This window comes from Methylocaldum sp. RMAD-M, assembly GCF_017832375.1.
Lineage (GTDB): Bacteria > Pseudomonadota > Gammaproteobacteria > Methylococcales > Methylococcaceae > Methylocaldum.
In genome coordinates this window covers 1-57,671 of sequence record NZ_JAFIBZ010000029.1, presented here as the reverse complement: position 1 = coordinate 57,671, position 57,671 = coordinate 1, and the positions used below count along the sequence as shown (strand labels likewise).

45 protein-coding genes, 1 tRNA gene and 2 riboswitches (1 of these 48 running past the window's edge) are annotated in these 57,671 nt (G+C 56.6%); of the genes, 36 read left to right on the top strand and 10 right to left on the bottom strand.

Translation table 11 applies throughout. The annotated features are described in order from the left end of the window. The 19 genes from JOD69_RS20355 to JOD69_RS20270 all read left to right on the top strand — a co-directional run. On the top strand, positions 1-27 hold the 3' end of the coding sequence (locus JOD69_RS20355) for an FAD:protein FMN transferase (RefSeq protein WP_240502613.1). Its footprint begins 921 nt before the window's first position; the window shows 27 of its 948 coding nt (coding positions 922-948); the start codon falls outside the window, past its left edge; the stop codon is at positions 25-27. Between the two features lie 635 nt (positions 28-662). Then, positions 663-1,523 (top strand): VPLPA-CTERM sorting domain-containing protein, encoded by an 861-nt coding sequence (locus tag JOD69_RS20350; protein ID WP_143735246.1) that lies wholly within the window; start codon positions 663-665, stop codon positions 1,521-1,523. Further along, on the top strand, positions 1,520-1,648 hold the full coding sequence (locus tag JOD69_RS25150; RefSeq protein WP_276205413.1) for a hypothetical protein: 129 nt from the start codon (positions 1,520-1,522) through the stop codon (positions 1,646-1,648). Before JOD69_RS20350 ends, JOD69_RS25150 begins: the two co-directional genes overlap by 4 nt. A gap of 421 nt (positions 1,649-2,069) precedes the next feature. Beyond that, positions 2,070-2,155, top strand: a riboswitch (cyclic di-GMP riboswitch). Positions 2,156-2,267: 112 nt separating this feature from the next. Then, entirely contained in the window at positions 2,268-3,176 is a 909-nt protein-coding gene (locus tag JOD69_RS20345; protein ID WP_077731881.1) for a VPLPA-CTERM sorting domain-containing protein, read from the top strand. 286 nt (positions 3,177-3,462) lie between these two features. Beyond that, positions 3,463-3,551: riboswitch (cyclic di-GMP riboswitch) on the top strand. A gap of 114 nt (positions 3,552-3,665) precedes the next feature. After that, positions 3,666-4,562, top strand: coding sequence for a hypothetical protein (locus JOD69_RS20340; protein ID WP_077731880.1), 897 nt, complete (start codon positions 3,666-3,668; stop codon positions 4,560-4,562). A gap of 363 nt (positions 4,563-4,925) precedes the next feature. Further along, positions 4,926-7,085 carry a hypothetical protein gene (locus tag JOD69_RS20335; protein WP_210024185.1) on the top strand — a complete coding sequence of 720 codons (2,160 nt, stop codon included), beginning with the start codon at positions 4,926-4,928 and terminating at the stop codon, positions 7,083-7,085. Positions 7,086-8,081: 996 nt separating this feature from the next. Continuing rightward, on the top strand, positions 8,082-9,170 hold the full coding sequence (gmd, locus tag JOD69_RS20330; RefSeq protein ID WP_077731879.1) for a GDP-mannose 4,6-dehydratase: 1,089 nt from the start codon (positions 8,082-8,084) through the stop codon (positions 9,168-9,170). Further along, positions 9,163-10,104 (top strand): GDP-L-fucose synthase, encoded by a 942-nt coding sequence (locus JOD69_RS20325; RefSeq protein ID WP_077731878.1) that lies wholly within the window; start codon positions 9,163-9,165, stop codon positions 10,102-10,104. The genes gmd and JOD69_RS20325 overlap by 8 nt, the downstream gene beginning before the upstream one ends. A gap of 484 nt (positions 10,105-10,588) precedes the next feature. After that, the gene (locus tag JOD69_RS20320; protein ID WP_210024184.1) at positions 10,589-11,461 is read left to right on the top strand and encodes an FkbM family methyltransferase; all 873 of its coding nucleotides are present in this window, start codon (positions 10,589-10,591) and stop codon (positions 11,459-11,461) included. 162 nt (positions 11,462-11,623) lie between these two features. Next, positions 11,624-13,504, top strand: coding sequence for a hypothetical protein (locus JOD69_RS20315; RefSeq protein WP_156881274.1), 1,881 nt, complete (start codon positions 11,624-11,626; stop codon positions 13,502-13,504). 13 nt (positions 13,505-13,517) lie between these two features. Beyond that, the gene (locus JOD69_RS20310; RefSeq protein WP_086133785.1) at positions 13,518-14,840 is read left to right on the top strand and encodes an oligosaccharide flippase family protein; all 1,323 of its coding nucleotides are present in this window, start codon (positions 13,518-13,520) and stop codon (positions 14,838-14,840) included. Between the two features lie 300 nt (positions 14,841-15,140). Continuing rightward, positions 15,141-16,298 (top strand): glycosyltransferase, encoded by a 1,158-nt coding sequence (locus tag JOD69_RS20305; RefSeq protein WP_086133786.1) that lies wholly within the window; start codon positions 15,141-15,143, stop codon positions 16,296-16,298. Beyond that, entirely contained in the window at positions 16,295-17,791 is a 1,497-nt protein-coding gene (locus JOD69_RS20300) for a hypothetical protein (protein ID WP_086133787.1), read from the top strand. The genes JOD69_RS20305 and JOD69_RS20300 overlap by 4 nt, the downstream gene beginning before the upstream one ends. Then, the gene (locus JOD69_RS20295; RefSeq protein WP_086133788.1) at positions 17,788-18,930 is read left to right on the top strand and encodes a glycosyltransferase; all 1,143 of its coding nucleotides are present in this window, start codon (positions 17,788-17,790) and stop codon (positions 18,928-18,930) included. Before JOD69_RS20300 ends, JOD69_RS20295 begins: the two co-directional genes overlap by 4 nt. 310 nt (positions 18,931-19,240) lie before the next feature. Then, on the top strand, positions 19,241-19,570 hold the full coding sequence (locus JOD69_RS24895; protein WP_240506877.1) for a putative colanic acid biosynthesis acetyltransferase: 330 nt from the start codon (positions 19,241-19,243) through the stop codon (positions 19,568-19,570). Positions 19,571-19,726: 156 nt separating this feature from the next. Further along, entirely contained in the window at positions 19,727-20,995 is a 1,269-nt protein-coding gene (locus JOD69_RS20285) for a glycosyltransferase family 4 protein (protein WP_077731868.1), read from the top strand. A gap of 114 nt (positions 20,996-21,109) precedes the next feature. Further along, a complete protein-coding gene (locus tag JOD69_RS25145) occupies positions 21,110-21,664 on the top strand; it encodes a YdcF family protein (RefSeq protein WP_168175487.1) in 555 nt (184 codons plus the stop codon). A 517-nt stretch (positions 21,665-22,181) separates the two neighbouring features. Further along, positions 22,182-23,762 carry a VPLPA-CTERM-specific exosortase XrtD gene (gene xrtD, locus JOD69_RS20275; RefSeq protein ID WP_086133789.1) on the top strand — a complete coding sequence of 527 codons (1,581 nt, stop codon included), beginning with the start codon at positions 22,182-22,184 and terminating at the stop codon, positions 23,760-23,762. Between the two features lie 203 nt (positions 23,763-23,965). Then, positions 23,966-25,588 (top strand): MraY family glycosyltransferase, encoded by a 1,623-nt coding sequence (locus tag JOD69_RS20270; RefSeq protein WP_086133790.1) that lies wholly within the window; start codon positions 23,966-23,968, stop codon positions 25,586-25,588. A gap of 338 nt (positions 25,589-25,926) precedes the next feature. Here the strand turns inward: JOD69_RS20270 and JOD69_RS20265 are convergent, their stop codons facing one another. Together JOD69_RS20265 and JOD69_RS20260 are read right to left on the bottom strand one after the other, a co-directional pair. Further along, a complete protein-coding gene (locus JOD69_RS20265; protein ID WP_077731864.1) occupies positions 25,927-27,315 on the bottom strand; it encodes a class II fumarate hydratase in 1,389 nt (462 codons plus the stop codon). A gap of 63 nt (positions 27,316-27,378) precedes the next feature. Further along, the gene (locus JOD69_RS20260) at positions 27,379-27,630 is read right to left on the bottom strand and encodes a glutaredoxin family protein (protein ID WP_077731863.1); all 252 of its coding nucleotides are present in this window, start codon (positions 27,628-27,630) and stop codon (positions 27,379-27,381) included. 848 nt (positions 27,631-28,478) lie between these two features. Between JOD69_RS20260 and JOD69_RS20255 the strand changes: the two genes are divergently transcribed. Then, positions 28,479-31,520, top strand: coding sequence for an AAA family ATPase (locus tag JOD69_RS20255; RefSeq protein WP_210024183.1), 3,042 nt, complete (start codon positions 28,479-28,481; stop codon positions 31,518-31,520). 7 nt (positions 31,521-31,527) lie between these two features. Here JOD69_RS20255 and JOD69_RS20250 read toward each other — a convergent pair whose 3' ends face one another. Then, positions 31,528-33,351: a TonB-dependent receptor gene (locus JOD69_RS20250; RefSeq protein WP_168183777.1), complete on the bottom strand. Its 1,824-nt coding sequence runs from the start codon at positions 33,349-33,351 to the stop codon at positions 31,528-31,530. A gap of 113 nt (positions 33,352-33,464) precedes the next feature. Further along, positions 33,465-37,166, bottom strand: coding sequence for a methionine synthase (metH, locus tag JOD69_RS20245; RefSeq protein ID WP_086133793.1), 3,702 nt, complete (start codon positions 37,164-37,166; stop codon positions 33,465-33,467). 249 nt (positions 37,167-37,415) lie between these two features. Between metH and JOD69_RS20240 the strand changes: the two genes are divergently transcribed. The 6 genes from JOD69_RS20240 (at position 37,416) to JOD69_RS20215 (ending at position 43,127) form a co-directional block, all read left to right on the top strand. Next, positions 37,416-37,811, top strand: a complete 396-nt coding sequence (locus JOD69_RS20240) for a hypothetical protein (protein WP_077731893.1) — start codon at positions 37,416-37,418, stop codon at positions 37,809-37,811. A 16-nt stretch (positions 37,812-37,827) separates the two neighbouring features. Next, positions 37,828-38,256, top strand: coding sequence for a hypothetical protein (locus JOD69_RS20235; RefSeq protein ID WP_077731858.1), 429 nt, complete (start codon positions 37,828-37,830; stop codon positions 38,254-38,256). Positions 38,257-38,335: 79 nt separating this feature from the next. Further along, positions 38,336-38,512, top strand: a complete 177-nt coding sequence (locus JOD69_RS20230; RefSeq protein WP_240502611.1) for a DUF2970 domain-containing protein — start codon at positions 38,336-38,338, stop codon at positions 38,510-38,512. A gap of 222 nt (positions 38,513-38,734) precedes the next feature. Then, complete coding sequence (locus JOD69_RS20225; protein ID WP_210024182.1) at positions 38,735-40,249, top strand: FAD-dependent oxidoreductase; 1,515 nt, start codon at positions 38,735-38,737, stop codon at positions 40,247-40,249. Positions 40,250-40,603: 354 nt separating this feature from the next. Continuing rightward, a complete protein-coding gene (locus JOD69_RS20220) occupies positions 40,604-42,259 on the top strand; it encodes a peroxidase family protein (RefSeq protein WP_077731855.1) in 1,656 nt (551 codons plus the stop codon). 415 nt (positions 42,260-42,674) lie between these two features. Further along, on the top strand, positions 42,675-43,127 hold the full coding sequence (locus JOD69_RS20215) for a YaiI/YqxD family protein (RefSeq protein ID WP_077731854.1): 453 nt from the start codon (positions 42,675-42,677) through the stop codon (positions 43,125-43,127). Between the two features lie 51 nt (positions 43,128-43,178). Here the strand turns inward: JOD69_RS20215 and JOD69_RS24885 are convergent, their stop codons facing one another. Together JOD69_RS24885 and JOD69_RS20210 are read right to left on the bottom strand one after the other, a co-directional pair. After that, positions 43,179-43,628, bottom strand: coding sequence for a hypothetical protein (locus tag JOD69_RS24885; RefSeq protein ID WP_245245705.1), 450 nt, complete (start codon positions 43,626-43,628; stop codon positions 43,179-43,181). After that, positions 43,556-44,839, bottom strand: coding sequence for a hypothetical protein (locus JOD69_RS20210; protein ID WP_245245704.1), 1,284 nt, complete (start codon positions 44,837-44,839; stop codon positions 43,556-43,558). Before JOD69_RS20210 ends, JOD69_RS24885 begins: the two co-directional genes overlap by 73 nt. A gap of 233 nt (positions 44,840-45,072) precedes the next feature. Here JOD69_RS20210 and JOD69_RS20205 point away from each other — a divergent pair, with 233 nt between their 5' ends. Beyond that, positions 45,073-45,915 (top strand): methyltransferase, encoded by an 843-nt coding sequence (locus JOD69_RS20205; protein ID WP_240506879.1) that lies wholly within the window; start codon positions 45,073-45,075, stop codon positions 45,913-45,915. A gap of 32 nt (positions 45,916-45,947) precedes the next feature. Here the strand turns inward: JOD69_RS20205 and JOD69_RS20200 are convergent, their stop codons facing one another. The 3 genes from JOD69_RS20200 to JOD69_RS20190 all read right to left on the bottom strand — a co-directional run bounded on the left by JOD69_RS20200 (position 45,948) and on the right by JOD69_RS20190 (position 47,729). After that, positions 45,948-46,112, bottom strand: a complete 165-nt coding sequence (locus JOD69_RS20200; RefSeq protein WP_166642439.1) for a hypothetical protein — start codon at positions 46,110-46,112, stop codon at positions 45,948-45,950. A gap of 212 nt (positions 46,113-46,324) precedes the next feature. After that, the gene (locus JOD69_RS20195; RefSeq protein ID WP_086133796.1) at positions 46,325-47,056 is read right to left on the bottom strand and encodes an SDR family NAD(P)-dependent oxidoreductase; all 732 of its coding nucleotides are present in this window, start codon (positions 47,054-47,056) and stop codon (positions 46,325-46,327) included. Between the two features lie 22 nt (positions 47,057-47,078). Then, complete coding sequence (locus tag JOD69_RS20190; RefSeq protein WP_210024181.1) at positions 47,079-47,729, bottom strand: DUF938 domain-containing protein; 651 nt, start codon at positions 47,727-47,729, stop codon at positions 47,079-47,081. Positions 47,730-47,981: 252 nt separating this feature from the next. On the opposite strand from JOD69_RS20190, the gene JOD69_RS20185 reads away from it, so the two are divergent. The 8 genes from JOD69_RS20185 (at position 47,982) to JOD69_RS20150 (ending at position 55,940) form a co-directional block, all read left to right on the top strand. Continuing rightward, on the top strand, positions 47,982-49,574 hold the full coding sequence (locus JOD69_RS20185) for a sigma 54-interacting transcriptional regulator (protein WP_210024180.1): 1,593 nt from the start codon (positions 47,982-47,984) through the stop codon (positions 49,572-49,574). A gap of 66 nt (positions 49,575-49,640) precedes the next feature. Then, positions 49,641-50,249 (top strand): DUF1326 domain-containing protein, encoded by a 609-nt coding sequence (locus JOD69_RS20180; RefSeq protein WP_086133797.1) that lies wholly within the window; start codon positions 49,641-49,643, stop codon positions 50,247-50,249. Between the two features lie 3 nt (positions 50,250-50,252). Then, a complete protein-coding gene (locus JOD69_RS20175; protein ID WP_086133798.1) occupies positions 50,253-51,026 on the top strand; it encodes a DUF2182 domain-containing protein in 774 nt (257 codons plus the stop codon). A gap of 528 nt (positions 51,027-51,554) precedes the next feature. Then, entirely contained in the window at positions 51,555-51,758 is a 204-nt protein-coding gene (gene cydP / locus JOD69_RS20170) for a cytochrome oxidase putative small subunit CydP (protein ID WP_077731847.1), read from the top strand. Next, complete coding sequence (locus JOD69_RS20165) at positions 51,755-53,326, top strand: cytochrome ubiquinol oxidase subunit I (protein WP_156881288.1); 1,572 nt, start codon at positions 51,755-51,757, stop codon at positions 53,324-53,326. Before cydP ends, JOD69_RS20165 begins: the two co-directional genes overlap by 4 nt. Before the next feature lie 16 nt (positions 53,327-53,342). Further along, positions 53,343-54,479, top strand: a complete 1,137-nt coding sequence (gene cydB, locus JOD69_RS20160; protein WP_077731846.1) for a cytochrome d ubiquinol oxidase subunit II — start codon at positions 53,343-53,345, stop codon at positions 54,477-54,479. Between the two features lie 9 nt (positions 54,480-54,488). Beyond that, the gene (gene cydX / locus JOD69_RS20155) at positions 54,489-54,620 is read left to right on the top strand and encodes a cytochrome bd-I oxidase subunit CydX (RefSeq protein ID WP_077731845.1); all 132 of its coding nucleotides are present in this window, start codon (positions 54,489-54,491) and stop codon (positions 54,618-54,620) included. A 45-nt stretch (positions 54,621-54,665) separates the two neighbouring features. After that, positions 54,666-55,940, top strand: a complete 1,275-nt coding sequence (locus JOD69_RS20150; RefSeq protein ID WP_077731844.1) for an FAD-dependent oxidoreductase — start codon at positions 54,666-54,668, stop codon at positions 55,938-55,940. 368 nt (positions 55,941-56,308) lie between these two features. On the opposite strand, the gene JOD69_RS20145 is transcribed toward JOD69_RS20150, so the two are convergent. Beyond that, on the bottom strand, positions 56,309-57,061 hold the full coding sequence (locus tag JOD69_RS20145) for a hypothetical protein (protein ID WP_077731843.1): 753 nt from the start codon (positions 57,059-57,061) through the stop codon (positions 56,309-56,311). A 364-nt stretch (positions 57,062-57,425) separates the two neighbouring features. Here JOD69_RS20145 and JOD69_RS20140 point away from each other — a divergent pair. After that, positions 57,426-57,501 (top strand) — tRNA-Lys (locus tag JOD69_RS20140). Positions 57,502-57,671: the final 170 nt, after the last annotated feature.

The window sequence follows — 57,671 nt, the reverse complement described above, 5'->3', positions numbered from 1 at the left end:
TCCAAATCGCGTTCAATCCGGAATTGATTTTCGTAGGGTGGGTGAGGCCGCAAGGCCGTAACCCACCGAGCGGCCTCGGACCTGTCCTGAGCCAAGTCGAAGGGTCGGTGGGTTACGCTGAGCCGAGGGGCTATCCCACCATCGATGGGTTTCGCTTCGCTCTACCCATCCTACGATGAATGTTCATTCGCATGCCGAATGGAATTATTCGTGGGTCGGCAATCCTTTGCCGACTTCGCTTGGCTGTCAACCCGTTACGTCGGGAAAGGATTCCCGACGTAACGAGGCCGCATCATTGCAATCGGCTCCCCCCTCGCCCGACTTCCTCCTCATGCGCGATATGCCGCTGAATGCTGGGGCATATACCTCATTTCCCGGATTCCGGCCTATTTGTAAAGCCTTGGAAGCACCGTAGTGCCTCGATTTGGACACTGGCACGACACTTGTTAAGTATCGGTTGCGCTTAGCTTGCACTTCTTACTCCATTCGGCATGCGAATGAACGTTGCGTAGGGTAGGTTACGGCCACCCTTCGAAAATCAATTCCGGATTGGAAGGGATTTGGAATTACACCGTTTTGCGGCGCGAACGGCTGAAGCGAAGGGGTATGAGCAATGCGGGTTAACGGCGTGGTATCTCAACTTCCAACTTGCAGGGATTCATATGAAACAAACCAGATTGGCCAGGGCGATCGCAATGGCGGTTGCCGGCTCGGCCCTTTCTTTAGGGGTTGTTGCCGAGGCATCGGCACACACGATGTACAACACCTACAACGCCGGAACGCCCGCTACCGATGGGGGAACCGACGGCTGGGTCTATGGCGGTATAAACAATCCGACCTATCCGACGGTATCGCCGGGTTGGGTCGGAACCGCTAGCCCGACGACGCTGCCGTTCGGTTACACCGGTTCTTCGGCGTTGAACTGGGCGGCCGAACTCCATAACGCGGGTGATTCGCTGGAAATTTCCAGGGCAGATGCGCAAGCGAGATATGGCGTTGCAGCGGATATCGATACAGCTAGAGGCGCCTGGCTCGACGCGGGAGCAACCCCTCAGGGCTGGTCGCACACCACCGATATCGGGTTGTTGATGTCGCACAGCGATGCTTATGTCACGCTGAATCTCTCCGCCGTCAATTCGGAAATTGCCAACTTCGGGATTACGGTATTTACCGGTATGGACACCGGTACCGGCTATGAGAACCATCAGGCATGGAATAGCCCGATTCAAGGCTTAGATTTCACCGCGAGCGATCCGTTCGGCACCACCGGCGTAACTTATTTGACCCACGATTCAACCGTCGACGGGGTCAACGGTCTGACCTTCCTGGCGGAGGCCGGTCAGATTTATTCCATTTATCTGGGCGGTAGCGGCGGAGCCAATTGGAATCAAAACAAGGATCTTTACGTCTTGAACATCACGTCTTCTCCGGTTCCGATACCGGCCGCCATTTGGCTGTTCGGCAGTGCTTTGGCCGGGATGGGATTCGTCGGGCGGCACAGACACAAGGCCGTCGCCGCATGATGCGGGACAAGGCGGTCGAGCTTGCCTTCGAGGCTGGGCGCACCATGTGGCATGCGCCGGTGTCGGCGATATCCGGCCGTTTCATCGCCTCGGCCTCAGCCGATCGCCGCTTTGAAACGGTGTAGTGAAAGAGCTGGCTGACTGACCCTCCGGATGATTTGGGTCGCCACATGCTGGAATACCCGTAATAAAAATGCGGGATATCCAGCAGCTTCCGTCGTTTCCGTCATGGAAATAGCGTTATAGAGCGTTTTCCATCCCGGTGTACGGATTCGTTCCAGGAGGGAAGAACGTAGGTCGGCAATCCCTTGCCGACAAAGCCCTTCGCCGAGCCGATACGTCGGCAAGGGATTGCCGACCTACATATCCGAATCCCTTACACCGATTCGGAAAATGCTATATCAACGGTTTACCTCAGGCGCGCTTATTGCTCTTGGGGTATCGGCCGGTTCGACCGAATTCCGGTTCGAACGCGCTTTGTGCTACGGAAAACCCGAAAACCATTGCCGGGGAAGGGGAGCGTAGACCGTAGCAGGGCGGAGTCCCTTTTGCACCTGCCACTCCCGCCGCGAGGCGGGTTCGGAAAGCCACGGGTCTTGTGAGTTTGATCCCAAGACGGCCGGGCCGCCTCCCTCGGTGATGGGGAGATCGGAGCGCCTTCCGCTTTTGACGGGAGCGCTGCGGACATCGCTGCCTATGTGAAAACAAAGACCAACTCCATAGAACAGCACGAGGTAATTTCCTATGTCCAACAACAAAAACAAACTGACCAAAGCGGTGGCCATGGCCCTCGCCGGTACCGTCTTGTCCGTAGGCGCCGTTTCCGGCGCCCAGGCGCATACGATGTACAACACCTTCACCACCACTGAGCTGTCCGCCACCGACGGCTGGAACTATGGGGGTATAGGCAATCCGACCTATCCGACGGTATCGCCGGGTTGGGTCGGAACCGCCAGTGCCACCACGCTGCCTTTCGGCTATGCCGGTACGTCTCATCTGAACTGGGCGGCCGAGCTTCACTCGGCGGGCAACACGCTCGAAATCTCGAAAGCAGATGCAGTAACGCGTTACGGCTTCGCCGCGGAAATCGATACCGGCGCCGGGGCCTGGCAGGACGCAGGCGTCAATGGCAGCGGAGTTCCGACAGCCAACGGGCCGACCGGCTGGAGACATCAGACCGATATTGGCTTGATCAAGGCCGAAGAAACTATGTGGGTAACACTGAATCCCGTGGTGGTTACGGGAACCGGCTACGACATTCAGAACTTTGGCATCACCGTCTTCACCGGCATGGACTCCGGTACTGGCAGTTACTCTCATCACGGCTCCTGGAACTGCCCCGGATGCACACCCGCGAAACCTTACGAAGCCGATAACCCGTTCGGCACCGTAGGACTGAGCTACTTGACTCACGATGGCACCGTCGACGGTGTAGACGGTTTGACCTTTCTGGCCCTGGCCGGTCAGGTTTATTCCATCTACCTGGGCGGCGCCGGCGTGGGGAACTGGAGTCAGAACATCGCGGAGTACAGCTTGAATATCAGCACCGCACCGGTTCCGGTCCCCGCGGCGGTTTGGCTGTTCGGCAGCGCCCTCGCGAGTTTGGTCACGCTGGGACAGCGCCGCAAGAACGTCATGGCCGTTCCCGCCTGAAACAAGACCTCGACGTATGTACACGCCTTCCTTTCCGCGCTCTAAGCGGGGAACTTTTGTGTGGAATCACCCATGAGACTGCGTGATTTGCCACGTCGGTGGCGTTTGCATGCGATTTATCTGTTTGATTAGCAATGATTATTTAGTGGCATATTTATTGTTTCAGCAAAGGCCGGGTCCGCCGCTTAGGGGGCTCATAAAAAGACGCGATACACACGGATTCGCAAGGAATCGGCTGGCAGGGATCGCCCGAGGGATCTTTGTCGGGATGGACCGCCGTTAGGTCTGTCCGAATCGCCACACCCGCCGCGAGGCGGGGCCGGAAAGCTTCGGGTCTCGATGCTATGGAGTATTCGAGACGGCCGAGCCGCCTCCTAGTGTGATGGGGAGGACCGCGGCGCAGCTCCATTGGGTACGGTGAAGCGCCGCGGACATCACTGTTAACGAGCTTTTGGACGACCACTAACAGTGACGAGGACGAATCATAGTATGAAAACCACGGCAACAATACTGGCCCTCGCGGGAATGCTCGGGGGAACATTGGTCGCTGCGCCCGAGGCTCACGCGCACGCCACGTTCAACATCGCCGGTTACGGCGACGGCACCGGCGGCAGCATCAACGGCGCCGACGGAATGCCGGGCACCGACGCGAGCGGCGTTTGGACCAACGGCGGTGTCGGCTATACCGGGAGTTTGCCCGTCATGTGGTATGCGGGCATGCACAGCGCGGCGGCGGCCGGCCGCACCATCGAGACCGGCACGCCCACATCCACCAACGGCAGCAGCCTGCAGCGGCAGATTGCCAACTATAACAACAATAACGATCCCGACCTTCCCACGGATCGAATGCTGCGGGTCGGCGGCCTTTCCTGGTCCGATCCCGACAACGGCGGACAGGGTTGGGGCCACGGAGCGGACTTCGGCCTGATCCATTGGTCCTGCGGCGGCAGCGCCCAGGGCTGCGTGGATGCCGGAATATCGCAATTCAAAATCACTCTGGCGGACGACCTTGCCGACGGCGGCGCCAACCTCAAACTCGGCTACGCGCTTTACGGCGGCTGGGATACCGGTGCCGGCGCTTCTAGGCACGATACCTTCTTTACCGATCCGACCCCGGTAAACAATCCGCTGGGCTCCGACGATCTCACCCTGCTCGGTTGGGGCGTGGCATCCTCGGTCGGCGAGACCTTGTCGCAGGTATTCGACCTCGACACCACTTATGGGGGCGAATACACGATCATCATAGGCGCCTTGGGCGGCGTAGCCGGCAATTATCAATTGACAGTCCAGCCGGTTCCGATTCCCGCTGCCGTATGGCTGTTCGGCAGTGCCTTGGTTGGCGTATTTACCATCGGCCGCCGGACTTCGAAACCGACTCCGGCATAACTTGGCAACCAGAGAGGCAAGAGTGCCCGGGTGGAACGATCTCCCGGGCTCATCCGATCGATCTGGCCATAGAGCATTGATATGTCCCGGCTCATCCGAACACGGCAGACGCGTGCTCAAAGCGATGCCGGAGGCCTTGGGGTTGATGACCGGTTTCGGCGGGTGCCGTAACCATTCGTTTAACAATAATTTCAACGTAGTGACAGGGTCGTCCAATGCGGGCGGTGTCCGACACCTCCTCGCGACCAAGGTTTCGCAACGGCCGAGCAAGGCTCAGCGGTTCGCGCGTTGGTCGTCCGTAGGAGTGGGATCGCCGTCTGTATAGCTACGTTCTTCCAATAAATCCGATCCTGGTACGAGTCCGTGAATAAAAATACGTTTCCACTTTTGGCGGCGCTGGCGCTCATGCTTGGGGGTACGGTCGCCTACCTGCTGCTTACCGATACCGAAGTTTCCAAGTCGGAGCTGGTCACAGGCCACGGCGATGTCGAAACCCTGAAGAACGCGTACAGCCGCTGGAAAACCGCTTATGAAGCTGACGGCGGCGATCGTTTTCTGACCATCCCGCTCGGTTATTCGAAAGCCTTATCCGGAGAATTCAGCCGGGCGCAGGGACGCATGCGGCTCGACCTGCTGGAGGGATGGGTGACGGTCGAAGTCAGCGGACTCGATGCGGGAGGCTACGAGGTTTGGCTGGTCGATAATAAAACCGGCTGGCACAAGGCGGGTGGACAGGAGAAGGCCAACGCCATGCAGAGGCTCGGCCGTCTCGAACCGAACAGTGAAGGGAAACGGATCTTGAAGACCCGTCTCGACGGCTTGGCCATGAGCGGATTCACTTTGGATCTGATTGCCGTTACCCGAGAGAAACGAAATCCCGAAGAGGGGGGCGTGCTGTTCGGTACTCCGGGTTTCATGCAGAGGCTTTATTACGGCGACAAGCCTTGGACCGTGACCCGTGTGGGTAGCTGGCCGAATCTTCCCCGACAGGATACCGGCTTCGCGGCGAAGCCGTTCGAATTCATGCTGCCCAAGCTCGCTCATGCAGATGCCAAAAAGCGGAACGATCTCGATGCGGTTCTCGGCGCGGAGATTGCCCGAGGGCGGGAGATTTTTCTGAATGAAACCTTCGGCGGCAACGGACGCACCTGCGCCACCTGCCATCGGCCGGACAACAATCACACCATCGACCCGAAATACATCGTCAAGCTTCCGAAGGACGATCCCCTGTTCGTGGCCGAATACGACCCTGCGCTCAAGGACTTGGAAAAGCCGCAATTGCTGCGTCAACTCGGCCTGGTCCTTGCCAATGTGGACGGCTTCGACCGGCCCGGCGTCATGCGCAGCGTGCCTCATACCTTGGCCCTGGCGGCGTCGATCGGCACGGAAACTCTGGCGGACGGCGGCGAGTTCGAGGAAGACGCGAAATTTGCCAACGCCATTGGCTGGTCGGGGGACGGCGCGCCGGGAGACGGCTCTCTGCGGCTGTTCGCGCAAGGCGCCATCACCCAGCATATGACCCGAACGCTCAATCGGGTTCCGGGTGTCGATTTTCGTCTGGCCACCGACGAGGAATTGGACGCCCTGGTCGCCTATATGCTGTCCCTGGGGCGCAGCGAGGACATCGTGCTGGCTGACCTGACGTTCACCTCTCCGTTGGTGGAGCGCGGCAAGCAGCTGTTCGACACCAAGGAAAATCCCGTCGACGGCAGCGGCAATCCGATCTTCGGTCAGACGGCCAATTGCAATGGCTGCCACCAAAATGCCGGTGCCAACAGTTCGACCACCAAGAAGAATCCGACGCGTGACAGCGGCGTGGAAAACATGCGGGATCAACCGGCGCACCTGGTCGATGCCAGCATTCCTTATGATGGGGGATTCGGCAAAGAGGAGCACCACGCAAGAATCGACTGCGGTCCCGACTACGACCAGCCCTGCTACGGAGACGGGCGGTTCAACACCCCGTCATTGGTCGAAGCTGCGGATACGGCGCCTTTCTTCCACAACAATAGCGTCAGCACGATCGAGGAAGCGGTGGCCTATTACAACACCGATGCGTTCAATAATTCGCCCGGCTCATTGACGTCGTCCGGCAAGAACCGGCACGTCAAGCTCGACTCGTCCCAGGTCGTCGCCGTCGCGATGTTCCTGCGAACCATCAACGCGCTCGAAAACATACGGAGTTCCAATCGGATGGATCTGCAAGCGCAGAGCCTGAGCGACCGGAGCGCGACAGACATCATCCGATTGGCGGCGGCCGACACGAAGGATGCCATCGAGGTTCTGACGGAGGGTACTTTGATCGTATATCCTGAGGCCCTGACGCATCTCCGTCAGGCGCTGAAGCTTGAGAGGAACGCCGCTTCCGGCCGCGCCAAGGGCCAACGCAATGAGCTGCTGGCTAGAGCCGTCCAGCTCAAGGAAAAAGCGCGCGACTCGATGGTAGCCGGACCGCAAGAAGCTTTTCCGGTTCCGGAGACGGATCGTGGTCCCTCCAGGGGGAAGGGGTCGAGAAAGAAGTAGACGAGAGGATGCCGAAGGACGATCCGTCGAGGTTGCCGGGCGACCGGGCTAACCCTGGGGACTCGTCCTTTCGGGCGTAGGTTGCTTATCCCTAAGTACATTCCGCAAATATTTGCGGAATCTCGACAGATTGGCTTGATTGGCGGGGTTGTCCTGCAGGTTGCCTATGCCGCAAGACTTCCCTGAATGTACTTAGAGCGTTTTCCATCCCGGTGTACGGATTCGTTCCAGGAGGGGAGAGCGTAGGTCGGCAATCCCTTCCCAATCGCAAACGGCATCTCTGGGAGCGCCAGAGCTGCCCTTCCGACAAAGCCCTTCGCCGAGCCGATACGTCGGCAAAGGATTGCCGACCTACAGGGTGCTACAGTCGTAGGTCGGTAACCCTTTGCCGGTGGGCTTTGTGTCGGAAATCGTCGCCTTGGTGTTCCCGGAGACGCCGTTTGCGATTGGGAGGGATTCCCGACCTACTCGCGAGTGCCCGTACAGTCGGTATGAAAATGCCCTAGGTAAATCCATAAGCCGATGAGCCAACGTATGCAGATCCTTTGCTTTCGAGTTATTCAGCCCCGAATCACGGGGACACGCTTCGCAGAACGAAGTTTCTCCCGAGCTATTTATCCGACGGGAGCTAAGACATGGTCAGGAAGTGCCGTATCTCGGACCCTAGGTTCCGGGAATAGGAATGTAACAAAAATGTTCGATTTGATGTGTTACAAGGCTGATCGCTTAGCAGAAGTTTTTATCGCGGACATTCAAGCGTCGAAGGAAAAGAACATTAATCGCAGAGTGGGTTAATGCCTCGCAGCCTAACCGACCTGACAAAAATCGAAACCGTATTGAAGGCCATTTGGAATAAGTGCCTATCCCAGTAGGCTCAAGTAACCCTTCGACAAGCCTGTCCTGAGCCCTTCGACTTAGCTCAGGACAGGCCCGTCGAAGGGCTCAGGGCGAACGGCCTGCTGGGATAGTCTCTAAGAACCTAAAGAAGAGTTCACAGTGAAAAAAGTAGCGCTGATCACCGGGACGACGGGGCAGGACGGGGCCTATCTGGCGGAATTTCTGCTGGAGAAAGGCTACGAGGTGCACGGGCTCAAACGCCGGGCGTCCCTCTTCAACACCGACCGGGTCGATCATTTGTACCAGGACCCGCACGTCGAGGACCGCCGTTTCATCCTCCACTACGGCGATCTGACCGATGCGACCAATCTGATCCGCGTCGTGCAACAGGTCCAGCCCGACGAGATCTATAACCTCGGCGCGCAAAGCCATGTTCAGGTATCGTTCGAAACTCCGGCCTACACCGCCGACACCGACGCTCTCGGATCGCTGAGGCTATTGGAGGCGATTCGCATTCTGGGGCTGGAGAAGAAGACGAGGTTCTACCAGGCTTCAACGTCCGAACTCTACGGCAAGGTTCAAGAGATCCCCCAGACCGAAACCACGCCGTTTTATCCGCGCTCGCCCTACGCCGTGGCCAAGCTCTACGCGTACTGGATCACGGTGAACTACCGCGAGGCGTATGGGCTTTACGCCTGCAACGGCATCCTCTTTAACCACGAGTCGCCGTTGCGGGGCGAAACCTTCGTCAGCCGCAAGATCACCCGTGGTCTGTGCCGGATCAAGCTGGGCCTCCAGGACTGCCTTTACCTCGGCAACCTGGATGCGAAGCGCGACTGGGGGCACGCCAGGGACTACGTCGAAATGCAATGGCTGATGCTGCAACAGGACGCGCCCGACGACTACGTCATCGCGACCGGCGTCCAGTACAGCGTGCGCGAGTTCGTGACCCTTGCCGCTGGGGAACTTGGGATCGAGCTCCACTGGGAAGGGACGGGCCTTGCCGAGCGGGGATACGATGCCGCTACCCGCCGATGCATCGTCGCGGTGGACCCCCGCTATTTCCGTCCGACCGAAGTCGACACCCTGCTGGGCGACCCTAGCAAGGCGCGGGCGAAGCTCGGCTGGGCCCCACGCATCAGTTTTCAGAGCCTGGTCAAGGAAATGGTCGAAGAGGATCTGAAAGCGGCGGAGCGCGACGCCCTGTGCCATCAAGCCGGCTACCGGGTGTTCGACTACCATGAATAAAGACGCCAAGATCTACATCGCCGGCCATCGCGGTCTGGTCGGCTCGGCCCTGGTCCGTAGTCTCGAACGGCAGGGATATACCCATATCCTGACGCGGACCCGAGAAGCGCTCGATCTCACCGATCATGCGGAGGTGAAGCGCTTTTTCGAAACGGAGCGGCCCGAAATCGTCCTCGATGCGGCCGCCAAAGTCGGCGGCATCCGGGCCAACGACACCTACCCGGCGGACTTTATCCGCGACAACCTGTTGATCCAAACCCATTTGATCGACTGCGCCTATCGGAGCGGTGCGAAAAAGTTCGTCTTTCTCGGCTCCTCCTGCATTTACCCCAAACACGCGCCGCAGCCTTTGAAGGAAGACTATCTGCTGACGGGTCCCTTGGAGCCGACCAACGAATGGTACGCGGTGGCCAAGATCGCCGGCATCAAGCTGTGCCAGGCGTACCGGCGCCAATACGGCTTCGACGCCATTGCCCTGATGCCGACCAATCTCTACGGACCGGGCGACAATTTCAGCCTGGAAAACTCGCATGTGTTGCCGGCCCTCATCCGCAAGTTCCACGACGCCAAGGCGGCGAGGGCGAAATCGGTGACCGTCTGGGGCACGGGCACGCCGCGGCGGGAATTCCTGCACGTGGATGACCTGGCCGATGCCGCGGTGTTTCTGATGGAGACTTACTCGGACGAAGCCATCATCAATATCGGTGTGGGCGAAGACCTCAGCATTCGCGAGTTGGCCGAGATGATCCGGAAAGTCGTAGGTTTCGAGGGCGACTTGGTGTTCGATCCGGAAAAACCGGACGGCACGCCGCGAAAGTTGCTGGACGTGTCGAGGCTCCACGCCCTCGGGTGGCGGGAGCGGATACCGTTGAGGCAAGGGATCGAAGAAACCTATCGCTGGTTCCTGGCTCACCAACACGAGTTGCGCTGGTAGGGATGTGGAAAGAGCTAGGGTGTTTTGACGGTAAATAACCTTTTGTTGGACGAGTTTCCCTAAAGCTGTAACAGCAGCCTGTTACGGTATCGAAACAATCCGGGGTTTTACTAAGAGCCTATCTCAGTAGGCCGTTCGCCCTGAGCCCCTCGACTCCGCTCAGGACAGGCCGGTCGAAGGGTTTTGGAGACCTACTGGGATAGGCTCTAAATAGAAAGAAAAGAAGGCCACATCCTCTGGGAGAGGGCAGGGGTTAGGGTAATCGAAGGAAGGCTTCTTTTCTTACAAACAGAACTTGTGAATCGATGCAAAATCCTGAAAAAGCGACAAGAACAAGAATTCTGGTATTGGTCACCGACGCATTCGGCGGTCATGGGGGGATCTCCCGATTCAATAAGGATTTTCTTGGCGCATTGTGCAGCCACCCAATTTACGTTGTGTCCTAAGGCAATCGGAACAGTGTTAGATGTCACTACTTAGCACATTGAGCTTTATTGTTAATCATCCACTTAACTCGGAACGGCGATTGGCGTCGATCAAGCGTTTCGTGACTTGGCAGATTGGCAGCCGACTTGTTCCGGGGGCGGTAGCCGTTCCTTTTGTTAACGAGACTCGTCTTTTAACTCGGCCGGGCATGACAGGGGCGACCGGTAATCTTTATTGCGGCTTGCATGAATTCGAAGACATGGCGTTTGTTCTCCATTTTCTTCGCGAGGAGGATTTATTCGTAGATGTGGGTGCGAATATTGGCAGTTACACCGTTCTCGCAGCCGGAGCAGTTGGGGCGAGGACAATTTCCATAGAGCCAATAGAGGCGACATTTTCTAGTTTGCTCGACAACGTCCGCATTAACGGCCTTGACGATCGAGTTCGAGCAATGAATCTCGGTGTCGGAGGTGAATCGGGAACACTACGATTTACACAAGCTTCGGACACCACGAACCACGTAGTGAGCTCAGCAGATTCTGAAGGGGATACGATTGACGTGAGAATCGAGTCGCTCGACAGCGTACTCGCGGGTGAATCGCCAAGGCTTATTAAGGTCGATGTTGAAGGATTCGAAACAGAGGTTATCGGAGGCGCAGAGCAGACTTTTTCCAACCCGGCACTGATCGCAGCGCTCATGGAGCTAAACGGCAGCGGCGATCGTTACGGATTTGACGAAGATAAGCTTCACCAGATGGTGTTGGAATATGGCTTCGAATCATATTCCTACGTTCCGCTTGAACGGCGTTTAGTTAGTTTAAACGGCAAGAAGAATTTATCCGGGAATACGCTGTATATCCGTGATGTTGGGACGGTAGCGAAACGCTTACGGGAAGCACCGAAGTACAGTGTATTGGAGACCAAGATCTAAGGAAGCTTGGGTTAGTGCATGCCTCGACTCAGTTGCGTATTTGTTTGCTAACAACCGAATTCTCTGAGGGAGTGTCTTGTTAATGAGCAACGTTAGGGTTTTTATCTTCCATCGTATCAACTTGACCGGTTTGTTTGGGTTTTCCGTTTGAAAGCAGGGAAAATGGCTTCAAAGTTACAGGTGCTGGTTTTACTTACGGTTGCCTTCGGAGGATATAGAGGAATATCCAGACTTAACGGGAATTTTCTCGTGGGCTTGGGCTCACACCGTAGCTTCAAAGCCATAAGTGGGTTTTCTCGACCCACGCGTGTCCCGGTCAGCAACGATTGGTCGGCCCAACTCGAATTTATCAATCAGCGGACAACCGACATGGCGATATACAGTACGGCTACGTTATCGGGAGTTGGTACTGACTGCCGTGCACTCCGTTATCGGTTCTGGCTTTGCGTGTTCACGCTGATTCTGCTGTCGGCGACTTCGAAATACGTGCTAGCCGGTATCGCTGAAACAGTGGCCGAAGAGATTCGTTATGAAGCCACTTTGCCAAATAACAGTCCGATTGGTCGGCCATTGCCGTTAGCGGCTAGTTGGAATACCGGTGTTAGGCCAAATGCCTTAGATCCCGACTATCAATTAGCCATGATCGAAAAGGGCCATTTTTTGCTGCCTTGGTTTCAGTTGGATATGCCTAAAGGGCGGAAGGATGTCAAAAATTCAAGCGTTTATTACCAAAATGCTTTGACACGCAGTGGCGAACTCGGCCTCCCTATATCTTTCATTAGTACCCAATGGGAGAGGCCGCTATCAGATGATGCGCATTATCTGACACTGCCACGAGCTTTGAATCCTAACGTGATAAAAGCGGATGGCTCCGTCGCGCCTATGGTGTCGCCCTTCGGGCCAGTTCAGCCTTGGACCGATGTTGGCTACCAATGGACTGCTGCCAGCGTAGTCAGACGACTGCAAAATTGGTATCCGAACCCTCCGCTCGTCGTCTTCGTGTCGAACAACGAACATCCCAAGCTGAAATGGCAAGATGCCGATTTGGACGTACGCTACCTCACATTTAACAACTCCAAAACCGACGAAGCCAAGCGGAAAAGCGCAGGGCAGGGTTGGATCGATCGTTACCGCGCTCTTCAGGCAGGCATGCGTAGTGGGTTGAGAAATAGCGCTTGGAAGCAGAACGCAATCTTTGTTGGTTATAACGCCTTTGGAGGACTTGCCTTTGGCCGTTGGGGGCGTTGGATCAACTATTCACTGGCGATCACTGAACGGATCGAGCCTTGGCCTCTCGCTTGGGATGGCGCATCGCCGTCTTTTTATGTTCATGATTGGGACAACTCTACTGATTTTACAGCTATGAGCCCCCTAATCGGCTCCATGAACTGGGTATTCATGTTGGAGGATGCCTATCGCCTGAACCCAAACTTCTGGCTCGAATTATCAGTTTGGGATGGGCATCGGCCAAGAAGTAAAACCAGCAAAAGAGCCTATTACGCCAGGCTTGGCCAATCATATAGCCCGGATCGCTATGCGGGCATGGTCAAGTTCGGCATGTGGTTACTCCGTCCCAGAGTTATTCGTGAATTTCGCTTTCCGGAGGAAACTCGGAATGCCATAAATCCTTATTTTACCGAATTGATCCGAGCTGTTGATAATATCCATCACGACCCGGTACTCAAAGAGTTTTGGAGAAATGGGATATTGCTTCCGAATAAGAAACGCAAACATCCTTATCAGGAGCACATACCAGCCGAGTATGCGATGAAGGATCGGTGGTTCCTGCTTGATACCGATTTGGATCCGAAAAGACCATGGAATTTGTCCACGGAAATCCCGGTATTTACCTTGGCTTTGGAAAAAGGCGTGGCGCCTGATCGGGAATGGTTGATCGTAATTCATTCTCCGCTAGGTGATAGGGCGGATGTTGAAGTGACGGTGCCGGGATATGGAGGGGTCCGTGTGAGTGCGGCACCAAAAGGTAGCTATTACCACCTATATGAGGTGGACGGGAAAATCGAAATAGTTGGTAGGTTGTAGTTGAATCGAACATATGGCTTCGACTGTCCTGAATACTAAGATGCGCCGAGGCCAACCATTAGGCCTTCGCCAGCGTGTGTTATCCGGTGCGTTATGGGTTACGATCGCAAACGTAGCTTATCGGGGTATGTTGATGTTGGCCATGATGATGGTGGCCAGGATTTTAGGCAAAGAGGAATATGGCCAGCTCGGGATAATCCAAAGCAGTATCACCATGTTCGAGGCGATCGCTGCATTAGGGATGGGAATTACTGCAACGAAACATATTGCTGAATATCGGAATAGCGATAAATACAAAGTTTCCAGAGTGATCACGCTGACCAGAGTGACGACTTTTGTCACCGGGGTGTTTTTCGGGGTTGTCATATACCTGATTGCCCCACAGATGTCTACCACTATGCTGGGTTCTGGCGAGTTGACCGAGTTCGTAAGAATCAGCGCACTGATACTATTCTTTAATGCTATATCCGGTGGACGGGTGGGTATTCTGGCGGGTTTTGAAGCCTATCGCGCAATGGCACTTATCAATAGCCTCACGGGAACCATGACCGTGTTGCTGGTAGCCGGAGGGGCTCGTTTTTACGGCGTCGACGGCGCCCTTTGGGGCCTTGTCGGGGTGTCGTCGATAAACGCACTCTTGAATCATATTCTTAGTATCAGAGTTATGCGCAAAGAGGGGATTCCTCGGGCACCAAAGCTGACCCGTAGCGAATGGTATTTGTTATGGCGTTTCAGTGTGCCGGCTATGATGGCGGGGATTTTATATGCCCCAGTTAACTGGATTGGCGGGGCCTATCTTGTGAGGACCGACGGATTCGGCGAAATGGGCTTATTTGCTGCTGCCAATCAGTGGTTTTCTGTTCTGCTATTTATTCCGGGAGTAATCACCAGCGTGTTCCTGCCAGTCTTCGCGGATCACGGGGGACGAGGCCGGGAACACAACTTGCGCGGGCTTCTAGGAAAAGCATTGAAAGCTACCGTATTGGTATCGTTACCCCTTGTCGCCGCTGTTGCACTTTCAAGCTCCTGGATCATGCGTCTTTATGGGGAAGGATACTTCGAAGCGGCCACACTGCTCGTAATGATTGCGCTGGCCGCATTTGTGGCATCGACTCAAAATATATTGGGCAATGCCTTGGCGACTATTAACCGGATGTGGATCCATTTTGCATCGAATATGGTTTGGGCAGTCGTGTACCTGATGACGGTCATTATCCTGGTAGAACTCGGCTACAAAGCGATGGGATTATGTTTGGCAATATTGCTTGCCTATTTCGTAAAACTGCTTTTCTCTGGTGTTATGGTTCGTATGTATATTTCGAACGGTACTCGTTAGATTGATATGACACGCCCTGAAACTGCCGCCCGATGGAAAATTGATTGGATTATCATCCAAGATGGAGTCTGGACTGGGGCAGAATCCGTTGTTATCGGCGGAGGCCGGATTGGTGAAAACAGTCTAATTGGGGCTGGTTCTGTGGTCGTAACCGATATTCCGGATCGAGTCATTGCGGTAGCAAACCCATGTAGCTCAATCAAACGGTGGGAGAGCACGTTGAATGTTATGGGCGCCAATCGGAAGCGTTTGCGTGCCCGTCGCGTCCCTATTTGAGCTTGAAACCATAAAAGTAAATTAATGCCGAATCGCAATATCGTTTTTTGGCAAAGAAACCCAAGCCCTCACCAGTCCGCTTACATACGGGCTATGGCCGAGCTTCCAGGTATCGTAAATGTGCAGGGGGTTTTTATAAAGGATCTTGACGTATGGCGCAGGGAAATGGGGTGGTCAAGGCCGGACTTCGGATCTGTTGATATCAGTGTTGCTCCTAACAATGAAGCGTTCGATGCCCTTTTGGAGGCAGGGGGGGCAGAATGTACTCACGTGGTGTCAGGGATTATTGCCGAGCCTAGGCTCAGGAGAGTCCTTTCACATGCTAGAAACAAACAGACGTTAATTGGATTGTTGTCGGAAGGACGCGATTGGCGAGGGTCTAAAGGACTATTGCGCAGCTTGCATAGTTTCGGATGTGAAAGACGTTACACCGACGATGTTGATTTCGTATTGGCTATTGGGCACCTGGCAAGTAAATGGTATAGGAATATTGGATTTTCACCAGATAAGATATTTGACTTCTGTTATGTCGTGGAAGAAAAGAATGACGACACTGTCGATATCGCTTGTAGTAACTCTGATGGAATTCTGAAGATTCTTTTTGTAGGGCAATTGATTTCGCGAAAACGCGTCACCGTTTTATTGGAGGCGTTGAGGAAACTCAAAGGCGCCCCCTGGAAACTTTCGATCATTGGAGATGGCGTTGAAAAGCCAGTGCTAGTTTCCTTGGCGAAAGAACTTGGCATTTCAGCGTCTGTTGAGTTTTTCGGTTTTCAAGATAATGCTTCCGTACGCAGAGCTATTTCAAATGCTGATCTTCTGGTATTGCCTAGCCACTGGGATGGTTGGGGTGCCGTCGTCAATGAAGCGCTGATGGCGGGAACGCGAGTTGTATGCAGCGACTTCTGCGGTGCGGCAGATCTGGTACGAGATACTCCTTACGGAGGCGTCTTCGCCTGTGATTCGGTTGACGGTTTGGCGCATCAATTGAGCGCTCAGATTGCACGGGGCACTGTTAGTGCCGAAGAACGAGGGGCAATTCGGCGATATAGCGAGACCATAACCGGACCGGTGGTTGCCCAGTATTTAAGGGAAATTATCGAGCACGTATCCGGTAAAAATCCAATCCGGCCTATTCCTCCTTGGAAGCGTCCATTGAAGGAAATGGAGACGCAGCCATGAATGCATTGGCGTTGCGACATCAGGCCAGGCTGGTATCGGTTAAACAGCTTTTTCTGATTGTGGGCATTCTGGGCTGCCTGACACTAGGCGACGGAGTGGTGGCGGGAGCCCATGTCATGCTCGGCTTGTGGTTGTTATTGGGCATCCCGCAAACGATACAGGCTTTATCTCTGGCTGTTGTCATTAAATATCTGAATCCGGTTTTGTACACATACCCCGAGGGAGTGGGAGTGATGGGGTGGGGTGTAATCGTGCTGGGAGGTATACGGTTGCTATTTGGCACGAGAATACGCAATGTAAAAATTATTCTGCCTTTGGTTGGCTTTTCACTTGTCGTCGCCGCGTTATTCGTGGTGCAGGACAACAAAGCTCCGGGTGTGTCGGTCATGAAATTGATCATGTTTACCTACGTGTCGTGTGCCATCGTTCTTGGCTGCGCATCGCTGAGCGAGGAGCAAGCGCGGGAATTGGGTACATGGTTCAATTCGCTGATCGCTGCCGTCGTGTTGTTGTCGCTGCCGGTGTTCGCATTTGCCGAGGTCGCTTATGCGAGAAACGGGCAGGGGTTCCAGGGAATATTGAACCATCCTCAAGCTTTCGGTCCTATCTTGGCGCCCGCAGCCAGTGCATTACTTGCCAGCATTTTTTTCGGCAAGCCGAAGAGCTTTCTACGTTTTCTTGCCATCGTTTTGGGACTGATAGCCTTGATAATCGTGTCACAGGCGAGGACTGCATTGGCTGCTGTGATGCTGAGCATGGCCGCCACGACGGCCGTGGTCTTTTTCAAGAAAAGGAAATTTATGCAGTTTCGCATGGGACGCTTCATCAAGATTTCTACGTTGGCACTTGTCGCGTTAATGCTGGCTGTGGCTTCTTCATCTGTCCTGCAAGAAAAGCTGATGGGTTATGTCTATAAGCGAGGTTCGACGAATATCGAATCGGCGCTTTCATCGCGCAGTGGCGGTATTGAGTCGCAATGGAACTACTTTCTGGAAAATCCTCTGACCGGGTGCGGCTTCGGCGTCTATCCATGGGGCCTAGGACGTCTGGGAGCGGTCGAGTTCATGGGATTGCCGATATCGGCTCCAGTGGAGAAGGGTTTCTTGCCGACCGCAATATTGGAGGAAACCGGGCTACTTGGGGGGATAAGCTTTCTCGGTGTGCTGATCTATCTGAGCCGGCGTGTGATTGCGCAGCGAAATACCCAGTGGATGGCCATGTTTTTTGCCTGCATTTTTGTGAACGTGGGGGAGATGGTTATTTTCTCGGTGGGGGGTGTCGGTTTGTTGTATTGGCTGATGATCGGCGTAGCGACACGTGTTCCGCCGGACCAGGGCACTGAAAATAGCGAGCCACAAAAAAATCGGAGTATCGCAATAAGGTCACACCTAAGAACCGATTCGGCAACGGCAATGGCTGGCTTTACTAGATCAGCTTCGAGCAAAGACTTGAGAAACGAGGTTCGAAGCCAAACGGGTGTCTCACTCTTATGAAGATAATTCAAGTTGTTTCGGGAATCGATAATCTGGCGGGGGGGCCTTCGTATACGGTGCCGAGGCTATGTGAGACCTTGGGAGAAAGGAATTGTCATGTAGAGCTTCACACGCTAGAACCGTTACCTAAGTCAGCCAGTAAAACCGGTTACGACATCCAGGCGTATCCAAAAACCGGGTTGCCGCTAATGAGTCGATTCGGCTTATCGCCTGCGATGATATCTGGGTTGACGGGTGCGGCAGGTTCGGCAGATATCATTCATAACCATGGCTTATGGCTTTTGCCGAATTTGTACGCTTACCAGGCAGCCTGCAATCAACGGGTCCGTTTTGTGGTTTCTCCCCGCGGGATGCTGTCGTCATGGGCGTTGGCGCACTCGAAATGGAAAAAGCGCTTGGTCTGGCACTGGAAGCAGAAACGTGCGCTGGAAGCGGCCGCATGTTTTCACGCCACTGCGGAAAGCGAACTGGAGGATATTCGCCGCTTGGGTTTTTCATCGCCGGTAGCGGTGATACCGAACGGCATGGACGTGCCCAGAGAGGAGCGGAAGTCTTTGCCAGGCTCGCGAAGGTTGTTGTTTCTCGCCCGAATCCACAAGATAAAAGGCGTCGACATCCTGCTGAAGGCCTGGGGTCGCCTGGAAGAGCGTCATTCGGACTGGGAATTGACCGTAGCCGGTCCTGACGACGGGGGCTATTTAGACGATATAAAACGGTTGGCAGCAGCCCTGCAGCTCAGGAAGGTGGATTTTACCGGTCCGGTGTATGGTGAGCATAAACGCAACTTGCTGCTTTCTTCGGACCTCTATGTGTTGCCGACGCACTCCGAAAATTTTGGAATGACCGTCGCCGAGGCATTGGCGCACGGCGTTCCCGCGGTAGTCACCAAGGGCGCGCCCTGGCGGGGACTTGAGGACCACCGGTGCGGTTGGTGGATTGAATTAAGCGAAGATTCCCTTACCGCCTGCCTTGATCAGGCAATGATGAAAGGAGATACGGAGCTGCGCGCCATGGGGGAACGCGGGAGAAACTGGATGCTGCGGCAATATTCCTGGTCGTCTGTTGCCGAGAAAATGGAGCACACCTATTCGTGGCTGCTCCACGGGGGGGAGCGCCCCGCGTGGATCAGTTGCACGTAAACCCGTGGTGTTCAAACTCAGTCAAGTTGAATCGTTTCCGTATTGGTATTCATTGCAACCCATCGCTTTTTCAGCGGCACCATTCATTATGTCGAGCTCTGTTACCTTTTCTCGCAGTTCTAGCCCCCACTCGCTGAAGAACCGGGCACTACGGGCGCTATGGGGTTGGGCATGGCTGCTGTTGTTCCGTCCAAGTCCCCGAACGTTCCACGCGTGGCGGCGGGCTTTATTGAGGCTATTCGGAGCTCGTATCGGCAAAGGGGTTTATGTGTATCCCTCCTCGAAAATTTGGGCGCCGTGGAACCTGGAGATGGAAGACCACAGCTGCTTGGGGGATCACGTGGATTGCTATTGCGTGGACAAGATTCACCTCGGCGCTCACGCCACGGTCAGCCAATACAGCTATTTGTGCAGTGCCAGCCACGATTACACGCGCGCCGACCTACCTCTGATAACAGCGCCCATATCGGTCGGGGCAGGGGCTTGGGTAACGGCGGACGCTTTCGTGGGACCGGGCGTCGTCATTGGCGAAGGCGCGATCGTCGGAGTCAGGTCTACGGTGTTGAAGGACGTTGAGCCGTGGACAGTGGTGGCGGGGACCCCGGCTCGGAAAATCAAAGATCGAGTGATGCAGGAATGACGTTTTACCCTCATTGGGCGATGACGTTTCGCCGCCGCAGGCGAATTTTGCGACGGCAATGCGCGCGAGCGGTTTTTCGTGTTCAACATCGAAGAACCGCATTGCCGAACATGGAGTGTCTTCACCTAATGGAAAACGTGTGATTAGGAATTCGGAATGGCTAACCATAAGATCATTTTCGTCAACCGGTACTTTTACCCGGACCATTCGGCGACCAGCCAAATGCTGAGCGATCTAGCGTTCGACCTGGCGTGCGAGGGTTATCCAGTGAACGTCGTCACCAGCCGCCAGCTTTACGACCGGCCTACTGCCGAACTGACCAAGGCGGAGGATATACGCGGCGTTCGCATCTTCCGGATTTGGACCACGCGGTTCGGTCGGGCCGGATTGCTCGGCCGGGCTTTGGATTATGCGAGTTTTTATCTGTCCGCATTTTTGGTGTTGTTGCGGTTGACGGCCAAGGGCGATGTGATTGTCGCCAAGACCGATCCGCCGCTGATATCGGTGATCTGTGGGCTGGTCGCGGTCCTTCGGGGCGCTGCTTTGGTGAACTGGATTCAGGATCTGTTCCCCGAGGTGGCGACGGAACTCGATATGAAAGCGATCGGTCCGGCCATGCCTTTGGCCCGGAGCCTACGGAACTGGTCTTTGCGTAGAGCGGCCTGCAACGTGGTATTGGGCGAGTTGATGGCGCAAAAGCTCTCGGAACAGAGGGTCGATGCGGAGAGTGTTCGGGTGATCCCGAATTGGGCGGACGGCGACCATATCAAGCCCTTGGCGCCGGAAGACAACGAATTGCGCCGGGAATGGGGTCTCGAAAACAAATTCGTCGTGGGTTATTCCGGGAATCTCGGGCGGGCTCACGAGTTCTTTACCATTCTTCGAGCGGCGGAGATCCTCCGGGACCGGGATGAGAGGATGATGTTCCTGTTTATCGGCAGCGGCGCGCAGCGTGTTGCGCTGGAGCAATGGATCGAAGCGCACGCCTTAACGAACGTGTTGTTTCGGCCGTACCAACCAAAAGAAAAGCTCGGACTCAGCTTGAGCGTTCCGGATGCGCATCTCGTTTGTCTCAAACCGGGTCTCGAAGGGTTGATCGTCCCCAGCAAGTTCTACGGTATCGCGGCGGCCGGTCGGCCGACGCTGTTCGTGGGCGACCCGGACGGCGAAATCCCGAGAGTCTTGAATGCGGTGAACTGCGGGTACGCCGTTTCCGCTGGAGATCCGGAAGGACTGGTTCGGTATATAGAGGCCTTGAAGTCCGATCCGGATGCTTGCCGGCAAATGGGGCTGAGAGCACGGACCGAGTTCGAGCGGCGATTCAGTCGTCCGCGGGCCGTCGCGGCCTGGAAGGACCTGCTGGATTCCTTCGGGTCGGAGAAAGCAGCCGAGAGCTCGGATTCGAGCTATTCAAGGACTTTCTAATTCTTTCGGGCGATGAATTTGAGGACGGGGCGGTATCTTGAGTCGGTGTCGGTTGTCACTCGTGTGTCGGCATCTTTCGTTGCGTGGCGTGTCGCATGGTGCGCAGTGATTTCGGTGTTTGCCATTGCATTGCTGCTTGGCAGCCGTGCGGGCGATTTTTTGGCTATCGAGTCCAATAATCCTCGGCAGGCCGACTTGGTCGTGATTCTGGGCGGCGGGTGGGAAACGCGAGTGGCGACGGGCGGATCTTTGATGCGCGACGGGTGGGCTGAGCATGTTCTTTTAACCGGAGTACAGAAAGCGCACGATCGGAATGGGGAACCGTCGAACGATCCGAGATATAGCTATCTCCGGTCGTTGGGAGTGTCGAGTGAAACAATTCTGCTGGACAGTTCCGCCAAAAGCACATGGGAAGAAGCGCACGTTATAAGGGATTTGGTTAAGAAAAACGGCTGGAGCAGCGTCCTTATCGTTTCCGACCCGCCACATTTCCGGCGGCTCGGATGGGTTTGCGAGCGGGTATTGGGTGTCTCGAATATCGATTATCGTTTGATCGCGAGCCGGCCGCGTTGGTGGAATCCAAGTCTGTGGTGGGAAAACAAAATCTCGGCTTCCTTTGTACTTAAAGAATTCATAAAGCTTTTTTATTACCGCGTTAAGTATGTTTGAGTTTAGATATCTTGGGTAATAGGAGGCTATTCCAGTTGACCCTAGAAACCCTTCGACTTTGCTCAGGACAGGCCCTTCGACTTTGCTCAGGGCGAACGGCCTATTGGACCAGTGCCGTTAAGGTAAGCTGCCATGCCACGTAGGGAAGGTCCCGCGACTAAAGCGATGTTTGCGCCTTGCGCTGGTTGTGCTGGTTCCCAAACTCCCGTTTGGGAACCCAGTTTGGGAAGCTCCCGCTTCTCGATTCGCGTGCGGTTTCTGGAAGCTAGAGCTTCTCGGGTAGGGCGCCCAAACGGGAGCTTGGGCGCCAGCGGAATGGGCTGTTTGCGATTGGAATGACGGGGTAGGACTTATTCCAAATTGCTTTCAGTCAGGAATTCATTTTGTAGGATGGGTTTCGCTTCGCTCTACCCATCCTACGATGAATGTTCGCTCGAATGCCGAATGGAGTTAAGCGGATGATATCGCCTTATTTGGGGCAGGCACTAAGAATAGAAATAGAGAAAGGCCGGACATAATGGTTGCAACAGATTCGAAAACTGAATTGTGGGATATCGGACTTAAGTTTTGGGGGTGGTTCAGCCTTTTGATAGGGATATCGGTATTTACATTTTTTGACGGCCTCAAATTCGTCTTCGGATATTGGACGACAAGCGAGGAATACAGCCACGGTCTTCTGATTCCGTTCATCACCGCTTTCCTGATCTGGCAGAAAAAAAACGAACTGGCCCGGTTGCCGTTCGAAGGCTCCTGGGCCGGTGTAGGTGTCGTCGGCTTGGGGTTGGGACTTTATTTTCTGGGCGAATTGGCGACGCTCTACATCATCGTCCAGTATGCCTTCCTGGTCGTCGCGTTCGGCCTGGTTCTCGCGGTGACCGGGTTCAAGATATTCAAGCAGATTTGGATACCGCTGTTCTTTTTGTTTTTTGCAATTCCTTTGCCCAATTTTCTTTATCAGGGCCTGTCGGGCAAGCTCCAGCTCCTTTCCTCGGCACTCGGCGTCTCTTTCATTCGGGCCTGCGATATCAGCGTTTATCTCGAAGGCAATGTCATCGACCTCGGCTCGTACAAGCTTCAGGTGGTGGAAGCCTGCAACGGGCTGCGTTATCTCTTTCCCCTGATGAGCCTCTCGTTCATGTGCGCCTATTTCTTCAAGGTGGCATTGTGGAAACGGGCCGTAATTTTTCTCTCCAGCATTCCGATCACGATTCTGATGAACAGCTTTCGCATCGGCATCATCGGGGTAATGGTCGAGTACTGGGGAAAATCGATGGCGGAAGGATTCCTGCACGATTTCGAGGGCTGGGCAATCTTCATGGCCTGCACCGGCCTACTGGTGGGGGAAATGTGGCTGCTGGCCAGGATCGGGCGGGAGCCGCGGCCGTTGCTGGAAGTGTTTGGTTTGGCGTTTCCGGAACCGTCGCCGAAGGATGCGTTGTTTCGGGAGCGCACCTTGCCGCGCCAATACTGGCCGGTGCTGGGGCTTTCGGTCGTGGCATTGGGGGGTGCTCAACTCCTGCAGCATCGGGAAGAATTCGTTCCTCCTCGTGCCGAGTTCGTCGATTTCCCCATGCAACTGGCCGATTGGACGGGGCGGCGCGAGACGATGGAGCAGCAATACATCGATGCGCTCAAATTCGATGACTACATTCTGGCTAACTATGTCCGCGACGGGGTCATGCCGGTCAATTTTTATTCCGCCTATTACGCCTCCCAGCGCAAGGGCGAGTCGATACATTCGCCCCGCTCCTGCATTCCGGGCGGCGGTTGGGAAATCAAATCGCTGGAGACCGTGAATGCCGATCTTCCCGGCGAGGAAGGCGATCCGCTTAGGATCAACCGCCTGGTCATTCAGAAAGGCGAGGATCGCCAGCTCGTTTACTACTGGTTTCAGCAGCGCGGGCGCAATCTGACCAACGAATATGCCGTGAAGTGGTATCTGTTCTGGGATGCGCTGACGCTTAATCGTACCGACGGCGCCCTAGTGCGGCTCACGACCTATCTTCCCCGCGGAGAGGAGCTCGCGACGGGCGAGGCGCGGCTCAACGAGTTCCTGCGTGTCTTGAAGCCGCAATTGAATCGTTATATCGCGGATTAGACGCATGCGCTTAATTTTGCCGAAGTTGTACGCCAAAGCCGTTAAGTCAAGCTGTCATACCGGCAGGGAGTGCCGGTATCCAGAGCACGGGGATGTGATCCAGGCTGATGCTATCCCTGGCTTCTGGGTTCCGGCATTCCCTGCCGGAACGACGGTATGGAGCTTAATTTAGCGGTATTGGCAGGTACGGATAAGGATTTTCTATGCAGCTTTTTGTGCTGTTCTTGACCACCCTGTTTCTAGCCATGGTGCTGGTGGCCGCACTGATCCGATTTTCTGCGCCGCTCGGCCTGGTGGATGTTCCCGATGCGCGGAAGGTCCATGTTTCGGCGATTCCACGGGTGGGCGGGATCGGCATGGTCATTGCGACCATCGTGGCGCTGCTCCTGGAGTTCGATCTCGATTCCGGATTCCGGATCTGCCTGCTCGGCGTCGGCATTCTAAGCGTGTTCGGCTTACTCGACGATCGCTACGACCTGAACTACAAGATCAAGTTTTTCGGTCAGTTCGTGGCGGTGCTGGTGGTGGTCGTTTTCGGCGACATCGTTATCCGCCGCTTGTGTTTTTGGGACTGCGGACCGCTGCCCGATGCCGTCGCTTACCCGCTGACGGTATTCTTTTTGCTCGGCGTGACGAATGCGATGAATCTGGCCGACGGTTTGGACGGACTGGCGGCGGGACTCAGCATTCTGAGTCTGGCTTGCATTGCGTTTCTAGCCGATTTGGCCGACGGCTATCAAACAATAGCGACTGCTGTTGCCATCCTGGGCGCCATCTTGGGATTTCTGCGCTACAACACCCACCCGGCCATCGTGTTCATGGGCGATACGGGCAGCCAGTTTCTGGGCTTCTCGGCGGGCGTTCTTGCCGTGTTGCTTACGCAAAAGGTCAATACGGCGCTGAGCGGTTCTTTGCCGCTGCTGATCTTGGGATTGCCGATCATCGACACTTTGCTGGTCATGGGGCATCGGATACTTCGCGGCGTGTCGCCGTTCAAGCCGGACCGGAACCATTTTCACCATAAGCTCCTGTCTCTGGGTTTCGACCATTATGAGGCAGTGCTGACGACGTACGTGGTCCAGGCGTCCTGCATTCTTCTCGCGTATTTTCTCCGTTACGAGTCCGACCTATTGGTTCTGGCGATCTATCTGGCCCTGTTCGCCGTGGTCGGAGCATTCTTCCCGCTCGCACAGGCGTTCCGTTGGCGCTTGCATGGAGTCGACCGTGGCCAGGCGTCGTTTCTCACCCGAAAATTGAATTTGATTCTGGAGAAAGCCTGGCTGGACAAAACGGCCTATCAGGCCGTCCGTCTCGCCGTGCCGTTGTTCCTGGTCGCAACCGCCGTCACAACGAAGGAGGAGGATCTGGACGAGATTGCGGTGTTTGCCGCGGGAATTCTGGTGACCTGGCTGGTTTGGGTAGGGGCTCGTCTTCCCGGTGCGGGCTTCATCGAGCGCGTGGCCGTTTACTCGAGCGTGATCCTGGTGGTTTATCTCGCCCAGACCGCCGGTTTCGAGTACTCGGAGGCGGAGCGCTGGTTCAATTACGCTATCGCCTTGCTGGCCGTCATCGTGGGCGTGGGCGTGCGGTTTTCGGGGCGCTACTTCACCCTGACGCCGTCGGACTTCCTGGTGATGTTCGTGCTGTTGGTCGCGGCGAACTTACCGGTTTTTAGTCAAGTCAACTACGCCAAGATCGCCGTCCAATCGGCGATCCTGCTGTACGGCGTCGAATACGTCCTGCGCCGCGGGAGCGGAACCGTCTGGGCGGTGCGGAGCGGTGGGATGCTGGCTCTGATCGCGCTGGCTCGCTGGATGGTTCTTTGAGCCGGGTTCTCCGTACACTCGAACGCGGCCCGAGATCAGCGGAGCGTTTCATCCCAAAAACGGGGGGGCGCCGTGGTAGGTGCGAATTTATTCGCACAGTCAACGGCTTATTCCGTTCGGCATTCGAATGGACATTCATCGTAGGATGGGTAGAGCGAAGCGAAACCCATCGATGGTGGGTTAGCGCAGCGTAACCCACCGATTCGCGGTCGCTCGGTGGGTTACGGCCTCGCGGCCTAACCCACCCTACAAAAAATTGATTCCTTGTCGGGAATGGATTCCCGACCTACGACCCGGCGGTTCGACGTAGGTCGGCAATCCCTTGCCGACGAATCCCTTCAGCCCTGAATGCCTCCTTCCGTCAGCTTCGCGGGATCCAGAAGCTCGGACAATTCCTCGCGCGGAATCCCGGTCATTTCGGCGGCCACGTCGATGATCGGCCGTTGCTGCTTGTAGGCCGCTTTGGCGATTTCCGCCGCTTTGAGATAGCCGATGACGGGATTCAGCGCGGTAACCAGAATGGGATTGAGTGCCAACGCTTTCTTTAAATTGTCTTCACGAACGACGAAATCGGCGATGGCCTTATCCGCCAATTGACGCGAGACGTTCGCCAGCAGGTCGATGCTTTGCAGCAGATTGTATGCGACGACCGGCAGCATGACGTTGAGCTGGAACGATCCGGACTGGCCGGCGACAGTAATCGTGGCATCGTTGCCGATGACTTGTGCGGCGACCATGCAAACAGCCTCCGGAATCACCGGATTGACTTTGCCCGGCATGATGGAACTGCCGGGCTGTAGCGCCGGCAGTTCGATTTCACCTAGACCCGCCAGGGGGCCGGAATTCATCCAGCGGAGATCATTGGCGATTTTCATGAGGCTGACCGCCACGGTCTTCAGTTGGCCCGACAATTCCACGGCCGCGTCCTGGCAACTCAGGCTTTCGAAAAACGAGGCATTGGGCGCGAACGGCAGGCCCGTGGCGTCGGAAAGCGCCTCCGCCATTTTCGCCGCGAACTCCGGATGGGCGTTGATGCCCGTACCTACGGCCGTGCCGCCCTGGGCGAGTTTGTAGATACGCGGTAATGAGGCGCGCAGACGCTCAACGCCGTTTTGGATTTGCAACGCCCAGCCGGAGAGTTCCTGGCTCAGGGTGACGGGCATGGCGTCCATGAGATGGGTGCGTCCGGTCTTGACCACGTGCTCGATCGATTGCGCCTTGTAGACGATCGTGGTCTGCAAATGCTCCAGTGCGGGGATGAGCTGTGCGTTGACGGCGAGCGCGGCGCTGACGTGGATCGCCGTCGGAATGACGTCATTGCTGCTTTGCCCCATGTTGACGTGGTCGTTGGCGCTCACGCTTTGTCCGCAGGCACGGGAGGCAAGCGTGGCGATGACTTCGTTGACGTTCATGTTGGTGCTGGTGCCGGAACCGGTTTGGAATACGTCGACCGGAAACTGGTTGCCGTAACGTCCGTCGATTATGTCCTGCGTTGCCCGCTCGATGGCCTCGGCAAAGCCGCAGTCCAAAACGCCCAAGTCTCTATTTACGCGGGCGGCGCACTGCTTGATCAAGGCTACGGCCGCGATAAAGGCCGGCGGCATCTTGAGTCCGCTGATCGGGAAATTTTCCACCGCGCGCTGAGTTTGGGCGGCATAAAGGGCATCGGCCGGCACCTGCAATTGGCCCATGCTGTCTTTTTCGATGCGGAAAGCGTTTTGGTTCATGACATTGAAAATCGGTTAAGTGTTAACGGATTAGTTAGGCCGCATGATGTTTGATAAGCCGGACTAGGACAGGCTATGGAGAAACTCGCCTAACCGTTCTTCGTCGAAGGGCCAGCCGAGTTCGGCACCCGATGCGGAATCGCGCACGACCGGAATCCGAACGCCATAGCGGTGTTCCAACTCGAGTTTCTCGGCGATATCTACTATCTCGACGGGAATCTCGGCGCCTTTCGCTTGAATCGCTTTAGACAGCAGAAATTCCGCGTCTTCGCACAAATGACAACCGTGTGTGCCGTAAAGTATTAGTCGAATCAATCTTGCTCGTCCTCGCTGGATACGACCGGAAGTTTGCGCATCGTCGTCCGGTTCCGGAGCGCGGCAATCTGGCCTCGGTGATAGGGGCAGTGACGGATGTCACGGGGACATCGCTCGCGAGCGGCTAAGCTTATCAGATTAGAGGGGAAACATGCCGAACGAAGATTGTTCGACCGCTCCACAAGTGGGGGGCCTTACGGATAGAGGTACTCAAGCAGCGGCGATGTCGTTTTTCTGGCGAGGACAAAAGAGAAAACGCCCGTTTCATGTCGCATCGGATAATGTCGGGCGTGGTTTCATCACGACGTCCGAAGTGTGGGCGTTTATGGCAGGTATTCGTCGACAGCGCGCCTGTCCCATCGTTTCCAGCTTGGAAACGATGCGGGGTAATCGATCCCGGTCGCCAAACGGTCGCCGGAACCGCTATGCTTAGCCCTCCGTTTAGCGAGCAGCGGGCGCGTGCCGCGTGCGTTGTTCGCACGGAAAATCGCCAGACGGTTGGGCATTCTCCGCGTTCTGAATTACCGAAATGACCGCCGGCCGAATCTGTTGATTGTTAACGAGGTAATTTGTCACAGACGGCGAAATGAATTTACTTGCAGACTGGCAATTCGCCCGGTTTGCCTTATCGAGGAAGCGCTCTGCGCGGCAAGCTCCATCGAAATCCTGAAGGGAGAGACGCTACGATGATAACGTCTTTGATCCGCACCACCCGGCGTGCGAATTTGCTGAGGGTTGGATTTTGATTTGTAAAGGTTCGAAAGTCGTCAGAAAACGGTCAGTTTTTGGTCAAATATGGTTTATTCCGCCAACTGCAATGCTAACCACGAATGCCGGAGCCTGTAGGTATGGAGATCGGTAAGAGTTTGCTATTCGGCCCTTTTCGGCTAGACGCCGGAAACGCCGTCTTGTGGCGAGGGTCGGAGGTGGTGAGCTTGCCGCCGAAAGCCTTTGCGCTTTTGCACTACTTGCTTATGAATCCCGGCCGGCTGTTAACCAAGGACGCTTTGCTCGATGCGGTCTGGCATCGCCGCTATGTCAGCGAGTCGGTTCTTAAAGGATGCGTCAACGAATTGCGCAAAGCTCTGGCGGATGATCCGAAGTCACCCACTTACATCGAAACGGTGGCGAAACACGGCTATCGCTTCATTGCCGAGGTAATGCAGGCAGACAGCCGGGAAGTTCGTGCGCCGGCACTGTCGCCAATAGCGGCCAATCGCGCCGCCCATGATGTGAATTCGATGTATTGGGTAGGGCGGCGGAGCGAGTTGGAATGGCTGGAAGCACGCTTCGAACGGGTAAGGCGTGGTGAGCGTCAGATAGTCTTCTTCACCGGCGAGGCCGGGATAGGCAAGACCACCCTAATCGATATGTTTCTGGCTCGCGCCAACGGCACGAATCTGGGGCTGCTACGCGCCCGATGCGTCGAACAGTGCGGTGCGGGAGAGGCGTTTATGCCTTTGATCGAGGCTTTGGAGAACGAATGCCGCGGAGCTGGCGCGCAGCAATTGGTCGACCGGCTGCACCGACATGCACCGACCTGGCTGATGCAAATGAACTCGGTCTTGACGCCCGCGGATAAGGACAAGCTCAGCCAGCAGGTCCTGGGCGCAACGAATGCCCGAATGCTCAGAGAGGCGGCGGAGTTTTTCGAGAGCATCAGCTCCGAATTTCCCTTGGTCCTGGTGATCGACGATTTGCATTGGGGCGATTATGCGACGGTCGATCTTATCTCTCTATTAGGGCGTCGAAGTTCACCGGCTCAGTTATTCGTCATCGCGACATACCGACCGGTCGACGTAAGTTTGACGCAACACCCGATCAAGCGGATCAGGCACGAATTGCAGGCGCGCGGTTTATGCGCCGAGCTGGCCTTGTGCGGTCTGGGCGAGGACGAAATCAAGGAATATTTGGTATCGCGCTATCCCGAAGAGGGGGGGCATGAGACTTTATCGTCGTCCATTTACCGATGGACCGAGGGCCATCCCTTTTTCATGGTAAATCTGGTCGAACATCTGGTCGATTTGGGGCGCCTTACATCGAGTTCCTACGATACGGGCTCGAAGCTGGCGATACCCGATAATCTCTTGGAAATGATAGACGCGCAAATCGATCGCCTGAGCGCTTCCGAGCGGCGCTTGCTCGAAATGGCGAGCGTATTCGGCGTCGAATGGTCTGCGGCACTGCTGGCAGCCGTATCCGGCGAAGATTTGGCGACGATCGAACTGTGTTGCGATGAACTCCGCCGGCGCGGCCAGATGTTGAAGTCATGCGGTGCCGACGAGTGGGCGGACGGGATAATGGCCGGACGCTATGGTTTTCGGCATTCCCTCTATCGCGAAATCCTTTATCGCCGCCTTGCGCCCGGGCGCCGGATGCAGTTGCACCGGTCCACCGGAGAATGCTTGGAAAATGGATACGGCGAGAAATCCAAAACGATCGCGGCGGAATTGGCCAATCATTTCGAGCAAGGCAAACAGCTGTCTAAGGCAATCATGTATCTGCGTCTGGCGTCGGAGAACGCCGTGAGCCGCTATGCCAACCGAGAAGCGATAGACTACATCAGCCACGCGCTACGCCTGTCCGAGTCGCTTCCGGAGGCGGAACGCGAGGCCTTAATCATGGAATTGCTGTTCAGACGCGGTGTCGTAAAGCGTTCTATGGACGACACCGATGGCGCCATGGAAGACTTTTCGGCTATTCGCAAGCTTGCGGTCAGCGCGGGTCTTCCGCTTTGGGAGCTCAAAGCCTTGATTGAACAAGGCAGGGTTTGTTATTGGATGGATCGGCCCCGCTGCCTCGCGTTAGTGACCGAGGCGGTAGAACGCGCTCTGGATTTAAAGGACGAGATGATCGAAATCCTGGTTCGAGGCTCCTGGGCTGGATGGCATAACACTTTGCAGGGATGGAGCGAGCACTACATCCGGGATTGTCGAAAGGCCATGGATATGGCCCGCGCAACGCGGAATCGCGAATTGCTTAACGCCAGCCTCACCTTGCATTCCAGTTTCGAATACGCCAGGGCCGACTATCGGTCGGCGATCGCTCTCGCACGCGAGGCAATGGAGATCGCTCAGAACCGGGGCGACGCATTGCAATACATGGTTTGCGAGGCCCTTTGCATAAGGTCGATGCTGCACATCGGAGAGTGGGGGGAAGCCCGGCGCCATATCGCCAAAGCGTTAGAGATGGCCGAAAGGAACGGCAATGTCTTTGCAATCATCCATTTCACTCTGCTCATGAGCTGGTTACACGAGCAGGCCTTGGATTACGAAGGTGCACGGAGTCTGTGCCAGGCCGCGATGGAAAAAATGCACGACCAGCGGGATTCCTCGAATGCCTTTTTCGGACTGATCCGGTCGGGCGCGGCCCATTTGGGTTTGAGGCAACACGCCGAAGCCTTCGAGAGTTTCGCCAAAGCCGATCAGCTGCTGGATGCCTGTCAGGGACTGATGGATTGGTACCTGCGGCCGCTCTTTCATTTGGGCCTGGGTGAATACTGGCTGACGCAAGGCCAGTGGGAAAAAGCCGAAGAGCAGGCCAACAAGGTTTGCGAGCTCTCGGCCTTGCCTCCCGATCCGGCTTATCTGGCGCTGGGACATCGGCTGTTGGCCGAAGTGGCCATGGGCCGAAAGGCATTGGATACGGCAGGCGCGGAAGTCGAACAGGCGTTGTCCCATCTCGGTACGATCGAGGCCGCACTCGCGGCATGGCGGGTGTACGCAACCGCTGCGGAGCTGGATAGCCGAAGGGGACGCCTCCCTGAAGCAGAAACCTACCGCCATCGCAGCGCAGCGATACTTCGAGGCTTGGCCGAATCCATGGACGAGGCGGATTGCCTGCGTCAGTCGCTGCTGCGACATCCGCTGTTAACCGGCATTTGCGAGTAATTCCAAATCAAAACTTCGCGTGAATTCCGCCGAATACCGTGGTTCCGGGAGTGTAGCGGGCGTAGATGCCGCCGGTTCGGTTGTTGGTAATATTGTCACCGCGCACATAAAGATCGAGTTGCGGCAACACGCGATAGGTGGCTATGAGATCGACACGGACGGTGTCGTCCGTGGCCAAAGTCGCCGCGCTATCGTTCCATTGCGAGCCTTGGTATGTTGCATTCGCGCGGAGGCTCAGCGGCAAGGCATCCAGGTTCCACTGCGTCCAGATGCGGCCGGATTTTTCCGGATGCACCGGCAAAGGCCGGTCGTTGTCCAGATTGCGGCTGTACTGATAAGTGAAGTCCAGACCGCTGCGGAGCTGTTCGGACCAGAGAACTTCCAACGAAGCCTCTGCTCCGGCGATGCGGGCCCGCGGCGTGTTGCCGAGGCGAACAAAGCGTCCCAAGCTGATTTCTGAAGTGATCAGGTCGTTATAGCGACCGTAGTAGCCGGTTACGGAGATGTATAGATTGCGGATCGGCACCCAATCGAATCCGGCATCTGCCGTCAAGCCTTTCTCCGGTTTGAGAATGGGACTGCCCAAGAGCGGCATATACAGTTCGCCGTAGCTGGGGGCGCGGAATGCGGTGCCCGCGTTGGCCCGGAGGCTCAAGGATGACGAAACGTCCCAGCGAGACCCGAAATGCAGTAGCGTGTGTTTGCCGTAGTCGTCGTGGCTTTCCACCCGGACGCCCGCTTCTTGGTACCATTTCCCCAAATCGGCCTGCAGCTCGGCAAATCCGATCACGGTCTTTCGCTCGTCGTGGAATTGCGACGATTGCAAGGGATGTTCACTTTCCCCATGCTCGTGACGCACCTGCCCACCCCACACCAGTCGCCAGGATCGCTGGCGCGTCTGATCGTTTAAAAGTGCGTGACTGTTGCGCCAATCGGCGAACATCAAATGGCTGCTGAAACTGAACGGTAGACGGCCGGCTCGAGCGGCGACGTCGTTCTCGGTGTAGGCCAGCTGCAACCGACTGGTCCAGTCATCGGTCAGATGCGCTGAGGCGGTATTTTGGGTCAGCCACAGTTTTTCGTGAAAATCCGTGGTCGCACTGTCGACGAACGTTGGAAGACCGGCCGGAGTCATCCCCGGTAGATCCGCGTCTTGCCATGAGTCTTTGTAGAGGGCGCTGCCGTCCACGGCCAAATCCGGCGTGAACCGCGCACCGTATCGCGCTATCCCTAAGGTGCTGCCGAAGCGGTCCCGCTCCGGATTGCCCCGGTCGGGTATGGCGTCGTACGCACCGTCGAATTGGTTCACCCGACTTCCGGTGACGGAAATGTCGGCATGCTCGGCCAGCAAGCCGCCGCTCAGTGTCGTGCGGAAGGTTCCGAAGCTTCCCCCTTCCGCGTGAACCAAACCATAATCTTCCGTGGTCCGTTTGGAACTCAGCTGAATGCTGCCGCCCAAAGCTTGGCTGGTGTAGTAGGCGTGGTTGGAACCGAGAACTACGGTGGCTCCGCCCAAGGCTTCGGCGGGAATGGTATCGAGCCAGCTCAGTGCCGGAAGTGCCGTCAGCAATGGTACGCCATCGAATGTCACCATGCCTTGGGTGTAAGTCACGCCGCGTACCCTCAGTCCCACGGCGCGACCCTCGCTGCCCCGGAGCACGAAAACGCCCGGCGTTCCGCGCAGGAAATCGTTGATATTGCTGTACTGCGAACTTTCGACGTCATTCCGTGACCGAAAAGTGGCATTGTTCGTAAGCGCTCGTGAGAGATTGTCGGTGGTTTGGGGCAGACCTTCCGTGGGAATCACGGTCACCGGAGGCAGTTCCGTCATATCCGCTCGCAATGAAGCCGGTGCACACTGCGCAATCAGTAAGACCGCGGCCGGACCGGCCAGACCCCGTTTGCCCACCTTGACCATGAATCGTGTTTAGCGATTATCGAAGGCTAATCCGGTTCGTAAGCCAGGATCGGCGCCAGCCACCGTTCGGCTTCCCTAAGCGTCACGCCTTTCCGTTTCGCGTAATCCTCGACCTGGTCGCGGCCGATCTTGCCGACGTTGAAATATTTCGCCGCCGGATGTGCCAGATACCATCCGCTGACGGAGGAAGCGGGGTACATCGCGAAAGACTCCGTCAAGCGGATGCCGCTGTTCTGTTCGGCTGCCAGCAGTTCGAACAGCGCGGCCTTTTCGGTGTGGTCCGGACAGGCGGGATAGCCGGGGGCAGGGCGGATGCCCCGATACGCCTCGGCGATCAGTTGCTGGTTGCTGAGCTGCTCGTCCGGCGCGTAGCCCCAGAACTCGCGGCGAACCCGCCGGTGCATCAGTTCGGCGAGGGCTTCCGCCAGACGATCGGCCAGGGCCTTGAGCATGATGCTGCTGTAGTCGTCGTGGTTGGCGGCGAAGCGGTCGAGATGTTTTTCGATGCCGTGGCCGGCGGTAACGGCGAAGCCCCCGATATAGTCGGGCACGCCGCTCTCTTTCGGCGCCACGAAATCGGACAGGCAGTAATTGGGCTGGCCGGGCGGTTTCACCGCCTGCTGGCGCAGATGGCGAAGGACGGTCAGCGTTTCCTTCCGGGTATCGTCGGCATACAGCAGGATATCGTCGGCAGATGCGTTAGCCGGGAAGAATCCGACCACCGCGCGGGCGGTCAGCCACTCTTCCGTGACCAAGGTTTCGAGCATGGCCTTAGCGTCCTTGAACAAGGTGCGCGCATGCTCTCCGACCACTTCGTCGTCGAGAATTTTCGGGTAGCTGCCCGCCAGCTCCCAGGTATGGAAAAAAGGCGACCAGTCGATGTAATCGACAATTTCCCGCAACGGGTAATGATCGAATACCCGTAGACCCAAGAAAGTCGGATGCGGCGGCACGTAATGCTGCCAATCGCCATGAAAGGCGTTGGCGCGTGCCGCGGCGATCTCGTGCAGCGGGTTTTGTGCCTTGCGTCCCGCGTGGCGTTGGCGCACCTCTTCGTATTCGCGCCGCGTTTGCGAGATGAAATCGTCCCGCAAATCTTCGCTTAAAAGACTCCCGGCGATTCCGACACTTCGCGAGGCATCGGTCACGTAAACCGCCGGGCCGCTGTAGTTCGGCTCGATCTTGACGGCGGTATGGGCGCGCGAGGTGGTTGCGCCTCCGATCAGGAGCGGCAGAGTGAAGCTCAGTCTTTCCATTTCCTTGGCGACATGGACCATTTCGTCCAGGGAAGGCGTGATCAGACCGGAGAGTCCGATGATATGGACGTCGTGCTCGCGCGCCGCTTCGAGGATCTTCTCGCAGGGCACCATGACGCCCAGATCGATCACTTCGAAGCCGTTGCATTGCAGCACGACGCCGACGATGTTCTTGCCGATGTCGTGCACGTCGCCTTTGACCGTGGCCAGCAGGATTCTGCCGTTCGATTGAATCGTACCGCCGGCTTTTTCCACTTCCATGAAGGGCATCAGATAGGCCACCGATTTCTTCATGACCCGGGCGGATTTGACCACCTGCGGCAGGAACATCTTGCCGGCGCCGAACAGGTCGCCGACCACGTTCATGCCCTGCATGAGCGGGCCTTCGATGACGTGCAAGGGGCGCGCGTATTGCTGGCGGGCCTCCTCGGTGTCTTGCTCGATGAATTCGTCGATACCTTTGACCAGCGCGTGCTCCAGGCGCTTCTCGACCGGCCAGTGGCGCCACGCGAGGTCTTCCTTCTTTTCGACGGTTCCGCCTTCGTCCCGGTATTTCTCGGCGATGGACAGAAGCTGTTCGGTGGCGTCCGGATGGCGCGCGAGGATCACATCCTCGATGGCATCCCGAAGTTCCGCCGGAATGTCTTCGTAAATCGCGAGCTGTCCGGCGTTGACGATACCCATGTCCATGCCGGCACGGATCGCATGGTAAAGAAAGACGGCGTGGATGGCTTCGCGTACCGGATTGTTGCCGCGAAAAGAGAAAGACACGTTGGAAACGCCGCCCGAGACCAGGGCATGGGGCAGGGTTTCCTTGATCTGGTGCACGGCTTCGATGTAATCGAGGCCGTAGCGGTTGTGCTCCTCGATGCCGGTGGCGACGGCGAAGATATTCGGGTCGAAGATGATGTCTTCGGCCGGGAGCCCGACCCGTTCGGTGAGAATCTTGTAAGCGCGGGCGCAGATTTCCACCTTGCGCTCGCGGGTGTCCGCCTGGCCCTGCTCGTCGAAGGCCATGACGATGACCGCGGCGCCGTAGCGGCGGACCAGCTTGGCGTGGCGGATGAACGCGTCTTCGCCTTCCTTGAGCGAAATCGAGTTGACGATGCCCTTGCCCTGAAGACATTTCAGTCCGGCTTCCAGGATGTCCCATTTGGACGAGTCCAGCATCACCGGCACGCGCGCGATGTCGGGTTCAGAGGCGATCAGGTTCAGGAAACGGACCATGGCGGCCTGTGAGTCGAGCATGCCTTCGTCCATGTTGACGTCGATGATCTGCGCGCCGTTCTCTACCTGCTGGCGGGCGACGTCGATGGCCTGCTCGTACTTCTCCTCGCGGATCAGGCGGCGAAAGGCCGCCGAGCCGGTGACGTTGGTGCGCTCGCCCACGTTGACGAACAAGGATTCGGGGCCGATGTTCAGGGGCTCGAGCCCGGCCAGGCGGCACTTCGGTTCGATAGCCGGCAGATGTCGCGGCGGGAAATGCTCCACGGCGTCGCGAATGGCTTTGATATGGGGCGGGCGAGTGCCGCAGCAGCCGCCTACGATGTTCAGAAATCCCTGCTCCGCCCATTCCGCGATTTCCTTGGCCATGGCTTCCGCCGATTCGTCGTATTCGCCGAATTCGTTGGGAAGTCCGGCGTTGGGGTGGGCCGAGACATGGGTGTCGGCGATGTGCGAAAGCTCTTCTATGTACTGCCGGAGCTGCTTGGCGCCCAGCGCGCAGTTGAAGCCGATGGAAATGGGTTGCGCGTGGCGCAGCGAATTCCAGAAAGCCTCCACGGTTTGCCCGGACAGGGTGCGGCCAGAGGCGTCGGTGATCGTGCCCGAGATCATGACCGGCAAGCGGAGTCCGCGGTCGTCGCAGTACTGTTCCACGGCGAAGACGGCGGCCTTGGCGTTCAGAGTGTCGAAGATCGTTTCGATGAGAATGATGTCCGCGCCGCCGTCGACCAGGCCTTGGGTGGCTTCGTAATAAGCGCTGACGAGATCGTCGAAACTGACGTTGCGAAAGCCGGGGTCGTTGACGTTGGGCGAAATCGAGGCGGTGCGGTTGGTCGGGCCCAATACGCCGGCGACGAACCGCGGCCGGTCGGGAGTCTTCTCGGACATGGCGTCGACCGCTTGCCGCACCAGCCGGGTCGCTTCCACGTTGAGTTCATAAGCCAGTTCCTCCATGCCGTAATCGGCGAGGCTGACCCGATTGGCGTTGAAGGTGTTGGTTTCAATGATGTCCGCACCCGCTTCCAGATAAGCGTCGTGAATCGCCCGGATGATCTGCGGCTGAGTGAGGCAGAGCAGGTCGTTGTTGCCCTTGAGATCTTTCGGCCAGTTCGCGAAACGCTCTCCGCGATAATCCTTTTCCTCGAGCCGGTAGCTTTGGATCATGGTGCCCATCGCGCCATCCAGGAAGAGAATCCTTTCGGAAAGAAGTTGTCTCAATAGTGCGGTGCGGGCGTTCAAATCGGTCATCGTGGGATATTCCGGGGTAAGGGAGAATTCGAACCGGCGTTTTGACGGCAAAGAGTTCTATTTTAGAGACAGACGGTCCGGCAATAAACCGGTTCATGCGCGGCAAGCCGGTGTATTCCTTGCCATAAGGAAATGAATGATGTCAAAATTCGGCTCGCTTTCAAGAATAGCAAGCTGTTCCGCCCCACGGATGCCTCTTTTTTTGCGGGGAAGAGCAACCGCTACAATAAACGTTCCGGGGAGATTTCTATGAATTTTCGAGCTTTCGGCGCAGCCGGCCTGATTTGGCTTGTTGGAGCCATGGGGACGACCGCTTTGGGAGAAGTCCCGCTAAAAGACAACAGCGAAATTGTGGGTACGTGGCGCCTCGAGTCGGTGGCTCCGGCACTTAATAAACCCAAGATCGAGGAAAATAGGACCTGGGAATTCAAATCTGACGGTACCATCGTCACTTCGGGTTACAACCGGCATTTCAAAGCGGAAGATCGGCACGAGTGGAAGTACAAGGTCGTGGACGGCAAGATCGTGGCGGATGATCCGGGGCGGCCGGGAAAAACGATCGATTACATGGTCTACGAAAAAACGCCCGACCGAATGATCCTGAAAGGCGGTATCGAAGGATTTTATTTCTTTAAAAAACAATAATTAGAGGAAACCGGATATGAATAAGTTTTTTCAGTTCAATAAAGATGACCGAACGATGTGGCTGGGCATGTTGGGAATTAGCGCGATCTTTATCGTGCTGATGTCGTTGTTTACGACCACGTCCCCTTTCTATTACGCGAAACGGATTCTGATCACGATCTTTATCATGTTTCTGCCGGGCTACGCGATTACCAAGCTGTTCTTCGATCATATGGAGTTCACGGAATACAGGGCGCTCGATAAATTCTTGGTTTCGTTCTTCTTTTCCATAGCCACGGTGCAAACCTTGTACTTCATCGCGACCTACGTGCGGACTTACGCCTTAAACGTGGATGAAGATGTCATCAGCAGTAACGCGATCTCGATATCGATTGCTCTCTTGGTTACCGCAGTTGCCTTTGGCGTCAAATTTTATTTGAACAAAAAGAAAACGATCGCATCTTAAAAATAGGCTTTGTTCGGCAGATTTGATGACAACTATGAGTTCCGGTGATTCTAATTCAAAAAGACCTACGGTATTTCAGGTGATTGCCAGTGTCGTCGCGGCGGCTTTCGGCGTTCAAAGCTCGGCTAACCGGGAGCGCGATTTCGCCTTTGGCTCAGCCAAGGCTTATATCATCGGCGGCATCATTTTTACGGTGCTGTTCGTGGTGGCCGTCATTGCCGTGGTGAATCTGGTGATCAAATCCGCCGGGACGTAGGAACGCTTGAACGGTGACGCCGTCAAAAACCCCGCAGGTTTGCCGCGGGGTTTTTCTTTGCACAGAATTTCGGCGTGTCGCTTGTCGAGGAGATCGGTTGACGAATTCTGGAGGCGACGATTAATCTTCCCTGAAGCGGTGCCCATGCCGCTTCGTTTCGCGACTTAACGCTTACGTTTAGTAAGCGATTCAGGGATCCCTAAGGACTAAACGGAGGCTAGGATGGCCGATATTCCCACCAAACATGTCTCGTACTGGATCGATTCGACGCCGGAAACGGGCTATCCGGAACTTCCGGGCGATCTTTCCGTCGATGTAGCCGTTGTCGGTGCCGGTATCGTGGGCCTCACCACGGCGCTTCTGCTGAAACGGGCTGGGCGCAGCGTGGCGGTGATCGACTCGCGGAAGATCGTCGGGCAGGTCACGGGGCGAACCACCGCCAAATTGACCTCGCTCCACGGTCTTATCTATTCCTATCTGATCAAAACTTTCGGCGAAGACGGCGCTCGCGCCTATGCCGAGTCGAATCAAGCCGCGATCGAGATAGTCGACACCATACGGACGCAACTCGGCAGCGACTGCGATTTCGAGCGTCAGTCGGCATTTACCGTTACCGAGTCGGAGGAGCAGGTGCCGGCATTGGAAGCCGAGATGGAAGCTGCCGCGAAGCTTGGATTGCCGGTCGATTTCGTCACCGAAACGACCTTGCGTTTTCCGATTGCCGGCGCGGTACGCTTCGATCACCAGGCGCGTTTCCACCCTCGGAAATACCTGCTGTCGGTCGCACAGGCGGTGAGCGGCGACGGCTGTGCGGTTTTCGAGAATACTCGAGTGCTGGACGTCGAAGAGGGTACCCCGTGCCGGGTGCTGACCGATAAGGGGAAAGTCGAGGCGCGAGACGTGGTCATCGCCACCAATATTCCCATTCTGGATAAAGGCGGATTCTTCGCCAAAGTGTTTCCGAGACAACATGTCGTCGTCGGGATTCGAGTTGCCCCGGAGCAAGTCCCCGACGGCATGTTTCTGTCGGTGGGAGAGCCCAAATATTCGGTTCGCGTCCATCCGACGGATAAAGGGCCGTTGCTGATCGTTTCGGGACAGGGCTATCGGACGGGGCACGCCGACACGGCGCAGAAGTCGAGAGAGCTCAGGTGGTTCGTCCAAAACCGCTTTCAGGTCACCTCTATCGAATACGAGTGGATCAATCAGGATTACGACGCTGCCGACCGAGTGCCTTATATCGGTCATCTCACGCCCGGCTCGAAGCACCTTTATACGGCAACCGGATTCAATGCCTGGGGTTTAACCAGCGGCACGGTGGCCGCTACGATCATTTCCGACGAGATTATCGGCAACCACAACCGCTGGGCGGAGCTCTACCGGGCTACGCGCGTGAATCTCAAGGCATCGGGCGGAAAGTTGCTGAAGGAGAACGTCCATGTCGGGGAAATGTGGTTAAGGGACAAATTGGCGTCCGGTCATAGAAAAACGGTGGAGACGGTTGCGCCCGGGGAAGGAGAGATCATCGATCTCCACGGCAAAAAAACCGCCGTGTATCGAAACGAGGAAGGCCGAATTCACGCCGTATCCGCCGTTTGCACGCATCTCGGCTGTATCGTTCACTGGAACAAAGCGGATAAGTCATGGGATTGTCCTTGCCACGGCTCGCGCTTCGATGCCGAAGGAAAGGTGATATCGGGGCCGACGCGAAAGGAACTCGAGCCTGTATCGTTGTAACCGGCCACAGGAGACGGTAAAGAAAATTCAGCCGTGAACCATCGTCGCAAACTTCCCTGGATTCGCCGCTAAGCTTGGGCGGTTGTCCCAGAATTCTTGATCGGTAATCATCCTGATTATTTTTCGTGTCGCATTTGAGTAATTATTTGTTCAAGTCGCGATACTTTTTGTTTTTCCGGAGATGCATCTTTAGTCAGGGCTCGGTTCATTGATTAACGGTCGAGCAGGTGCGCTCGCGGGCGTCGTGCGACCGGTTTGACTCGATGGCCGTATTAAACGGATTTGGACATTAGGAGAAATCCTTAACGCCCGGTAAAACGTCTTTTTACAGTAGCGCACAGGGACGTAAACGCTATGCAATCCGACGAACACCCCGCCGATTTACGGCAGACTCCTGAAAGAGGTGGCGCCGCGCTTTGGACTGCGGTGGCGCTAACCGTTTATTCCGTGTTGGGAGCCGTTCATGCAAAGGACTACCGAAGCATCGACGGTTACGGAAATAACATCGCCCATCCGACATGGGGTATGGCCGGTGCTTACCTGCTGCGCAGCGCGAGCGGAGCTCACTATACGGACGGCATTTCCTTGCCGGCTGGGGCCTCGCGTCCGAGTCCCCGCGAAATCAGCAATGCCGTTTTCGCCCAAAATGACGATCTGATTCCCGCGAAAGGCCGCCAGAGCGATTTCATGTGGACCTGGGGGCAATTTTTGGACCACGATATGGGACTCACCCAAGGAACGGCCGAAAGCTTTCCGATCAAGATTCCAGCGGGAGATCCGTTTTTCGATCCCCGGGGAACAGGCACAAAGACGATGCCTTTCTCGCGCGCCATCTTCGATCCGGCCACCGGGACGAGCACCGGCAACCCGCGCGAGCAGATCAATGAAATTACCGCTTACATCGACGGCTCCATGATTTACGGGTCCGACGAGGCTCGTGCCCGCTGGCTTCGGACCGGGCCGTATCTGAAAGGTTCGTCCGGCAATCTGCTCCCGTACAACGACGGGACCCAACCCAATGCGGGTTCGCCCGAGCAACCGAATTTTTCGTCGGCTCTATTCGTCGCGGGCGACATCCGGGCCAACGAGCAGCCCACGCTTGCGGCCATGCATACGCTGTTCATGCGCGAACACAATTACCAGGTCGACCGAATTCGCGAGGCAAATCCGGATCTCGATGACGAAGAACTGTATCAGCGCGCCAGGGAAATCGTCATCGCCGAAATTCAGCATGTTACGTACGAGGAATATCTGCCGGCGCTTTTGGGGCGAGGCGGTCTTCATATGAGATCGAGCTACGATGCCGGGGTCAATCCGGGGCTCAGCTCGCTTTTTTCGACAGCCGCCTTTCGGCTCGGGCATACCATGCTCAGCCCGTCAATCTTGCGTCTCAACGAAGACGGCTCGCCGATCAGGGAGGGCGCGCTTTCATTGCGGGAAGCATTCTTCGAGGCCACGCCTCCCATGCTGGCCGGCCGTGGCATCGATCCTCTCATCCGCGGTGTGGCGGTGCAGCGCATGCAGGAGCTGGATGAAAAAATCGTTGATGATGTTCGCAATTTTCTGTTCGGTGCGCCGGAGGCCGGCGGGTTGGATCTGGTTGCGTTCAATATCCAGCGCGGCCGTGACATGGGATTGCCCGATTTCAATACCGCGCGTGCGGATCTTGGCTTACCCCGCAGATCCAGTTTCTCCGAGATCACCTCGGATCGGGCTATGGCAACGAGCTTGGAGCGCCTTTACGGCAACGTCGACGACATCGATATGTTCGTGGGTCTTCTCTGCGAGGACGACATGCCCGGCACGATGTTGGGCGAAACGCTGAGAGCCATACTGATGGATCAGTTCCACCGCACTCGTTCCGGAGATCGCTACTGGTATACGCGGACCCTGAAGGGGAAGGATCTCGCTATGGTGCGCCAAACGCGCTTGTCCGACATCATTCGCCGCAATACGTCGATACGGAAGATTCAGAAAAACGTGTTTTTTGCACCGAATCACGATCGCTGAGGCAGGGGCCAGAGCACCCGATGGCGATTAGGCGGAGGCTTATCGCGGTCCGGTCGATGTCACCGTGAAAGAGCAATGATGGCACTGACGGTTGACTTACTGTGCGTAAAGAAAGTAAAGCCCTATTCGAATCGCCCTCACCCCATCCCTCTCCCGGAGGGAGAGGGGGCACTTGCGGCTTTACTTTCTTAACTATCAATAATTATGGCACTCCGTGCCTATCACCGGGACAATCTGCGAACGTTCCGCTCGCGCCAAACGATGGTATAAGCGTCCTTTGGTACCATTCGTATTACAATCGGCTGAATCACGGGCATGGGTTGAAGATGGGCAGGATAGCTCAATTCGATGATTCACCGGTGGCTGTGGCGGATGGATTTACTTGGTGCAGCCTTAACTAGTGAAGAAACTTGTCATGCAAATCTGGGTCGATGCCGACGCCTGTCCGAACGTCATCAAAGAGATTCTGTATCGTGCGGCGGAAAAACGGCAAATTTCGCTGACTCTCGTCGCTAACCAGCCCCTTCGAACGCCGCCGTCGCGTTATATCCAGGCCATTCAGGTGCCCGCCGGGTTCGATGTGGCCGACAACAAAATCGTTCAGGCAATTCAGCCCGGCGATCTCGCGGTTACCGCGGATATCCCGTTAGCCGCCGAAGTCGTCGAGAAGGGTGGTTATGCGCTCAACCCGAGGGGGCAGTTCTACACGAAAGACAATATCCGCGAACAACTGACGTTGCGAAACTTCATGACGGAGCTGCGCAATAGCGGGGTCGAAATGGGTGGCCCCTCGTCGTTGAGCCAGGGCGACCGCCAGGCGTTCGCGAATCAGCTGGATCGTTTCTTATCCCGACAAGGCAGGAACTGACCAGAGCTTCACGTCCACCGTGACCCTATTCGATCGCCGTGCCTCAGCCCGTCAATAGCGCTCGAAGCCGGTCGCGGCGGCCGGTTCGGGTTTCGGTTCCGCCAACAGCGAGCGCTTGACGAAGAAGATAGCCGCCATCGGCATCGCCAGTCCGACGATGGCGACGGTGATGAACAGCGCGCCGAGTTCGCTGTAATCGGCTGGAATTTCTACGGCTCCGGTGCTGGCATTTCTGACCTCGCGCGTGACGGTGAATATCTGGTTCAGATATTTGGTGCCGAGTTGCGAGAGCGATAGCGCCAGATTGGTAAAGGCGGCCATGACCGCGAAATAGGTTGCCTTGAGCCTTTCCGGAGCCGAGTTGGCGATCCACGCGAGCATCGGGATCATCGCGATCTGGCCCAGGGGCGACTCGAGCGCCGTGTCGATCAGGGCGATGAACCGGGCATCGACGACGCCGCCGGTGCGGGCGGCGGTCCAATGGTGAAATCCGTAGAACATCGCGATATTGGGCAAGAAAAGGACGCGCCGGCAATGGTCAAGAAGGCAATGATATAGGTGATCGGACGCTCGGCCATGAAGCGGCGGAAGATGAACATGCCGAACAGCGTCAATGCGCTGGCGACCAGCGAAAGCTGAGATAGAAACTGTTGATCGAAACCGAGCTCGTCGATCATCCACCAGGTCGAACCGGCGCCGGTCGTGGGGATCGCGCGGAATGCGAAAATCACGATAGCCGTGGCGTAGAGTTCGTGTCGCGCGCGCTCGGGAAGGTCTCGGGTCAATTGCCGCATCAGGAACAACACGATGCCGAGAGAACCCGCGAAGATGATTTCCTCGTTGAGTGGCACGGCGGCCAAGCCCATGCTGGCCGAGAACAGGACGAACACCAGGCCGCCGCCCAGAATCCACCAGTTGGCCTCGGGCAATTCGTCCATGGGTCTTCCCAGGAACCGCTCGATCTGGTCCATCTCGAAACCTTGAGCGGCTAGCCGCTGTACGTCGCGCCAGCGCAAAGCGGCGGCCAACGCCACGCCAAGAACGGAAACGGCCGGAATGATCAGCGCCAGGCGGTAAATCTGAAGATAAACCGCCGCTTTCTCCAATTCGCCAAGGTTTTCGACGCCGCTGAAAAGGTATACGTTGACGGCGGCGACCAGAACGGTGCCGCCGATGATCGCGACTCGCCCCAGGGTCTGCATGGTGGTGTGGGCCAGGCGAAGCTGTTCGTCGCCGACCGGACGGCCTTCTCGGTCCACGCGAGGTACGGCCTCGACGGTCATGGCGTCCGCCACCGTGTCCTGCAATACGTAACCGACCGGCGCCAGCAGGGCGGAAAGAACGTACCAGGTTTCGATCGGCATAAGCTCGCGCATGGCGTCCGGTTTGTCGAGCAGACCGATCATGATCAAGAGGCTGGCGGAAATCAGCCCGGCACCGAGAATGATGAGGCCGGACTTGTGGCGCCAGATCAAGTCGACCAGATGCCCCATAGGCATCTTCAAGGTCCAGGGCAGCATCATCCAAAAGCTGAGGGCGGCCAGGAACTCCGCGGACAGGCCCAGATATTCCTTGACGAAAAAGGTGCCGACGATGCCGGTCAGTCCGGAAATTCCGGCCGCCATGTAGACCATGAGGGGCGGAAGATAGCTCAGGCGCATTTGGCGGCCGAGGTCGAGAACGTTGCGGTCTAGCCATTCTCTCCAATGCATGGGAATCTCTCTCCTTGGTTGAATATTCCAAGCGATTGTAGAACAAGCGATCGAGCGGTCCGAGCTTTTTGGTTGCAAGTCAGTTCGGAACGATCGTCTCCTTCAGGGGCTTGGTTTACCTCGGCTGGCGATTTTGATAGAACCGGGCGGGTGAATACGGATACGGCGCGGTTGCTTCTGCGCCGGAAGCAAAAGAGAACGTCACATTATTCCCGAAAAGCATGGAGACCAGCATGAAATTGCATTCCTTGGCACAGATGTTCAAGACCCTTTTGTTCGGTGCGCTGATCAGCGGAATCGTCTCGGCGCCGGAGTTGGCGGAGAGCGCTACGCTCGACCAATCGCTGGATCGGGCGCTTCAAGGCGATTACCGGGACCCCGGAAATCGTGAGCGGGACAAATACAGGCATCCCAAGGAAACCCTGCAATTTTTCGGACTGCGGCCGGATATGACGGTAGTCGAAATATCGCCCGGACGCGGCTGGTATACGGAGATTCTGGCTCCTGTCCTGCGTGACGAGGGAAAACTCTACGCGGCCGGCTTCGGCCCGGTTCGGCCGGGCATGCCCGATTACGCCGTTAAGATACAGAAAGCGTACGAAGCCAAGCTCAAGGCGCGCCCCGACGTCTACGACCGGGTTGTGCCGACTTCGATGCAGAATCCGAAGGAGGCCGATTTTGCACCGCCGGGCACGGCCGATCTGGTGTTGACCTTCCGGAACGTGCACAACTGGATGGCGGACGGTACGGCGGACGAGATGTTCAAAGCCATGTACCGGGTTTTGAAACCCGGCGGTACGCTGGGCGTGGTCGAACATCGCGCGAAGCCCGGCACTTCGCTCGAGGATATGAAGAAAAGCGGCTATGTGACCGAGGATTATGTGATTGCTTTGGCCGAAAAAGCCGGTTTCAAGCTGGCCGACAAATCGGAAATCAACGCCAATCCCAAAGACGGCAAAGATCATCCGGAAGGCGTATGGACTCTGCCGCCGACCTTGCGGATGGGCGAAAAAGATCGGGCACGCTACCTCGCGATCGGGGAGAGCGACCGGATGACTCTCAAGTTCACCAAATAGGCGTTCGGACGGACGGCTACCCGAATCGGACGCTAACGTCGCCGGGTTCGATCATCGCTTTGCTTGAGTTGCAGCCACCGGGCTATGAGCAGTGCGGTCAAGATCAGCCAGCCGTAAGGGTAGGGGATGGCCCCGACGAAGAATGCGCTGAGCACGGCGACGAGCAGCGCTCCCAATGTCAAAAGATAGGTATCCATGGCGGCGAGTCTCCGAAAATCGCGGACTGTCCGCATGTTAGACCGCTTGGAATGGCCGGGGTAGCCGCTCGATGAAAAGAAGCGTGGAAACGGGCGTCGGCAAAGGATGGCCGACCTACGAACTTGTGTTGTCCAGTAGGTCGGGAATCCTTTCCCGACATTTATGTTTCCGCAAACGGAGCCCTCTCCATTTAGAGGCAAAGGAAACGAGATCAAAACGGCTCCTTGAACGGGCGCAGGTCCAATTCGTGCGTCCAGGCGCTTCGGTGCTGATTGTGCAACTGCCAGTAGGTATCGGCAATCGCGTCGAGATCGAGGAGTCCGTCGGCGCCTTTTTGGGCGACGAATTCGGGAAATGCGTTTCGGGCCCGCTCGCCGTCAATGACGCCGTCGATGATGGCATGCACCACGTGGATGCCCTGCGGTCCGAACTCCCTGGCCATGCCCTGAGCCAGCGCCCGTAGAGCGCTTTTTGCCGCGGCGAAGGCGGTGAACGGAGGACGGGCGCGTAGCGAAGCGCTGGCGCCCGTGAAGAACAAGGTCCCGTGCCTTTGATCAGCCATCAGCCGCGCGGCTTCCCGTCCCACCAGAAATGCGGCGTAGGCGTTCTGCAGCCAAAGCTGTCTGAACATGTCGCCGCTGGTTTCGAGCAGCGGTGCCCGGCGATTGCTGTCCACGTTGCAGGCGACAATGTCCAGCTCGCCGGGATCGCCCGAAACCGTTTCGAACAAGGATATGACGTCGCCTTCGACGGTGGCGTCGGTTACGACGGGAACCGCCCGGCCGCCGGCCATTCGGATTTCCCCGGCGACGCGCTCCAGTTTTTCGGCAGTGCGGCCTCCGACATAAACCCTGAGCCCCTCGCGCGCGAAGCGGCGGGCGAGGGCGGCCCCCAAACCCTTGCTAGGCCCAACCCCGATGACGACAGCTTTATGGTCGTTCATATCATGGTACCCGTTCGGTTCGCTAACTTCGGCTAAAGATCAAGCCGAAATTATTGGCCGGCATATCTATCTTCTCGCTCAACCCCAGGGCATAAGCGCTCGCCGCTTTTTCCAAATCGGCGATGTCCTTCAGGCCCCACTCGGAAACCCCGGCTGAGTGGATCATCTGATCGAACTCATGATTCGATGCGGTGGTGTATCGGCCGTGGTCCTTGAAGGGACCGTAGACAAACAGAAAGCCGTCCTCGTTCAGCAATTGCGAGGCGCACTTCATCATGCCGTCCGCGACGGAAATCGGAGCCACCTGGAAGATATTGATGACAAAAATGACGTCGAAGCGCCGCTCGTCCGGGTTCGGCCAGGTCTCATCGCGCGTCAGATCGAGCTGGCTCGGCCGTGCGACGTTCTGCACTCGGTTTTCCCAGGTAACCCGCATGATGTTTTCCAGGGCGTGCTCGTTCAGGTCGGTCGGATGGAACGTCAGATGCGGGAAATATGGCGCGAAATAGTTGATGTGCATGCCGCTCCCGCTGGCGAACTCCAGGACTTTGCCCGGTGTCGACGGGAATTTCTGCTTGAAAACCTCCAGGATCGGATCGCGGTTGCGGTGTCCCGCCCAGGAAACATACGGACTTAAGGGATGCGGATCGAGCGGCGGTCTTTCTTGAGACATAAAAGTTATCCTCGTGGAATGTTCTTTTTGTAATGTTGTAATCAGATTGCGCCAGTGTCCTAAAGTGGGACGTGCTTTTGCAGCAGCTTGTATGCCAGGATTATTTAACGAAAAAAGCCAATAAAATCAGTATTGTAGTAAATAGCTATTCGATATGTTTATGAAATGTTATTTCAGTTGATGAAAAATGATTTCTTAATTCGAAAATCAGGTTTAGGCTATTAAGTCCATGATGTAGCACGAGCGCCCTTTATGAACCAGGCAAGCTTTTCGCAATTGACGCCGATTGGATTTCTCCAGACCTTCGTCATCGAACTGATGGATCTGTGCGAGGAGGCGGGCACGGCGCAGGCGGAGCAGATCATCGAGCGAATCGCCCGTAGCGCGGGCCGGTTTTTCGAGGAGACGTTCCGCGCCGAATACGGCCTCGATGAGGCTCTCGATCGAGAGCGCTACGCGGACTTGATCATTGGACTCAAGAATAAGATCGGCGGCCATTTTTCATTGGTTTCCAGCGATGCCGAGTGCATTCGTGTGGCCAGCAGTTGCTGCCCGTTCGGCGAGGGGGTGAAGAACTCACCGGAATTGTGCCGAATGACGTCCAGCGTGTTCGGCGCCATCGCGGCGCGCAACTTCGGCTACGCCAAGGTCGTGCTGGAGCGGCGTATCGCGCTCGGCCATGACGGCTGTCAAGTGGGGGTCTATCTGAATCCCGAGACCGCCGCTGGGTTGTCGGGGGTCGAATATCGAAACCAACCGGAGTCTAAGCCGGATCAGACGCTTGCCGGCGACTTACAAGCCCGCATTGAAGAGCGTATGCATCGGATATGGTGCCAAATGAGCGGCCGCTGTCCCACGCTCCCGGGCGTCGAACGGCCGGTCATCGTGGCACAGTCGCCCGCCATGCAGCAGGTATTGCGAGCGATCGAAATCGTGGCGCCTACCCCGGCCACGGTGTTGATCCGCGGCGAGACGGGGGTAGGCAAGGAGTTGGTCGCGCGTGCTATCCATGCCATGAGCGAGCGCAGCGAAAAACCCTTCATCGCCGTGAACTGCGGGGCGATTCCCGAAGGTTTGGTGGAGAGCGTGCTGTTCGGCCACGAGAAGGGGGCATTTACGGGTGCCATCGAGGTTCACCGGGGTTATTTCGAGCGGGCCGATGGCGGAACCTTGTTCTTGGACGAGGTGGATTCACTGACGCCGGCGGTGCAGACCAAGCTGCTCCGGGTATTGCAGGAGGGCGAGTTGGAGCGGGTAGGGGGGCACCGCACTTTGAGTGTCGACACGCGGATCATTGCCGCCACAAACTGCGATTTGGAAAAGGCAGTAGCCGACGGGAGTTTCCGCAAGGATCTGTACTACCGTATCAACGTCGTGAAATTGGAAATCCCGCCGCTCTCCGAACGACCGGAAGACATCCCTCATCTGGTCGACCTGATCTTGAAGCGTCTGGCCGTTCGCTACCGGAAGCAAATCCATGGCGTGACGGCCGAACTCATGGACAGGCTACGGGCATACTCGTGGCCCGGCAACGTTCGAGAGCTGGAAAACGTCCTGGAACGGGCGGTGCTGTTCACTCAAGGTAACTTCATTAAAGACGCCGAACTCGGGCCGAATCGCGCCGCTCCTTTGGAAAGCGGCTGGAAGGCAATCCGTAAACACGTCTTGGACCGAGCGGAACGCGAATACCTCGAGCAAGCGCTGAAGCGTTTTCAGGGCGACGTCAACCAGGTGGCGGAATGGATGGAGCTGACGCCGCGCGCGGTATATCTGAAACTGAGCGAGCTCGACATCGATCCGTCGCTGTTTCGCCCTCAAAGGTCCAAGACAGCCAAGGATCGATAACCCGGTTTTAGACCGGAATTTATCCAAAAACGCCGATTCATCGAGCATATCTAACGGAGTCGACTTATGAGTACATCCAATTCCTGGCATCTGGAAGGCAACTATTTCGAAGCGTGCAACTGCGAAACGGCCTGCCCGTGCGTGTGGTTCAATCCCCCTAGCGAAGGAGATTGCAAGCTGCTCGTCGCCTGGCATATCGATAAAGGTCGTTCGGAAGGCGTTACGCTGGACGGGCTCAATGTGGTTTTGGCGTGTTATGCGCCGGGACACATGAAGGAGGGCAACTGGCAGGCGGCGCTTTATCTCGATGAACGGGCGGATAGTGCCCAGTCGGACGCTCTGGTCCGAATCTTTTCCGGCCAGTCCGGCGGACATCCAGCCGTACTGGCGGGGTTCGTCGGCCAGGTACTCGGTGTGAAGCACGTGCCCATGACCTACGAGGCTCTCGGCAAGGAGCGGCGTCTTCTGATGTCCGATCTCGCGGAAGTGAGTATCCGCGCCATCGACGGCATAGCCGGCGGCGAGGCCACGATTGCCAATCCGCCTCTGTGCGTGGTGCCGTCTCACCCTTCCGTGGTGGCAAAGTCGGAGTCTTACCGTTATCGGGATTATGGCTTCGATTGGGAGTTTTCCGGGCGCAACGGCTATTTCTCCCCTTTCGTATATCACTCCTAGGCCATGGCCGTTTCGGCGAGAATTTCTAAGAGTACGATCCAGGGCTTGCTGATTGCCGCGGGACTGGGCGCCGCCACGATCGCCGCGTGGTGGGCGCTCTATCAGCAGCAAGTGGCGATGAACAGCTTGCCCATGGACCGGATGTGGATGCCGCCGACCGGTACCTGGCGTTGGTCTTTGACCGATTTCGGGCTGACCGCGTCGATGTGGCTGATCATGATGCTGGCCATGATGCTGCCGGTGGTTGCGCCCATGACGATGCTGATCGTGCGTATCGACCGAGGGCGACGGGCGGAAACGCGGATTAATCTGCCGACATTTCTACTGGGTTATTTCGTGCTGTGGGTAGGGTTCGGGATCATCGCCACTTTGCTTCAGTGGCAGTTCCACGGCTTGAGATGGCTAACCCCGATGATGGATAGCCGCAGCTCCATGGTGTCTGGGTCCATTCTGATTATGAGCGGCCTTTATCAATTCACGCCATGGAAAACGGCTTGTCTGAGCCACTGCCGCGCACCCATGGGATTTCTTCTCAGTCATGGACGGCCCGGCTGGCGCGGCGGATTGCGACTGGGCTTGCATCACGGTCTTTATTGCGTGGGCTGCTGTTGGGCGGAGATGCTGGTGATGTTCGCCGTGGGCATCATGAACGTCCTGTGGATGGGATTGATTACCCTTGCGATCTTGGCGGAGCGCTACGTTCCCAGCGCAGGGGAAAGCACACGAAAACTGATCGGCTTCGGGTTGATTGCCTGGGGTTGCGTGCAGTGGCTGTGACGCGAAGGACTACGCCTGAGACGCGGGGATCGGGACTCAGGTTTCAACCAAGGTTCTCCATCGGACGAGTTTCGAGCTCCGTTTTCTGTCGACCGAAGTTTTTTGCCGGCCCCCCGTCGCCTGTACCGAATTGAACTTTGCAGCGGAAGGGCAAGGTCTTGCCTTGACGAGGGCTGCCAGCGCTCGGATGTATTTTAAGTTTCATTTTGTTTCAGGATATACCGCGCCGTTTCAATGCCGTTTCAGGTGAAACGTCGAAATCGCGGTGCAGCCGATTCTTGGCCTGCTAGGGAAGGGTTATATGGCTTGGCACGGAGCTTGTTATTACATTAGCAAAGTGTGATATAGGGCTAATCCCTCCGGAAACGATGGCGAGCTGCCTCCGCCGTCATCAGCGAACATGCGGGACCAACCCTAAAGAACGGCGTTTCCCCCCTGGCCAGGGACGGCTTTTTCTTTCGTGAGACCGGATACCAATGGGTAACGCAGCGCCGTAGCCCACGAACTAATAACATCCGGAAACTCGATATGAATAACGTCACTTCAGATTTCTCAAAGGGACGCGACCATTTCCGGTGGGAAATTGCCTTGGCTCTGGTCCTCAAGATTGTCCTGCTGAGTGTCTTGTGGTTCGCGTTCTTCCGGCATGATCCAAACGTCCCGAAACCCGCCGTCGCGGATCTGTTTTCATCAGACCGCACGCCTCTTGTCCGCCAGGAAAGCATCAAATGATATCCGGTGAAGAAATCGTCAACCTGTCGAGGCTGCAATTCGGCCTCACGGCCATGTATCACTTTCTGTTCGTGCCCCTGACCCTGGGGCTGGCCTTCATTCTGGCCATCATGGAGTCGGTGTACGTGATGACCGGGAAGGTAGTCTATAAAGACATGACGAAATTCTGGGGCAAGCTGTTCGCCATCAACTTCGCGATGGGCGTGACCACCGGCATCACCCTGGAATTCCAGTTCGGAACCAACTGGGCCTATTATTCCCACTACGTCGGCGATATCTTCGGCCCTATCCTCGCCAGCGAAGGCTGGATGGCGTTCTTCCTGGAATCCACTTTGGTGGGCCTATTTTTCTTCGGCTGGGACAGACTGACCAAGGTTCAGCACTTGGCGGTCACCTGGCTGGTCGCCTTCGGAACCAGCTTCTCGGCCTTGTGGATTCTCATCGCCAACGGCTGGATGCAGTACCCGGTCGGGTCCGCGTTCAACTACGAGACCCTGCGCATGGAGATGGCGTCGTTCGCGGACGTGTTCTTCAATCCGGTGGCGCAGGTCAAGTTCGTGCATACCGTTGCCGCTGGGTATGTCACCGGTTCCATGTTCGTGCTGGGCATCAGCGCCTGGTACCTGATCCGGCGGCGCGATCTCGGCTTCGCCCGCCGTTCGTTCTCCATCGCGGCGGCGTTCGGTTTGGCTTCGGTGCTGTCGGTGATCGTTCTCGGCGACGAAAGCGGTTATACCTCGGGCGAGGTACAGAAGATCAAGCTCGCGGCCATCGAAGCGGAATGGGACACCCACGAGCCGCCGGCCAGTTTCACCATAATCGGATTCCCGGACCAGGAAGCGGAAAAGACCCATTTCGCCATCAAGGTGCCCTACGTACTGGGACTCATCGCCACGCGCTCCGTCGACGAGGATGTCAAGGGCTTAAAGGACCTCCGGGCCGAGAGCGCCAAGCGCATCCGAAGCGGCATGATCGCCTACGGTCAGTTGCAGAAAATTCGGGCAGGGGACAAGAGCGAGCCGACCAAGACTTTGTTCGACCAGCACATCACCGACCTCGGGTATGGCCTGTTGCTGAAGAAGTACACCGCCGATCCGGCCAGCGCTTCCGAGGAGATGATTCAACAGGCGGCCAACGACACGATTCCGCGGGTGGCTCCCTTGTTCTGGACTTTCCGCCTGATGGTCGCGGCCGGGTTCACCATGCTGTTTGTGTTCGCCATGGCCTTCTATTTCTGCGCGACGCGCGTAGCCGACCAAAAGAAATGGCTGCTCAGGCTCGCCACCTGGTGCATCCCGCTGCCGTGGATCGCTTCGGAGGCCGGCTGGTTCGTGGCGGAATACGGCCGTCAGCCCTGGACCATCTCGGGCGTGCTGCCGACCCATCTGTCCGCGTCCAACATCAGTTCCGACCAGCTCTGGTTCAGCATCGGCGGATTCGTGTTCTTCTATACCGCTCTGCTGATCATCGAGATGTTCCTCATGATCAAGTACGTGCGTCTGGGGCCGAGCAGTCTGCATACCGGGAAGTATTACTTCGAGACGAATCCGGCGGCTTCAGTGCCGTAATACCGGGAGAAAAACCATGTTCGATTACGAGACTCTAAGAATTATTTGGTGGCTGTTCACCGGGGTGGTCATCATCGCCTTCGTCCTGACTTCCGGATTCGATTTCGGCATCTGCGCGCTCCTGCCGTTTGTCGGGCGCAACGACCTCGAACGCCGGGCCGTCATCAATACCGTCGGTGGAACCTGGGAAGGCAATCAGGTGTGGCTGGTCCTTTTAGGAGGTGCCTTGTTCGCCGTGTGGCCGTTGGTCTATGCGACTCTGTTCTCGGGGCTGTACGTGGCCATGCTGCTGGTGTTGTTCGCCTTGTTCTTCCGACCGGCGGGGTTCGATTATCGAAGCAAGCTGGAGAATCCCGCCTGGCGCAATGCCTGGGATTGGGGGCTGTTTATCGGAGGAGCGGTGCCGCCGATCCTCTTGGGCGTTCTGGTGGGAAATCTGGTTCAGGGCGTGCCGTTCCATTTCGATGCCGATCTCCGGCCGTATTACGACGGCAGCTTCTTCGCCCTGCTCAATCCCTTCGCGCTGTTCTGCGGCGTGCTCGGCCTGCTCATCAGCCTTTTTCACGGTGCGATTTACCTCAAGTGGCGCACCGAAGGCGTGCTCTACCGTCGAGCACTGGCGGTGGTGCGGGTCCTGGGGCCCGTGGTAATCGGCGCTGTGACCCTGGCGGCTCTATGGGTTGTCTTCGGGATGAATCTTCCGGAGATCACAGCCATGCCGGGTACGGATGCCCCGTCCAACCCGCTCAACAAGACGGTGGCCATGACGTCCGGCTGGCTGCGTCAGTTCATGTCCCATCCCTGGATGCTAGTCGCGCCCGCGCTCGGTTTCGGGGGGTTGCTCCTGGCTTGGCGTTCGGCCCTGGAACACACGTCCGTCGGAGCTTTTTTGTTCAGTTCGCTGGGCATCACCGGGGTGCTGCTATCGCTTGGCTTCGGGCTGTTTCCGTATCTCGTGATTTCGTCGACCGATCCGAATCACAGCCTGACTATCTGGGACGCGAGTTCCAGCCATTTCACCCTGGCTTTGGCCTTTTGGATCACGGTGATCTTCCTGCCCATCGTTCTGGCTTATACCCGCTGGGTGTATAGGGTGTTGTGGGGTAGCGTTACCCCGGAGAAAGTGCTGAAGGATCAGCATTCTTTATATTGAGGCAGAAACATGTGGTATTTCGCTTGGATATTGGGTGTCGGTTTCGCTTGCGCATTCGGCATCATCAACGCGATGTGGCTGGAGGCAGAATGCAATATGGACGCCGGCGAGATCGGCGCGTCGCGTAGTTCGTCAAAGTAGTTCGACCAAAAGTCTGATTAACAACTAGAACGGAGGAGGCTGATCATGGCCCGCATCGTTATATTAGGCGCCGGCATAGGCGGCGTTCCGATGGCTCTCGAAATGAAACACCTGGCCCGGAAAGAAGACGAGGTCTGTGTCATTTCGGACAGCCCGACTTTTCACTTCGTCCCGTCGAACCCTTGGGTGGCCGTCAAATGGCGAAAGCCGGACGACATCAAGGTCGAACTGGCGCCGATGCTCAAGAAAAAAGGGATTAACTTCATCAACCAGAAAGTGACTCGGGTTCATCCCGACCGAAACCAGGTCGAGCTGGCCGACGGCAGCAATGTCGACTACGACTACCTGGTCATCGCCACGGGGCCCAAGCTGGCGTTCGAGGAAGTGCCGGGATTCGGTCCGCACGGGCATACGCAGTCCGTCTGCCACGTCGATCACGCTGCCGAAGCCGGCGAATTCTGGGACGAGTTCGTGAAGGACCCGGGCCCGATCATCGTCGGTTCAGTTCAGGGTGCATCCTGTTTCGGGCCGGCCTACGAGTACGCCTTCATCGCCGATTCGGATCTCCGCAAGCGCGAGATTCGCGACAGGGTGCCGATCACTTTCGTTACCTCCGAACCCTATATCGGCCATCTCGGCTTGGGCGGCGTGGGCGACACCAAGGGTCTTTTGGAAGGTGAACTGCGCCAGCATCACATCAAGGCCATCACCAATGCCAAGGTGGACCGCATCGAGAAGGGCGTGATGCATGTGATTGAGGTGGACGAGAAGGGACAGGAAAAGCAGAAGCACGAGCTGCCGTTCAAGCACGCCATGATGATTCCCGCCTTCAAGGGCGTCGATGCCGTGGCCGGAATCGAAGGGCTGGTGAATCCGAGGGGGTTCGTGCTAATCGACGAGTATCAGCGCAACCCGACTTTCAAGAACATCTACTCGGTCGGCGTCTGCGTGGCCATTCCGCCGGTGGAAGCCACGCCCGTACCCACGGGATCGCCCAAGACCGGCTATATGATCGAATCCATGGTGACCGCTACCGCGCACAATATCCGCGAGCAGCTGGACGGCAAGGAGCCCTCGCATAAGGCGACCTGGAATGCCCTGTGCCTGGCCGATCTCGGCGATACCGGCGTGGCCTTCATCGCCCGTCCCCAGATTCCGCCGCGCAACGTCACCTGGGCCAGCAAGGGGCGCTGGGTACACTTGGCCAAGATCGCATTCGAGAAGTATTTCATCCGCAAGATTCGTAAAGGCATCAGCGAACCCTTCTACGAACGCTTGGGTTTGAGGCTGATGGGCATCGTGCGGTTAAAAAAGAGCTAATGATTCGTGGTCCGGGGCTCACAGCAGGTAGATCGCCGGACCGAATAGAGCCGAAAAAAAACGCCGCCGTCTTGGTCCAATGGGCGAAAACAGGCGGCTCGGGAATTCATCAATGACGCGGCCGATGCATTTATTCGTCAAGAGCGTAAACACCTACACCGGCCGCGTTTTGACGGTCTACTGAATTACTTGAAGCGAGAAATCAAAATACCGAACATCGTTCCAAGTGCCAGTACTAACGTCGTAGCTTCTAATACGGCCATAACAACCTCCGGTCTTAACTTAAAAAACCAAGTAAAACACTTGGTATTTACTGTAATGACCGTGAGACAGGTTGAAGGTTCCCTGGTGATTCTTACCGACAAATCTCAACCGGGACCGCTCAGTTGGATGAGCTTTCGGTAATCGATGGCGATCTTCAAGCCTACAAAGCGGCTGGACATTCTTACCAATTCGTCCGTAACCGGATTGAAATAAAGTCTGGCTACGGCAATCCGCCTATTTTCGCCTTCTTCACCCAGCGGAACGGCGTCGGCCTTGAATCGGTAAACATAGAGCGTCATACCGTCCTTCAGCGATTCTTCCGCCGGGTGGCCCAACACTTCCAAAATTTTTCGCCGGTTTGGAGGGGCTGCCGAAACCCTCGGCAGGTCTTCCGCATCGACCTTCAACTGTCGACGACCCTCGTCAACCTTGCCTTTGCCGAGAGACCTGATCGATGCCTCAAGAAACGTCGCGGGGGCCATTTCCAGAAAAACCGGCGAGAAATCCCAGCCGGAGAGTTTGTCTTTCCCGTTGAACGTCATGCGGAAAACGATGGTTTTTCCCGGCTGAGCAGGGCTATCCATTTGGTGGAAATCCAGGTACCACCGGTACCCCAGTGGCAATTTTTCGATTCGGCTGGGATGGAGTTTGGTTAGATAGCGGAAATCCTCGCTCAATAGCACCGGGTGCAAGAAATCAAGGTGAAAATAGTCATCGGTCACCTGAACCCGGAAATTCCGTTCGAAGTCGGCCAGTTGATTTTTTGCTTCCAGCAGCCGGAAATAAACACATCCGCTCAGGGCGAAAAGAAAAAAGGATAAAAGCAGCGTATTGAAAAGACTTTTTGTGAATCTCATAGCTCGGCGCAGTTTCGGTAATGGCGGTAATCGCAGATCACCACATTGATTCATGCGACGACCGGAAAAGACCGGTCGATAGCCGATAGTTTGGTAGATTTAGTAATTGTCAGGCAGGTTAGGATAACGCAATGTTACGCGCGCGGGGATTTCAGGCGCGCCATGGATATCTGGAAAGACAGTGAGACAGAGTGGGGCCGGCGGTGCAAGCGGGAGAAGCCGTGATTATCCCTTCCATCGAAGGCACACGGAAGCCCAGAGATTATGAATGCTCATTCCGATCTTCGATCCGTCGCGGATTGCAAAGAGCATTTGTAATGGACTTGAAGAACAAGAAATCAGTCATTATAATTTCCGCTTCTTTGGGCCGTTAGCTCAGTCGGTAGAGCATTGCACTTTTAATGCAGTGGTCGCTGGTTCGAATCCAGCACGGCCCACCAGGAATATCAAAGGCTTGCAGCGATGCAGGCCTTTTTTATTTTGGCGTGCTGCCCAAATTTTGCGCAAAAGTTTTTCCTGATTAGCGATGAACTTCAGCCAAGCGAATTTGCCACTCGGGTCGAGGCTTAGCGAACGCCGCGGCGCGCGCCAGCCGTTGAAGCAGGGTTTT

Coding starts and splice junctions, on each gene's coding strand:
- JOD69_RS20350 (WP_143735246.1), top strand. CDS start 663: ATGAAACAAACCAGATTGGCCAGGGCGATCGCAATGGCGGTTGCCGGC.
- JOD69_RS25150 (WP_276205413.1), top strand. CDS start 1,520: ATGATGCGGGACAAGGCGGTCGAGCTTGCCTTCGAGGCTGGGCGCACC.
- JOD69_RS20345 (WP_077731881.1), top strand. CDS start 2,268: ATGTCCAACAACAAAAACAAACTGACCAAAGCGGTGGCCATGGCCCTC.
- JOD69_RS20340 (WP_077731880.1), top strand. CDS start 3,666: ATGAAAACCACGGCAACAATACTGGCCCTCGCGGGAATGCTCGGGGGA.
- JOD69_RS20325 (WP_077731878.1), top strand. CDS start 9,163: ATGAATAAAGACGCCAAGATCTACATCGCCGGCCATCGCGGTCTGGTC.
- JOD69_RS20315 (WP_156881274.1), top strand. CDS start 11,624: ATGGCTTCAAAGTTACAGGTGCTGGTTTTACTTACGGTTGCCTTCGGA.
- JOD69_RS20310 (WP_086133785.1), top strand. CDS start 13,518: ATGGCTTCGACTGTCCTGAATACTAAGATGCGCCGAGGCCAACCATTA.
- JOD69_RS20305 (WP_086133786.1), top strand. CDS start 15,141: ATGCCGAATCGCAATATCGTTTTTTGGCAAAGAAACCCAAGCCCTCAC.
- JOD69_RS20300 (WP_086133787.1), top strand. CDS start 16,295: ATGAATGCATTGGCGTTGCGACATCAGGCCAGGCTGGTATCGGTTAAA.
- JOD69_RS20295 (WP_086133788.1), top strand. CDS start 17,788: ATGAAGATAATTCAAGTTGTTTCGGGAATCGATAATCTGGCGGGGGGG.
- JOD69_RS24895 (WP_240506877.1), top strand. CDS start 19,241: ATGGAAGACCACAGCTGCTTGGGGGATCACGTGGATTGCTATTGCGTG.
- JOD69_RS20285 (WP_077731868.1), top strand. CDS start 19,727: ATGGCTAACCATAAGATCATTTTCGTCAACCGGTACTTTTACCCGGAC.
- xrtD (WP_086133789.1), top strand. CDS start 22,182: ATGGTTGCAACAGATTCGAAAACTGAATTGTGGGATATCGGACTTAAG.
- JOD69_RS20270 (WP_086133790.1), top strand. CDS start 23,966: ATGCAGCTTTTTGTGCTGTTCTTGACCACCCTGTTTCTAGCCATGGTG.
- JOD69_RS20265 (WP_077731864.1), bottom strand. CDS start 27,315: ATGAACCAAAACGCTTTCCGCATCGAAAAAGACAGCATGGGCCAATTG.
- JOD69_RS20255 (WP_210024183.1), top strand. CDS start 28,479: ATGGAGATCGGTAAGAGTTTGCTATTCGGCCCTTTTCGGCTAGACGCC.
- JOD69_RS20250 (WP_168183777.1), bottom strand. CDS start 33,351: ATGACGGAACTGCCTCCGGTGACCGTGATTCCCACGGAAGGTCTGCCC.
- metH (WP_086133793.1), bottom strand. CDS start 37,166: ATGACCGATTTGAACGCCCGCACCGCACTATTGAGACAACTTCTTTCC.
- JOD69_RS20240 (WP_077731893.1), top strand. CDS start 37,416: ATGAATTTTCGAGCTTTCGGCGCAGCCGGCCTGATTTGGCTTGTTGGA.
- JOD69_RS20235 (WP_077731858.1), top strand. CDS start 37,828: ATGAATAAGTTTTTTCAGTTCAATAAAGATGACCGAACGATGTGGCTG.
- JOD69_RS20225 (WP_210024182.1), top strand. CDS start 38,735: ATGGCCGATATTCCCACCAAACATGTCTCGTACTGGATCGATTCGACG.
- JOD69_RS20220 (WP_077731855.1), top strand. CDS start 40,604: ATGCAATCCGACGAACACCCCGCCGATTTACGGCAGACTCCTGAAAGA.
- JOD69_RS20215 (WP_077731854.1), top strand. CDS start 42,675: ATGCAAATCTGGGTCGATGCCGACGCCTGTCCGAACGTCATCAAAGAG.
- JOD69_RS24885 (WP_245245705.1), bottom strand. CDS start 43,628: ATGTTCTACGGATTTCACCATTGGACCGCCGCCCGCACCGGCGGCGTC.
- JOD69_RS20210 (WP_245245704.1), bottom strand. CDS start 44,839: ATGCATTGGAGAGAATGGCTAGACCGCAACGTTCTCGACCTCGGCCGC.
- JOD69_RS20205 (WP_240506879.1), top strand. CDS start 45,073: ATGAAATTGCATTCCTTGGCACAGATGTTCAAGACCCTTTTGTTCGGT.
- JOD69_RS20200 (WP_166642439.1), bottom strand. CDS start 46,112: ATGGATACCTATCTTTTGACATTGGGAGCGCTGCTCGTCGCCGTGCTC.
- JOD69_RS20195 (WP_086133796.1), bottom strand. CDS start 47,056: ATGAACGACCATAAAGCTGTCGTCATCGGGGTTGGGCCTAGCAAGGGT.
- JOD69_RS20190 (WP_210024181.1), bottom strand. CDS start 47,729: ATGTCTCAAGAAAGACCGCCGCTCGATCCGCATCCCTTAAGTCCGTAT.
- JOD69_RS20185 (WP_210024180.1), top strand. CDS start 47,982: ATGAACCAGGCAAGCTTTTCGCAATTGACGCCGATTGGATTTCTCCAG.
- JOD69_RS20180 (WP_086133797.1), top strand. CDS start 49,641: ATGAGTACATCCAATTCCTGGCATCTGGAAGGCAACTATTTCGAAGCG.
- JOD69_RS20175 (WP_086133798.1), top strand. CDS start 50,253: ATGGCCGTTTCGGCGAGAATTTCTAAGAGTACGATCCAGGGCTTGCTG.
- cydP (WP_077731847.1), top strand. CDS start 51,555: ATGAATAACGTCACTTCAGATTTCTCAAAGGGACGCGACCATTTCCGG.
- JOD69_RS20165 (WP_156881288.1), top strand. CDS start 51,755: ATGATATCCGGTGAAGAAATCGTCAACCTGTCGAGGCTGCAATTCGGC.
- cydB (WP_077731846.1), top strand. CDS start 53,343: ATGTTCGATTACGAGACTCTAAGAATTATTTGGTGGCTGTTCACCGGG.
- cydX (WP_077731845.1), top strand. CDS start 54,489: ATGTGGTATTTCGCTTGGATATTGGGTGTCGGTTTCGCTTGCGCATTC.
- JOD69_RS20150 (WP_077731844.1), top strand. CDS start 54,666: ATGGCCCGCATCGTTATATTAGGCGCCGGCATAGGCGGCGTTCCGATG.
- JOD69_RS20145 (WP_077731843.1), bottom strand. CDS start 57,061: ATGAGATTCACAAAAAGTCTTTTCAATACGCTGCTTTTATCCTTTTTT.